This is a genomic window from Comamonas sp. A7-5, from assembly GCF_039581385.1.
Taxonomy (GTDB): domain Bacteria; phylum Pseudomonadota; class Gammaproteobacteria; order Burkholderiales; family Burkholderiaceae_C; genus Comamonas; species Comamonas thiooxydans.
The window spans coordinates 1-55,980 of sequence record NZ_JBCPWO010000005.1 but is presented as its reverse complement, the minus strand read 5'-3'; the positions used below and the strand labels follow the sequence as shown (position 1 = coordinate 55,980).

Below are 55,980 nucleotides of genomic sequence, written 5' to 3'. Positions count from 1 at the left end.
CATTGCGCACAAGCAGGAGCAGGCAGCCGGTATCTGCAGCCTGGAGTTGCGGGCTCTGGAAGGCAGCAGCCTGGCGCCGTTCAGTGCGGGTGCGCACATCGATGTGCACCTGCCCGGAGGGCTGGTGCGCCAGTACTCGCTGAGCAACGATCCCGCAGAGCCGGACCGCTATGTGATTGCCGTGCTGCGCGAGCCCGCTTCGCGCGGTGGCTCGGCGGCCGTGCACGAACAGCTGCAGGCCGGCCAGCAGATCACCATCAGCCTGCCGCGCAACCATTTCGAGCTGCATGCGCCGGCCCGCAAGCATTTGCTGCTGGCAGGCGGCATAGGCATCACGCCGATTCTGTCAATGGCGCGCAAGCTGGCGCGTGACGGCGCGGACTTTGCCTTGCACTACTGCGGCCGCTCGCGCGAGCGCATGGCGTTTGCCCAGACCATCGAGACTGCGCAATGGGCTGACAAGGCGCAGATCCATGTGGATGACGTGAATGGAAAGTCGTCGCTGGGTTTGAGCGAATTGCTACAGCAAAGAGAGCAGGGTCAGCATCTGTATGTGTGCGGACCCAAGGGCTTCATGGACGCCGTGCTCGATGCGGCGCGAGAGGCGGGCTGGCCTGCCGAGCAGCTGCACTACGAGTTCTTTGCCGCCGAAGTGGAACACCGCGTCGACGACGAGAGCTTCGAGGTGGAAGTCGCCAGCAGCGGGCAGGTAGTGCGCGTCACGCCGGCGCAGACCGTGGTGCAGGCGCTGGAGTCCATTGGCGTCTGCGTCCAGACCTCGTGCGAGCAGGGCGTCTGCGGTACTTGCCTGACACGCGTCATCTCGGGTCAGCCCGATCACCGCGATATGTATCTGACCGAAGACGAGCAGGCGGCCAACGACCAGTTCCTGCCTTGCTGCTCGCGTGCCAGGTCTGGCCGTCTGGTGCTGGATCTGTGAGAAGCGGATCGGGCAGGCTTTGACCATGCGCGGGCATGGCTGGCGCAGCCTGCTCAAAATAGGCGTTTTCCATGAAAGCGCCGCGTTCCCGCCATGAAGCCTGCCCTGCTAGTTCTGAATCTCCAGGTCCCCGCCCATCTGCAGCAGATGGAGCAGACCTTTGCCGACTTTGATGTGATCTATGCACCCGAGGCCGATCGGGCCGAGGTCGCAATCGCCGCCCACGGTGCTCGCGTGCAATGCGTGTGCACGATTGGCGCGACGGGCCTGTCGGCCGCGCAGATGCAGCGCATGCCCGGGCTTTCTCTGGTCTGCGCCATGGGCGCGGGTTACGAGAACATCGACGTGGCCCATGCCAAGGCGCACGGGATTGCCGTCGGCAACGGCGTGGGGACCAACGATGACTGCGTGGCCGACCACGCCATGGGTCTGCTGATCGCCGCGGTGCGCGGCATCGTCAAGCTGGACAAGGCCACGCGTGCCGGCATCTGGCGCTCGGCCCTGCCGCTGCCGGCCAATGTCTCGGGCAAGCGCCTGGGCATCGTGGGGCTGGGCCAGATCGGCGCCAAGATCGCCAGGCGCGCGGCCGCGTTCGATATGTCCGTTGGCTATCACAACCGCAAGCCCCGCGAGGGAGTCGAGCACCAGTACTTCGACGATCTGCTGGCGCTGGCTGCCTGGGCCGATGTGCTGCTGGTGGCCACGCCAGGTGGCGCGGGCACGCGCCATCTGATCAATGCCGAGGTGCTCGAGGCACTGGGCGAGAAAGGCGTGCTGGTGAATATCGCACGCGGCTCGGTGGTCGATACCCGAGCGCTGGCAGACGCCGTGCGTGAAGGTCGTCTGGCCGGTGCCGGGCTGGATGTCTACGAAAGCGAGCCGCTGCCGCCGCAGGAACTCATCGATCTGGACGCCGTGGTGCTGACGCCCCATGTGGGCGGCTGGTCGCCCGAGGCGGTGCAGAACTCGGTGGACCGCTTCATCGCCAATATGCGCTGCCATCTGGATGGCAAGCCCTTGGTCTCGCCAGTCTGATTTGCTATTGAATTGAAAGCTTCTTGCGCTTTCTGGATATCAATATCGAGCTTATTTAATGCTGAAATCTATCTGCAGATTGCGTGGGTTGCTAGTGATTTTGAGTAGATGAGGTCTTGCTGCTTGCCGTGCTTGTCTACCTTCTGGTACAAGCGCGGGCAAGAAGCAACGAGAGGGCATTCATGGATTTGAGCGCATTGCAGCAGCAACTGAAGGAGTTTGCCAGCGAGCGTCACTGGCAGGAGTTTCATACCCCGAAGAACCTGGCAATGGCGTTGATGGTCGAAAGCGCCGAATTGCTGGAGATCTTTCAGTGGATGACGCCGCAGCAGTCCCAAGGTGTCAAGGTCGATCCTGTGCAAAAAGCCAAGGCGGCCGATGAGATTGCAGATGTGTTGCTTTATTTGTTGCAGCTTGCGGATCAGCTTGGTATCGATATTCCTCAGGCCGTGGGTCAGAAGCTCCTCAAGAATGCGCAAAAGCATCCGGCGGCCTTATCGGTTCAGAATGCTGTGACACCTGTCCAAGAGGAGGCAATTGAGTTGCACGGCATGTCGGATGCCTGCGTTCATGCGAGTGAGGCGAACGCCGCAGCGACAAAAGCGGAAAGTGCCGATAGCGTGCACGTTTTGATCGATTGGGAAAACGTCCAGCCAGCCTGGAGTGAAGTGCAAGCCATGGTGCCCGACTGTACGCATGTCTGGCTTTTGCATGGCCCTCATCAAAAACAAATGGATGCAGGCTATCAAGCGCTGGGAGAGCGCTTTACCTCGGTGCCATCAGTACAGGCAGGTAAAAATTCACTGGACTTTCAGCTCTCGTTCTATTGTGGCTACTTGGCTTCCAAGAGGGGAAAGCGTCTGGTCGTTGTAGCCAACGATCTAGGCTATGAGCCAATGATTAAGCATGCCAAGCTACTGGGGTTTGATGCAATACGGCTTGGTGTGTCTATGGCTAAGGTTGCAGAGCCTGTTTCTGCGGCAAAAGCGTCTGGTGCGAGTGCGGGTGCAGTGCTAAAAACGGCAGAGGCCTCTCCTAGTTCCGAGCCCTTGCCGAAGAGGAGCACAGTCGCAGCAGTGTCTACAGCAGAGGCGGGCGTTGTGAGCAAGCCCATGGCCTCAACGGCACCCGTAAAAGCGACGGCAGTCAAACCCGCATCAGCCAAGGTCAAGTCTCAGAGCGCTGCCGTTCCTGCAGGATTGCTGAACCCATCGGCGGCACAGTATGCATCTCGGTTGCTCACCACTTGGCGTGAAAATCAAAATCGTCCAGCAAAGCCTGCGGCTCTACTCAACGCCATCAAGGCGATGACCCGTAGCGAAAATCTTGAGGCACCGATGGTGCAGAAGGTGTATACGCTGCTTCAGACTCGAGGTGATATCCGCTTGGATGAGTCTGGATCAAAGCTGTCCTACCGGCAGTAAGGCAGCATGTGCTGGCTTCTTGAATGATTAAGAGATGAAAAATCCCCGCACAGATCGCTCTGGCGGGGATTTTCATGAAGTGTGCAGATTATTTCTGGCTGGCTGCAATGGCCTTTTCGGCCTTGTCGACCAGCGGTGCGCCGATCTGGCTCTTCCACTTGTCGAACACGGGGCGGGTGGCCTTCACAAAGGCTTCGCGCTCGGCAGCGTTAGGCGTGGTCACGGTCACGCCCAGGCCGGCCAGGTCCTTGAGCAGGGGCTTGTCGGCTTCGACCAGGCCCTTGCGCGCGATGGCGATTTCTTCCTTGGCGGCATCCAGCGCGGCTTGCTTGACGATGGCCTGGTCAGCCGGTGTCCAGCTGTTCCAGATGTCCTTGTTCACCACAAAGATCAGCGGATCGTTCATGTAGCCCCACATGGTCAGATGCTTCTGGCCCACGGACTGCAGCTTGGCTGCCATGTACACGCCGATGGGGTTCTCCTGGCCGTCCACGGCGCCGCTGGCCATGGCGGGCTGGGCATCGGCCCAGCTCATCTGCGTGGGGTTGGCGCCCAGGGCCGTGAAGGTGTCCAGGAACAGGGGCGAGCCCACGACGCGGATCTTCATGCCCTTGAGGTCGGCAGGCGTCTTGATGGCGTGCTTGGAGTTGGAGATTTCGCGGTAGCCGTTCTCACCCCAGGCCAGAGGCACCACACCGCCTTTTTCCAGGGTCTTGAAGATTTCCTGGCCCACTTCGCCCTGGGTCACGGCATCCACGGCCTTGAAGTTGGGGAAGAGAAAGGGCATGGAGAACAGGTTCAGCGACTTGACCTGGGGCGACCAGTTGATGGTCGAGCCCACGGCCATGTCGATCACGCCCTGGCGCAGTGCGGAGAACTCGCGCGTCTGGTCGCCCTGCACCAGCGAGGTGCCGGGGTAGAGCTTGATGTTGATGCGGCCCTGGGTGCGTTCGCGCACCTTGTCGGCCCACAGCTCGCCACCCTTGCCCCAGGGGAAGGCCGTGCCCAGCACCAGAGACATGCGGTATTCGCTCTTGTACTTGGCCTGGGCCATGGCCATGGGCGATGCAAAAGCCAGTGCGGCGGCTGTCGCCACGGCGGATGCGAGGAAGGTACGAAGTTTCATTTGGTTTGTCTCCCTTTTAGAAACGAAAAAATGCTTTGCTTGTTAGATGCATTGCACATTGAATAAGCACGGCCCATCTCAGTAGACACCGCGCAAGGGCCGCCCCGCCGCGCTGGTGTCGTCCCCTCCCGAAGAGAGAGGGGATGCGGCAAAGCCGCTCAGGGGAGGCTAGTACCCCATCTTTGCGGGCAGCCACAGAGCGAGCTGCGGGAAGGCAATGACCAGAATCATCACGACGAACATGGACAGCAGCATCCAGCCTACCCAGCGCACGGTGGACTCCATGCGCACGCCCGCGATGCGGCAGCTGACCATCAGGTTCACGGCCAGTGGCGGCGTGAACTGGCCCAGTGCCACCTTGAGCGTGAGGATCACACCAAACCAGACGGGGTCCCACTGGTAGTGATTCATGATGGGCAGCAGCAGCGGCACAAAGATCAGGAAGATCGAGATGCCGTCCAGGAACATGCCTACGGTGATCAGCAGCAGGATCAGCAGACCCAGCACGCCGTATTCGCCGAGACCGGAGTTCACGATGGCATTGGCCACGGGATCGATCACGCCCAGGGTGGACAGCGAGAAGGCAAAAATGCCGGCCAGCGACACCACCAGCAGGATCACGGCCGACAGCTCGCCCGCTTCGCGCAGAATCGGGAACAGGTCGCGCACGCCGATGGTGCGGTGAATCACCATGCCCACGAACAGTCCGTAGAAGACGGCGACCACGGCGGCTTCGGTGGGGGTGAACCAGCCCATGCGCATGCCGCCCAGGATCAGCACCGGAGCGGCCAGACCCCAGGAGGCCTCGCGCAGGCTCTTCCAGAACGGCGGGCGGGGCATGGAGGCTTCGAGTGCACCCATCTTGTGCTTGCGCGACATCCACACGGCGGGAATGATGAGCGCGATCCCCGCCAGCACGCCGGGAATCATGCCGGCCGCGAACAGGGCCGGCACCGAAGCGCCTGGCACCAGCACCGAGTAGATGATGAAGGCCACCGAAGGCGGAATCAGGATGTCCGTCGCTGCGGCCGCTCCGACCACGCTGGCCGAGAAGCTCTTGGGATAGCCCGCGCGGCTCATGGCGGCAATCATCACGCCGCCCACGGCCGCCGCATTGGCCGGCCCGGAGCCGGAGATGCCGCCCAGGAACATGGCCACGGCAATCGCCACCAGCGGCAGCATGCCGGGGCCGCGGCCCACGATGGCCACGGCAAAGTTCACCAGCCGCAGGGCAACGCCCGAGCGATCGAAAATGGAGCCCACCAGCACGAACATGGGAATGGCCAGCAGCGGATATTTGCCCAGCCCGGCATAGAAATTCTGCGGCACGGCCAGCAGGCCGAACCACTGCGTATCGGCATTGGCCAGGGCAATTGCCGCCGCCCCGGCCAGACCGAGGGCGGCGCCTATGGGCACGCCGATGAACATCAGGCCCAGAAAGGCCACAAACAGCAAGGTAGCGATCATGCGATCTCCTTGCTGTGGTCTTTTTCCACGGGCTCGTCAGGGAAGGCGCCGGGCTTGCCCTGGCGAATGAAAAGACCGATGGCGCGCACGGTGATCAGTGCCGAGACCACGGGCAGCCAGATCGAATACCACCATTGGGGCAGGCCGATGCCGGGTGAGGTCTCCTCGAAACGGAAGTCGTCCCAGACCACGCGCACGCTGAGCACGGCAATGATGGCAAACAGCAATGCCACCATCAGAGAGCCGAACCGGGCCAGAGCCTTGCGGCGCTGGACGGAGCCGCTGTCCGAGAAAAACTCGATGCGGATATGCTGGTTGCGCGCCACGGCGGCAGAGCCTGCGACCAGGGCCAGCAAGATCATCAGAAAGACCGATATTTCCTCGGTCCAGGCGAAGGAGGAGTTGGTGAAGTAGCGCACCAGCACATTGGCAAACGTGATCAGGGCCAGAGCGGCCATGATGATCACGGTCAGCCAGTCTTCAATGCGCAGGGAACGAGGCTCGTCCGGGCGCGCGCCGGTATCGGCTGCGCCATCGGTCTCGGGAGGAGTGGAGGACATGAACGCGGAAAGTCAGAAAAACACACAGGAGTCAGGGCAGCTCGCCTGAATGGCGTGATCCGCGCGCACTCGATGAGAATGCCCTTATGTTCACGACTTACGCAAAACGGGTTCAGGCAAGACGATTGCCTCAGGAGGCAGGCCGTTGTTGCATTCTTGTTTGCGTAAGTCCTTATGTTGTTCCTTGACCTTCACGGCGTTGTGCGCCGGGATGGCTTGGAGCGAGTAGACACACCGGATAGATGTGAACAAATATTATCAAGGTATCTATGTCGCAGGGCTTACGTCCGGCGGCAGGCATTACCCTAGGGTCTGGCGACCAAGGCATGGCTCATCGTCGAGTCTGTGTTTTGTCCCGTTTACTAGCCAACAAGGATTACCTCCGTTGCACAGCTTTGGTGCAGGGCAGCGGATAATGAGAGTCTATGGAAACCAAATGGCTTGAAGATTTTGTCAGCCTTGCTGAAACCCGCAGTTTCAGCCGCTCGGCCCAGCTGCGCCACGTTACGCAGCCTGCGTTCTCGCGCCGCATCCAGGCGCTGGAGGCCTGGGCGGGCACGGATCTGGTCGACAGAAGCTCGTATCCGACGCGACTGACGCCAGCAGGCAAGACCATGTACGAGCAGGCGCTGGAGATACTGCAGTCCTTGCAGAGCACCCGAACCATGTTGCGTGCCCACGTCAGTGCGGGCAAGGGCATGGTGGGCTTTGCCGTGCCGCATACGCTGGCGTTCACGTTCTTCCCGAACTGGGTGTCGGCCGTGCATGAGAAGTTCGGCCCTTTCCGCAGCCGTCTGTTCGCCCTCAATGTGCACGATGCGGTGATGCGTCTCGTGGAAGGCGGCTGCGATCTGCTGATTGCCTACTACCACTCTTCCCAGCCTTTCCAGCTGGACCCATCGCGCTATGAAATGGTGAGCCTGGGGCATGAGGTGCTGGCTCCCTACTCCAAGCCCGACGAGAACGGCAACCCCATCTTTGCGCTGCCCGGCCGCCAGGGCCAGCCGCTGCCATACCTGGGCTATGCCGCCGGCGCCTACCTGGGCCGCGTGACGGAGCTGATCCTCAAGGAAGCGTCCGAGGCCGTGCACCTCGAGCGCGTCTATGAAACCGATATGGCCGAAGGCCTCAAGGCCATGGCACTGGAAGGTCATGGCGTGGCCTTTCTACCCTACAGCGCGGTACGCGGCGATCTGGAGTCCGGTCGACTGGTGCGTGCAGTGCCCGAAGGTGTGACCGGTTTTCAGATGGACATGGAAGTGCGGGCCTATCGGGAAAAACCCACGGGCGATGCCCCTCAGGGAGGAGCTGCCGCGCTCTGGAACTTCCTCAAGGAGCAGGGCGAGATTGCGGGTGGCGAGGTCAAGGCTGTGTAACCTGATCGAGTGTTGCTTTTCTTCCAAAAGGGCCAGTTGGCCCTTTTTTTGCTTGTGTGACCAGCTTGCCGTGATTTTAGGTGTTTTACTGGTGAAAACCCTAATGTTATGCATCGGGTTAATACTGAATATGCAAGTTGCGCATAAGGATTTTTGCCATCGGCATTGGCTTGTGAAATCACGAAAGCATTAGAGTTCGCAGCTTGCACAAAAAGAGGTGCTGCTTTGCAACACAAGATTGAGGCGGTAAGTAGGTGGTTGCCTTCCTGAATCACCTACGGGAAAAGTCTTAGAAATGATTGCATTTCAGCCATCTTCATGACTGCACAATGTGTGCAGTACATTTGTTAACGCAACCTGTCCACCCTCACAAAGGGCGATGCGTTAAGGAGTGGCAAGCGTTTTTGGTCCTTACCAATAGGAGATCCGTATGAAGAAGCATTTGTTGGCCATCGCCGTAACCGCACTGGCAACTGGCACCGTGTTTGCCCAGGCCAATGACACCTTGGCCAAGATCAAGTCCACCGGCAGCGTCACTCTGGGCGTGCGTGAATCGTCCGGCCTGGGCTATACGCTGGGCAATGGCAAATATGTAGGCTTCCATACCGAAATGGGTGAGCGCATTCTCAAGGACATCCAGAAGCAACTGGGCCTGACAGCGCTGGAAGTGAAGTACCAGCCCGTGACCTCGCAAAACCGTATTCCTCTGGTGCAGAACGGCACCGTGGACATCGAGTGCGGCTCCACCACCAACAACACGGCTCGTCAGAAGGATGCAGCCTTTGCCTTCACCACCTATGTGGAAGAAGTGCGCATTGCCACCCGTGCCAACTCCGGCATCACCGGCATCAAGGACCTGAACGGCAAGACCATCGTGACCACGACGGGTACGACTTCCGTGCAGACCCTGCGCAAGAACAAGCGCGCCGACGGCCTGACCTTCAAGGAAGTCATGGGCAAGGACCACGCCGACAGCTTCCTGATGCTGGAAACCGGCCGCGCCGATGCCTTCATCATGGACGGCTCCATCCTGGCTGCCAATATCTCCAAGTCCAAGGCTCCCAACGATTACAAGATCGTGGGTGAAGTGCTGTCGGTGGAACCCATCGCCTGCATGATGCGCAAGGACGATCCCGCCTTCAAGAAGGCTGTGGACGAATCCATCGTGCGTCAGATCAAGGATGGTTCTCTGACCAAGCTGTACGACAAGTGGTTCCTGCAGCCCATTCCTCCCAACAACGTGAAGGTGGGTCTGCCACTGTCGGCAGCGACCAAGGATGCGTGGGCTCACCCCAACGACAAGCCCATGGAAGCTTACGAAGTCAAGTAATCCCGCCTATAGGTGTACCGCCCCTTCTGCCAAGCGGTTAGAAGGGGCTTTTTTGTTGCGAGGGCCGGTGTGAGCGTTTGCCCTCATAAACCAAGAATGAAAGAGGTGCTCGTATGAGTTGGGATTGGCAGGTGTTCTGTCAGGACACCATTACCCAAGAGGTCGGGCAGAGTTGTTTTGGCAAGAACGGTGACATCACCTATCTGGATTGGATGATGTCGGCCTGGGGCTGGACCGTGTCGGTGGCATTGCTGTCGCTGGTCATCGCTCTGGTGCTGGGCGCAGTCATCGGTACCTTGCGTACCTTGCCCGATCGTCCGTGGATAGTGCGCCTGGGCAATGCCTGGGTGGAGCTGTTCCGCAATATTCCCTTGCTGGTCCAGGTGTTCATCTGGTACCACGTGGTTCCGGCTATCTTCCCCGCAATGAAGTCCCTGCCGGGCTTTGTGCTGGTGGTGTTTGCGATCGGTTTCTTCACCTCTGCCCGTATTGCCGAGCAGGTGCGCTCCGGTATTCAGGCTTTGCCGCGGGGCCAGCGCTACGCCGGCATGGCAGTAGGTTTCACAACCTTCCAGACCTACCGCTATGTGCTGCTGCCGATGGCGTTTCGCATCATCATTCCGCCGCTGACCAGCGAGGCCATGAACGTGTTCAAGAACTCGTCCGTGGCGTTTGCCGTGTCCGTGGCCGAGCTGACCATGTTCGCCATGCAGGCCCAGGAAGAGACGGCTCGTGGCGTCGAAATTTATATGGCTGTGACAGGTCTGTATGTGATTTCTGCCTTCATCATCAACCGCATCATGGCCTTCATCGAGAAGCGTTCTCGCGTGCCCGGTCTGATTGCAGCCAGCGGTGGAGGCCACTGATATGAATCTCAACCTCGACTGGTCGTTTTTCTCGTGGGACCTGTTCAGCAACTTTGTGCTGAAGGGGCTGTATTTCAGCGTGTCCTTGACCGTGATCGCCACGCTGGGCGGCATCTTCTTCGGCACCTTGCTGGCGCTGATGCGCCTGTCGGGCAAGAAGTGGCTGGACCTGCCTGCCACCATCTATGTCAACGGCATGCGCTCCATCCCGCTGGTGATGGTGATCCTGTGGTTCTTCCTGCTGATGCCCATGCTGATCGGCAAGCCCATCGGCGCGGAGACTTCGGCCATCATCACCTTTGTGGCATTCGAAGCAGCATATTTCTCTGAAATCATGCGCGCCGGCATCCAGTCCATTCCACGTGGACAGGTGTTTGCCGGTCAGGCGCTGGGCATGACCTATGGTCAGAACATGCGTCTGGTGGTGCTGCCTCAGGCCTTCCGCAACATGCTGCCCGTGCTGCTGACCCAGACCATCATCCTGTTTCAGGATACCTCGCTGGTCTATGCGATCGGTGCCTACGACATGCTCAAGGGCTTCGAAATCGCCGGCAAGAACTTCGGCCGACCCATCGAATCCTATCTGGCGGCTGCCGTGACCTATTTTGTGATCTGCTTTGCACTGTCTTGGTTCGTCAAGCGTCTGCACAAGAAGATCGCCATTATTCGATGAAACACCCCCTGAGTCGCTTCGCGCCCTCCCCCTCAAGGGGGACGACGGCCTCGGCTGCGGGACGGCCCTTGCTGGCTGTCCCAGGCCTGACCGAGCCCGCTGCAGGCGCTGCGATGGATCACTGACAAAAGTCGGAGTGAAAAATGATTGAACTCAAGAACGTTTCCAAGTGGTACGGCAGCTTTCAGGTGCTGTCCGATTGCTCCACCAATATCAACAAGGGCGAGGTGGTGGTGGTGTGCGGCCCTTCGGGCTCCGGCAAGTCCACGCTGATCAAGACCATCAATGCGCTGGAGCCTTTCCAGAAGGGCGAGATCTTTGTGGACGGCACGGCAGTGCACGATCCCAAGACCGATCTGCCCAAGCTGCGCAGCCGCGTGGGCATGGTGTTCCAGCACTTTGAGCTGTTCCCCCACCTGTCGGTGACGGAGAACCTGACCATCGCACAGATGAAGGTGCTGGGCCGCAGTGCTGCAGACGCCAAGACCCGTGGCCTCAAGATGCTGGACCGCGTGGGCCTGACCGCTCACAAGGACAAGTTTCCCGGCCAGCTCTCCGGCGGTCAGCAGCAGCGCGTGGCCATTGCGCGCGCTCTGTCGATGGATCCCATCGTCATGCTGTTCGACGAACCCACTTCGGCACTGGACCCCGAAATGGTCGGCGAAGTGCTGGACGTGATGATGGGCCTGGCTCATGAAGGCATGACCATGATGTGCGTGACCCACGAAATGGGATTTGCGCGCAAGGTGGCCAGCCGTGTGATCTTCATGGACGTGGGCGGCAAGATTCTGGAGGACTGCAGCAAGGAAGAGTTCTTCGGCCATCCCGAAAACCGCCAGCCGCGTACCAAGGAATTCCTCAACAAGATCCTGCAGCATTGATACCGCAGGCAAGCCGCAAAAAGGCGCTCGCAGGAGCGCCTTTTTTCATGGCGGCCGGGCCGGACTGCCGGTCAGCATTGCAGCACGCCGCGGGGGGCGCGCATCAGCGTGCTTTGACCAAACAGGCTTTGCACCAGGTCCACCACCAGCTCCGCCGTCTGGTTGCGCAGGTCCAGGGCCGGGTTGAGCTCCACAATGTCCAGCGAGGCAAGACGGCCGGAGTCGGCAATCATTTCCATGCACAGCTGGGCCTCGCGGTAGGTGGGGCCGCCGCGTACCGGTGTGCCGGTGCCGGGAGCAATGTCAGGATCGAGAAAGTCCACGTCAAAGCTCAGATGCAGGTGGATGTCCCTGTCGTTGCGTCCCAGCAGGCTGACCAGGGCGCGGCGCATCACTTCACGCATGCCCAGTTCGTCGATGGCCCGCATGTCGTAGACCTCCAGCCCCAGCTCTCGGATCATGTGCTTTTCGCTCTCGTCCACGCTGCGCAGGCCGATCTGGCAGAACGATGAGGCGGGCAGGGCGGGAGTCGTGCCGGACAGCGAGGCCAGTTCCGTCGGTCCCAGTCCGCAGAGGCTTGAAACCGGCATGCCGTGCAGATTGCCCGTGGGCGAACTTTCGGGGGTGTTGCAATCCGAGTGGGCATCCAGCCAGAGCACGCGCAGCTGCTTGCCCGTGGCGCGGCAATGGCGGGCCACGGCGCTGATGGAGCCTGTGGCCAGCGTATGGTCGCCACCCAGCAGTATGGGCAGCCGGTGTTGCTGCAGCACCTGCAGCACCGCGTCATGGGCGATCCGGTTCCAGCTCAGGCATTCGGCCAGATTGCGCAGACCCTGGGCATCGCGCGCGCCACGCGGGTTGGCGGGGCCGCTCAGATTGCCCAGATCGTTGACCTGCACCCCCAGCCGTTCCAGCGCAGGACCGAGCTGGGCCACACGCAGGGCATCGGGCCCCATGGCCGCGCCAAGGCGCGAGGCACCGATATCGGTGGGCAGACCGATCAGTGTGGACGATGTGTATGCCATGAGCCGCTCCGCTTCAGGCCGTCTTACGGGCCGCAAGATTGATGATCTGGGGACTGGCTGCCTGTCTCACCATGGCAAACAGATCCTTGGGGTCGGCGAGCTCCGGCACCAGCTCGATCTGTGACAGCAGGCCTGCGCCTTGCGCCAGGCTATGCATGGTGCGCAGCGCCGAGTAGTCCTCCAGCGCGAAGCCCACGGAGTCGAACAGGGTGATCTGGGCATCCGATGTCCGGCCCGGCGCCAGCTTCTGTAGCACGCGCCACAGCTCGGTCACGGCAAAGTCGGCGGGCATTTGCTGCAGCTCGCCCTCGATGCGCGTCTGAGGCTCGTACTCGACAAAGACCTGCGCACGCTGCAGGGCGCTGGCATCGAACTCTGTCTTGCCGGGGCAATCACCGCCCACGGCATTGATATGCATGCCGGGCTCCAGCAAATGCCCGGGGATGATGGTGGCGCGGGTCTTGTCGGCGGTGGCGGTGGTCACGATGTCCGTGTCGGCCACGGCGTCTCGCACGCTGGTGCAGACGATGGCCGTAGCGGAAAAATCGGGCAGGAACGGCTGCAGGTTGTGCAGCAGCTTTTGCGAGGCCGCAGGGTCGATGTCGAACAGGCGCAGCTCGCGCACGCCCAGCAACTCCATGAAGGCCAGAGCCTGGAATTCGCTTTGCGAGCCATTGCCGATCAGCGCCATGCTGCGGTTGCCGGCGCGCGCCAGATGGCGCGCAGCCATGGCGGATGTGGCGGCGGTGCGCAAGGCCGTGGTCAGCGTCAGCTCGCTGACAAAGCGCGGCATGCCGGTGGCGACATCGGCCAGCGCGCCGAAAGCCATCACGGTGGGAAGGCCCAGGCGTGGATTGTGCGGGTGGCCGTTGACGTATTTGAAGGCGTAGTCTCGCGCATCGGCCACCGGCATCAACTCGATCACGCCGCTGGCTGAATGGGCGGCTGTGCGCGCGCTTTTGTCGAAGTCCTGCCAGCGGCCGAAGTCGGCCTCCAGGGCTTGGCTGATCAGGCGCAGCACCTGGGTGATGCCGATGCGCGCGACCAGCCGGGCTGCGTCGCTGGCGCTGAGAAAGTCGGTCCGGAATGGTGTGCCGGCCAGAGCTTGAGGAACAGACATGAGACTTCCTCCTTGACCCCATTTTTGAGGATTTCAGCGCCAAATGCCAGAGGAAGGCCTGGGAAATACCCAAGAGCTGGACCCATGACCGCGCTGTGCGCAGGTCCAGGACAGGGCCCGCATGGGTTTGAGTGCGGGCCTGTCGCCAGCGAAGATGGGACAATGTCGGCCATGACTCAGACCATCACGATTACCCGCCCCGATGACTGGCACTTGCACGTGCGCGATGGCGATGCCATGCGCTGCGTGGTGCCGCACACTGCCCGCCAGATGGGCCGTGCCATCATCATGCCCAACCTCAAGCCTCCGGTCACCACGGCGGAGATGGCTGCGGACTACCGCGCCCGCATTCTGTCGGCCGTGCCTGCAGGCAGCCAGTTCCAGCCGCTGATGACGCTGTATCTGACGGACAACCTGGGCCCTCAGGAAATCGTGCGCGCCAAGGAGGCCGGCGTGGTGGCCTGCAAGCTTTATCCCGCAGGTGCCACGACCAACTCCGACCATGGCGTGACCGATCTGCGCAAGATCTACCCGACGCTGCAAGCCATGCAGCGCGAAGGCCTGGTGCTGCTGGTGCATGGTGAAGTCACCGATCAGAGCATCGACCTCTTCGACCGCGAAGCCGTGTTCATCGAGCAGCAGCTCAAGCCTCTGCGCAAGGATTTTCCCGAGCTCAAGATCGTCATGGAGCATGTGACGACCAAGGAAGCCGCCGAGTACGTGGCTGAGGCCGATGATTTCCTGGCTGCGACCATCACGCCCCAGCATCTGCTGTTCAACCGCAATGCCATCTTCCTGGGCGGCGTGCGCCCGCACTTCTATTGCCTGCCGGTCCTCAAGCGCGAAACCCATCGTCTAGCCCTGGTGCAGGCCGCCACCAGCGGCAGCAGCAAGTTCTTCCTGGGCACGGACAGCGCTCCCCATGCCGCGCACCTGAAGGAAGCCGCGACCGGCTGCGCCGGCTGCTACAGCGCCCACGCCGCCATCGAGATGTATGCCGAGGTGTTTGACGGCGTTGGCGCCCTGGACAAGCTTGAAGCCTTTGCCTCCTTCAACGGCGCCGATTTCTACGGCCTGCCCCGCAACACCGACACCATCACCCTGGTCAAGGAAAGCTGGACGCCGCCCGTGAGTTTTGAATACGGCGAAGGTGCGCAGCTCAAGCCTCTGCGCTTTGGCGAAGCATTGCCCTGGAAGATGCAGGATTAAAAACAGTAGCTGCAAGCGCCTGTGTTCACTTGAATTAAAGGTGTTTCCGGTCTGAAATCAAGAAAGGAGTTGCGCAAGCTGCTCCTTTTTTAATTTGGCTTTATACAAGGCCTCGGTTAGGCTTGGCCAAACAGCGCTCAGGAGATTGCATGCCCAACGATGTCCAGCCCAAGATTGCCTTGCTGATCGATGCGGACAACGCGCCCGCGGAGATGATTGACGAGATATTGACCGAGCTGTCCACCTTCGGCCTGATCAATATCCGCCGAGCCTATGGCAACTGGACCAAGGCCGGTCTGCATGGCTGGCAGAGCAAGCTGCTGGAGTACGCCGTTCGGCCCATGCAGCAGTTCGACTACTCCAAGGGCAAGAACGCGACCGACATGGCCATGACGGTGGATGCCATGGAGCTGCTCTATACCGAAAAGCCCGATGCCTTCGGCATCGTTTCCTCGGACGCCGACTTCACGCCGCTGGTCATGCATTTGCGCGCCAAGGGCGCTGCGGTCTATGGATTCGGTGCGGAGCAGACGCCCAGGGCTTTCGTCAACGCCTGCTCGCGCTTTCTGTATTTCGATGCGCTCAAGGAACTCGGCGACGGCATTGTCAGCCGCAGCGAACGCCGCGAGGCGCTGGAGGCCGATGCAGTTCCACGTGCAGTGCCTGCGGCAAGCCAGCCATCCGAGCAGACCCTCCCTGTCAGCAATGGCAAGGTGGCAGGTGGCACGGGCGCTGCGGCCCCGGCATGCACCACGTTGCGCGTGCCTTCGCACATGCTCAAGGAAGACAGGCAGCTCATTGCCATGCTGCGCGATGCCGTCAAGGCGACGCAGGACGAAGCCGGCTGGGCACGTGTGGCTGCGGTGGGCACGCATATCGGCAACAAGCTGTCGTTTGATGCGCGCAACTATGGCTATGCCTCGCTGACCAAGCTCATGGCCGCGACCCAGGTGTTCGAGTTGCGTGACGAGGGCACGGCCCGCGTGGCGGTGCGCGATCTGCGTGGGCATCAGGACGAGGTGCTGCCTTGATGCAGCCAGCCGCAATGCCGTCAGTGGATTGGGCCATTGACTGGCAGGCGCCCTGGCTGGCACCGCTGCAAGCGCTTGGACGTCAGGTTCATGACCGGGTGCTGGGCGGTGCCGGCGTGGCCCGGGCCTTGCAGGAGGTGGCTGCCGCCCAAGGACTGCTGCCGGGCTGGCAGTTCGTCGATCAGCTGCAGCTGCCTGCCGGCCAGGCCTATGAGGCATTCATCCACAGCCGGCGCAGCATTCCCACGCGCGACAATCTGCATGACTTCTTCAACGGCCTGATCTGGCTGCACTGGCCGTTGCTCAAGCAGCGGCTCAACGCGCTGCAGGCGGCCGAGATAGAGCGCCAGGGCGTGGGGGCGCAGCGCGGGCGCCTGCGCGATTCGATCACGGTGCTGGACGAGAACGGCGGCTTGCTGCTCGCGCCGCAGGCACTGTGCGATGCGCTGCGCGACAAGCGCTGGCAGGAGCTGTTTGTGGCCCGGCGTGTGCTGTGGGCGCAGGCGCGCTTTCTTCCCATAGGCCATGCCCTGCTGGAAAAGCTGGTTCAGCCGCGCAAGGCCATTACCGCGCATGTGATCTGCGTGCCGCTGGGGCAGGCTCCAGGGCTGGCATCGCTGGCCGAGGCCGATGGCTGGCTGGACCATCAGTTGCGGACCCAGTCTTGCAATCTGGCCGGCAAGCCCTATCTACCAATTCCCATATTGGGAATCCCGGACTGGTGCCTGCAAAACCAGAACTTTTCCTTCTATGATGACTCTCTAGTTTTCCGAGCCCCACGTACCGCACAAACAACACAACAACGGGTACTGCCAGAAACAGAACTGGCTTGATGCGCATTCGTCCTGCACAGGCGGTGCCTCAGGGGTTCTGGTCATTTTGTCCCCTGTGTGGAGTACACCCTCGATGAAACGTATTGCCTTATTTCTACTGACCAATATCGCCGTGGTGGCGGTATTGGGCATCGTCGCCAGCCTGCTGGGCGTCAACCGCTACCTCACTGCTAACGGCCTCAATCTGGGCGCCCTGCTGGGCTTTGCCTTCATCATGGGCTTTGGCGGCGCCATCATCTCGCTGCTGATCTCCAAGCCCATGGCCAAGTGGACATCGGGCGTGCAGGTCATCAACGAGCCGCGCAACGCCGACGAGGCCTGGATCGTCAACACCGTGCGCGGCTTTGCTGAAAAGGCTGGCATCGGCATGCCCGAGGTCGGCATCTATGAGGGCGAGCCCAACGCCTTTGCGACTGGCGCCTTCAAGAACTCGGCCCTGGTGGCCGTGTCCACAGGTCTGCTCGAAGGCATGACGCGTGAAGAGGTCGAGGCCGTGATCGGTCACGAAGTGGCCCACATCGCCAATGGCGACATGGTGACCATGACGCTGATCCAGGGCGTGATGAACACCTTTGTGGTCTTCCTCTCGCGCGTGATCGGCTATGCGGTCGACTCCTTCCTGCGCCGCAACGACGAGCAAAGCTCGGGCCCCGGCATCGGCTACATGATCACCACCGTGGTGCTGGATATCCTGCTGGGCTTTGTCGCCGCCATGATCGTGGCCTGGTTCTCGCGCCAGCGTGAGTTCCGTGCGGACGCGGGTGCTGCCCAGCTCATGGGTCGCAAGCAGCCCATGATGAATGCGCTGGCCCGTCTGGGCGGCATGCATCCGGGCGAGCTGCCCAAGAGCGTGGCGGCCATGGGCATTGCCGGTGGCATCGGCCAGCTGTTCTCTACCCACCCGCCCATCGAGCAGCGCATTGCTGCACTGCAGAACGCCCGCTAAGCGTACGCATGTGTAAACGGCAGTAGCCGGTCTTTACCGCTGCTTCACAAGCCCCTGTCAACAACCGGCAGGGGCTTTTGCGTTGTAGGAGCATATACATGTCCCCGGACTTTCAGGAGTTGCGATGTCCTTCATCTCTCAAACCATGACCCGCCGACTGCTGCCGGTCTTGCTGCTGGGCGGCTCCGCTGCCCTGCTTACGGGCTGCGTGGTGGCCCCGGCCTATCCGGCTTATGGAACCGAGGTGGTTGCGGGCGACGTCTATGCACCCATGGCCCCGCCTCCCCTGATCAACGAGGTGATCCCGGTGGCTCCCTCGCCGGCCTATGTCTGGATCGGCGGCTCCTGGGGCTGGGGCGGCGGACGCTATAACTGGCGTCCCGGTCGCTGGGCCATGCCGCCACGTCCCGGCTACGGCTGGCATGAAGGGGGCTGGAACCATGGTCCTGGCGGCTGGCATCACGGCGGCGGCCATTGGGGACCGCGCCGCTGAGGGCGTCCGCTAGGTGACAAGAGAAGGCATCCGCCCGCTAGGCGGGCCGTGCCGGCATCGCTAGAGTCGGATGCAGGAGGTTTGCCGTGAATCCTGCTCTTGTCACCCGCCGCGAAGGCGCTGTTCTCGTTCTTTCCAACAACAACCAGGCAGCGCGCAATGCGCTGTCTCCCGAGTATTACCACGCGGTCATGGAAGCGCTGCGTGCGGCCGGCACCGATGCCTCGGTGGCCGCCGTGATTCTGACGGGCGAGGGCGGTCATTTCTGCGCTGGCGGCGATCTGAACCAGCTGGCAAGGAGGCGCGAGATGCCGCTGGCCGAACGCCGCCTAAAGCTTGAGGATCTCAACCATCTGATTCGTGCCATACGCGACTGCCCCAAGCCTGTGATCGCAGCGGTGGAGGGCGCTGCCGCGGGTGCAGGCCTTTCTCTGGCCATGGCTTGCGACATGCTGGTGGCGGCAAGGTCGGCGGTTTTCTCGGTGGCCTATGTGAAGGTCGGCCTCACACCCGACGGTGGCGCGACTTCGTTTCTGGCCGAGTTCATGTCCCGTCAATTGCTGACCGAGCTCTGCCTGACGGGCGAGCGCATCAGCGGCGAGCGCATGCATGCGCATGGCTGCATCAACCGTTTGACGGAGCCGGGCCAGGCCCTGGCTCAAGCGCTGGAGCTGGCGCGGCAACTGGCCCAGGGGCCGGAAGTGGCGACCGCGCGTATCAAGGCACTGTGCCGGGTGGCACACCGCCACAGCCTGGAGCAGCAGCTGGCGCTGGAGGCCGACCATATGGTCGAGGCCCAGGGCAGCGAGGAGTCTCGCGAAGGCATTGCGGCCTTTCTGGAAAAGCGTGCGCCTGACTTTGCCAGGCTGCGCGGTGCCTGACAGGTCGTTCCCTGCGGCCTAGCGAACCGTGTAGTTGAGCTGGAACATCACGCCGGCATTGCCCAGCACATTGATCTGGGTGCCCCAGTTGCTGTTGAAGTCATAGCCCACGGCCGGAATGGCCGTGATGCCCCAGCCATGCCTGTTGTTGAACGGGATCTTCTTGTTGTACGGAAACTTGTAGCCGTGAATGATGCCGCCCGTGACCTTGAAGAAAAGGCCAGGCACGCTGTCAAAAGGCCTGAATCGCCAGCCGTAATAGGCGTACTGGCTGGGCTGGCCGAATGAGTTCCTGAAATAGGCAAATCCCGCGATATGGCGCTCGTCCAGCTCCTTCTCGGCCTGGATCAGCCAGACATAGGCGTGCTTTTGTTCGTCGGGCTCGAAATCGTTTTCCTTTTTGGCATCGGAGAAATGCCAGTCCAGGGGGGCGTAGCCGAGCATCCAGCCCGATAGCGCCGAGGGCCTGTCGGCGCTCTTGTCCGCCGCAGCAGCGGGATCACTGGTTTGTGCGCTGGCACTGACTGCCGCCAGCCAGCAGGCCAGTCCCAGGGACACGGAGGCAGGGGCAGGTCGCAGAGGTTTCATGGAGACGCTTGGCGTGCAATGAAGTCACCAGCGTAGCGATGCCAAACCTGGTGCATTGTCAGTCAGCGTCCAAAAACTTGTGAAGCCATGACGTCTGGTATGGAAGCGCCCATCAAAGGTGACCAGCGGCAGGGCTGGCATGCCTGGGAGTGGGTGCAGCGCGGCTGCCTGCCTCGTTTAGAGGGCGCCGCCCGAGCCGCGCGCGCCCGATGAGGGCACCTCGACGCCGAGAATCGCGGCTGCAACGGCCTCGCCGACCTTGATGCCGTCCACACCGGCCGACAGAATGCCGCCCGCATAACTGGCACCTTCGCCGGCCGGGTACAGGCCGCGCGTGTTGTCGCTCTGGAAGTCGGCGCCGCGACCGATCTTGACCGGGGACGAGGTGCGGGTTTCCACACCGGTCAGCACGGCATCCTTCATGTCGTAGCCGCGAATCTTTTTGCCAAAGGCGGGCAGGGCCTCGCGCATGGCTTCGATCGCATAGGCGGGCAGGGCCTGGTGCAGATCGCCGAGGCTGATGCCGGGCTTGTACGAGGGTTGCACCTCGCCAAATTCGGTGGAGGGCTTGCCAGTCACAAAGTCGCCCACGAGCTGGCCGGGCGCACTGTAGTTCTGGCCGCCGAGCACATAGGCTTGGGACTCCAGCTGGCGCTGCAGCACAATGCCGGAGAGCGGGTGATGCTCGCCTTTTTGCTGCTTTTCGACGCCAAAGGTCTTGCCGTCGAAGGCCCAGGCAAAGCTCTCGGCGTCTTGCGGGTAGTCTTCGGGGCTGATGGCGCAGACCATGCCGGCATTGGCATTGCGCTCGGCGCGCGAATACTGGCTCATGCCGTTGGTGACGACGCGCCCGGGTTCGCTGGTCGCTGCCACCACGGTGCCGCCCGGGCACATGCAAAAGCTATAGACGGCGCGGCCATTTTTGGCATGGTGCACCAGCTTGTAGTCGGCAGCGCCCAGCAGCGGGTGGCCGGCATCCTTGCCCCAGCGGGCGCGGTCGATCACGCTTTGCGGATGCTCGATGCGAAAGCCCACGGAGAAGGGCTTGGCCTCCATGGCCACACCGCGCTCGTAGAACATGGCAAAAGTGTCGCGCGAGCTGTGGCCCAGAGCCATCACGGCATGATGGGTGGGCAGCGCATAGCTTTGGCCCGTGGCCTGGTCGAGCACCTGCAGACCGACCAGCTGGCGCTGGCCGTCGACCTCTTCGATCTGTACATCGGTCACGCGCTGCTCGAAGCGGATTTCTCCGCCCAGGCGCACGATTTCCTCGCGAATGCCTTCGACCAGCTTGACCAGCTTGAAAGTTCCGATATGGGGGTGAGCCGCGTAGAGAATTTCGGGCGGCGCACCATAGGTCACGAACTCGGTCAGCACCTTGCGGCCCAGATGGCGCGGGTCCTTGATCTGGCTGTAGAGCTTGCCGTCGGAGAAGGTGCCGGCGCCGCCTTCGCCGTACTGCACATTGGACTCGGGCGTCAGCTCGCGCTTGCGCCACAGGCGCCAGGTGTCCTTGGTGCGCTCGCGCACGGTCTTGCCGCGCTCCAGCACGATGGGCTTGAAGCCCATCTGGGCCAGCACCAGCCCGGCAAACATGCCGCAGGGTCCAAAGCCCACGACCACGGGGCGCTCGTTCATATCCGCCGGGGCCTGGCCCACGGGTTTCCAGCTCATGTCGGGCGTGGGATTGACATGGGGATGGTCGGCAAACTGCGTCAGCAGCGCGGCCTCCTGGCTCTCATCGGCCAGAGTGATGTCGACGATGTAGACGGCCAGCAGCTCCGCCTTGCGCGCATCGAAGCTGCGCTTGTGCACATGCAGCTTTGCAATGGCGGCGGCCGTAATTCCCAGGCGCTCGGCCGCAAGCTGCGTGAGCTTGTCCGTGGGCTGGTATTCGGTGTGGTTCTCGGGGTGGTATTCAACCGCCGAGAGAGGGAGTTTGAGTTCTGCGATCCGGATCATGGCTTGTACCTATCAAGCAAGGGTCTGGATGGTACGGCAAAGACCTGATGACTGCGCGACAAGGCCATGGTGACCTCGGCTTTTGTTGTGCTTATTGCTTCTAGGAAGATAGCGGTTTGCGCTTGATACAGCTCATGCTCTCATCTCTTTGAACACGAAGTTGCTATGGAACAAGCGCAGTCAGCTATGCATTTGATAGTGATGTGCTGGTGGCCTTTTGTTATTTGTAGAGCAGTTGCGGCAGCCACAGACCGATCTGCGGCCAGATGTAGAGCAGCACGATGGCCAGGATTTGTATGCCCATGAAGGGCATCATGCCCACGAAGATCTGGTTGAGCGTCACCGAAGGCGGTGCCACTCCCTTGAGGTAGAAGGCAGACATGGCCACGGGCGGAGAGAGGAAGGCCGTCTGCAGATTCAGCGCCACCAGCAGGCCGAAGAACAGCGGGTCAACGCCAAAGTGGTTGAGCAGGGGGATGAAGATGGGCATGAAGATGACGACGATCTCCGTCCATTCCAGCGGCCAGCCCAGCAGAAAGATCACGACCTGAGAGAGGATCATGAACTCTATCTTGCTGAGGTTCATGGACAGTACCCAGCGCTCTATGAGCTCCTGCCCGCCCAGCAATGCAAAGGCGGCGGAGAAAATGGCCGAGCCCACAAACAGCCAGCAGACCATGGCCGAGGTTTTGGCAGTCAGGTACACGGACTCCTTGACGACATCGATACTCAGGCGCTTGTAGGCAGCGGCAAGCACAAAGCCGCCCAAGGCGCCCATGGCAGCCGCTTCGGTCGGCGTGGCCAGGCCAAAGACGATGGAGCCGAGTACGGTCAGGATCAGCACCACCAGCGGAAAGAACGAGCCCAGCAGCATCTTGAAGATTTCCAGCCGCGCAAAACTCAGAAACAGATAGAACAGTGCGGTGCAGGTCCCCAGCAGTGCAAAGCCAATCCACCACCAGGTGGGGGCTGGCTGGGTTTCAGCCTGGCTGGCAGCAGGCACGCCCGGTGCGTTGCTGCCTGTTTCAGGCTCTGCCGGCGCCGTTGCTGCCACTGTGCTGGAGGGTTCTGAGCCGGGCGGCTCCTGCAGCCCTCCTTCGGTGGGTGGTTCCTGCAAGCCACCTTCTATGGGCGGCTCGGCAAGGCCTGTGCCGGAGCTGGAGGAGCTGCCGCTTTCCATGCCTATGGGCTGGATCTCGAACTGTTCCTGCACCTTCGGCGTCGTCACTGCCTGCCAGCTGCTCGCAGCCAGCAGCAGGAACAGCATTCCGGGCAGAACCACCACGGCCAGCTGGCGCAGCAGGTAGCCCGTGGGAACCTGTGCATTGCGCTGGCCTTTGAGTGCGGCCAGCAGGCGCATGGGGGCGTATTGCTGAGCGGTGGCGGGCAGCTCGCGAGTCAGGGGCGGTAGAGCTACCTGGCGCTCGGCGGCTGACAGCGGTGGTGCCCAGGCCGGCTTGATCTTGGCCATGAGAACCACATAGCCCACGTACAGGCCGGCAAGCATCAGGCCAGGGAAGAAAGCGCCGGCATACAACTGGACGACGGAAACGCCTGCTGTCGCGCCATAGAGAATCAGCAGCACCGAAGGCGGTATCAAGATGCCCAGGCAGCCACCCGCCGTGATGGCCCCTGCCGCCATGGACGTGCTGTAGCCGGCACGCAGCATGGTTGGCAGTGCCAGCAGACCCATGAGCGTGACTACGGCGCCCACAATGCCGGTGGCGGTGGCAAATACGGTGCAGGTCACCAGCGTGGCCACAGCAAGCGAGCCCGGCACGCGGGCCATGGCCAGGTGCATGCTTTTGAACAGCTTTTCGATCAGGTTGGCGCGCTCGACCAGATAGCCCATGAAGACGAAAAGGGGGATGGCGATGAGCACGTCATTGGTCATGCTCTTGTAGGCTGACTGCACCATCAAATCCAGTGTGCGTGTGGTATCTCGCTCATAGGCCAGCCAGGTGAAGATCATGCCCATGCCCATCAGCGTGAAGGCAGTGGGAAAGCCCAGCATGATGGCGACCACCACCAGCGACAGCATCAGCAAGCCCAGATGGCCGTTGGTGATGTTTTCTACGCCCAGCAGCAGCACGATGGCCGAGAGCACGACCAGGGCCATGATGGAAAAGCCGAACCAGAGTTCCTTGCGCATCTTCATGCTTTGCCCTCCTGCACCATTTCCTTGAGCTTTTCCACATCCACTTCTTCCACGTCTGCGCCGCGACGGGGCCACTGGCCGTCGCGCAGGCACAGCATGCAGCGGGCGATTTCAGCAAGACCCTGAAGCAGCAGCACGCCACCAGCCAGCGGAATCATGAATTTGAATGGATACAGCGGCAACGGATGGGCAGAGAAGGTCTGCTCGCGAATGTCCAGCGATTCGTGGGCATAGGTCCAGCCGGCCCAGGTCAGCGCCAGTACGCCAGGCAGGAAGAACAGGATGTACAGGCACAGATCCACGGCAGCCTGCGCACGCGGGCTGAAGAAGCCGTAGAGCACATCGCCGCGCACATGGCCGTTCTTGGACAGGGTGTAGGCGCCGGCCAGCATGAACATGGTGCCGTAGAGCATGATCTGTGCATCCAGCACCCAGGCGTGAGGTTTGTTCAGTGCGTAGCGGGAGAACACCTCCCAGCTGATCAGCATTGTCAACAGCACCACGGCCCAGGCCGCCACCTTGCCGATAAAGGTCGAGAACGCATCGACAGCAAGCAGAATTTTTTGCATGGCAGTCTCCGCTGCATGATGCAGCGAGGTGCGAAGAGGATGGGATGCCCGCCTGCCGGGGCGGGGTTGCGGGAGGCAGACAGGCGCAGCCCCTTCTGGGCTGCGCTGTGTCGGCATCAACTGCGTTTTTGCGCGAAGTAGTGGTTCCAGGCCATCTTGAAGTCGAGGTCGGTATCGTTTTGCCAGCGCCCGCTGCGCTGGGCAAACGTGCGCATGGAGTCCATCACCCTCTTGAACATGGGGTTCTCGGCGGCCTTCTTGGATGTCACCTTGTCCCAGGCGGCCAGTTGGGCGCGCAGGATGGCGTCGGGTGTCTTGTAGAACTTCACGCCCTGCTTGGACTGCATCTCTGCATAGTCCTTGGCATAGCGGTCGGTGGCCTTCCAGCTCATGTCGGCGCTGGCGGCCTGGGTGGCGTACTCGATGATGGACTTGATCTCGGCCGGCAGGGCGTTGAACTTGGTCTTGTTGAACAGCACCTCAAACTGCTCGCTCGACTGGTGAAAGCTTTGCAGCATGCAGTTCTTGGTCACATCCGGAAAGCCCAGCACGCGGTCGCTGGATGCATTGTTGAACTCGGCGGCATCCAGCAGGCCGCGATCCAGGGCTGGAACGATCTCACCGGCAGGCAACGGGTTCACTGCCAGACCCATTTCCGTAAACACATCCACGGCAAGGCCGACGGTGCGGAATTTCAGTCCCTTCAGGTCCTCCACCTTGGCCACGGGTTTCTTGAACCAGCCCAGCGGCTGGGTCGGCATGGGGCCGTAGAGTTTGGAGACCACGTCCATTTTCAGGCCGCCGTAGATCTCGTCCAGCAACTCCTTGCCTCCGCCATAGTTGTGCCAGGCCAGCACCATATTGGCATCCATGCCAAAGGCCGGTCCGGACCCCCAAAGCGCTACGGCCTGGCTTTTGCCATACCAGTACGCAATCACGCCGTGTCCGCCATCCAGCGTGCCTTTGGATACGGCATCCAGCAACTGGAATGCTGGCACCACGGAGCCGGCAGGCAGCACCTCGATCTTGAGGCGGTTGCCAGTCATGTCGTTGACTTTCTTCGCGAAGTCCTGGGCAAACTCGTGAAAAATGTCCTTGGCCGGCCAGGTACTCTGAAAGCGCCAGGACGTGGTCTGGGCCGTGCTTATCATGGGCACGGACATGGCGGAAGCAGCCACCGCGGCACCTTTGAGTAGGTTGCGGCGGCCGGCTTTCTGGGTCTCCTGTGTCATCTACTTCATCTCCTCTGGGTGGTTATCCTGGCCTTCCGCCAGTGCATGCATCTTTGAAGCGAGTGACAGGCCGGCGCAGAGGGTTAACACCAGACTTGATGGGTGGATGGCGGCTTGAAGTCTTGATGTTTCTTTAGTGAAATCAATCTATTACGCCCGCAATTAAAGTGGTGTTTGCTATGGATTGGTGAGTGTTTGGCAGTGCTGGAGATCTGCCGGTTAAGGGTAATTTGGGGGGCGCTGCGTAGATGTATCGTTGCGGTAAAGCTCGCAAGGCAAGCGCCTGAATGACTTGCCGTGCACTAGCATGCAGCCAGTCTGACTTGACGCCAAAGCTCCATGCCTTATTCATCCTCCGACTCTTTCCTGCCGCTTACCCGCAGACATTGGCTGCAGCATTCCGGTGCTGTGCTGGGGGTGCTGCCCGTCATTCCCTTGCTCGGCTGCGCAGCTCCCGCTGCGGAGTCGGTGAGGAGCGTGGGGAAAGCGGCTGCTCCATGGCTCAGCGGTGGTACGGCGGCCATCACAGCCGCTGTGCGCGGCATCAACCCGTTTGCCAGTGCAGGGCTGGCGGGCAGTTGCCGCCTGACCTGCGAGGCCACCATCGGCCCCTGTCACACGCTGTCTCCCGAGCGCATGGATGTCAGCGATGGCTGGGATGGCCTGCCGCTGCATATGCAGATTCGCGTGGTCAACGAGCGCTGCGAGCCGGTGCCGGGCACGATTGTGGAGATCTGGCATACCAATCACACGGGCGGTTACTCGGGCCAGATTCACCGCATGTGCAACAACGATGCCGCCGATGTGAACAAGCAGTTCTTTCGCGGCTATCAGCGCACCGACGGCAATGGCGTGGCGCGCTTCGACAGCTGCTACCCCGGCTGGTATCGCGGCCGTGCCGTGCATGTGCACTTTCGCATTCTGCAAGGCAGCTACGACCCGGCGGACAGCGCTGCATCGTGGCTGACCAGCCAGCTGTTGTTCAGCGATGCGCTCAATAGCGAGATCTTTGCGCAGGCGCCGCTTTACAAGGACAAGGGCCAGCCCGATACCCGCCTGGATGTGGACAACGTGGTCGGGCAGGAGCCGGACAAGACGCCTTATGTCTTCGATGTGCAGAACCTGGGAGGGGTGATGCTGGCATCGAAGACCATGGTGGTGCGCAGCGACAGTGCCGACAAGCTCTGCCAGGTCAAGGGCTCCATGCCGCCAGGCGGCCCGGGTGGGCCAGGAGGTCCGGGGCGGCCCGGCGGCATGCGGCCGCCGCGCCCGGGCATGATGCCGTCACCTCCGCCTGGCACCTGAACCAGACTTCAGATCACCAGTCTGGAGTAGCCGATTCCGGCCGCTTTTTCCACGCGGATCTGCGCCGGAATACGCTCCTTGAGCGCTTCCACATGGCTGATGACGCCAATCATCTTGCCGCTGGCGTTGAGTGCATCGAGCGCGGCGAGGGCCATCTCCAGCGTATCGCCGTCCAGCGTGCCGAAGCCTTCGTCGAGGAATAGCGAGTCAATCGAGGTCTTGCTGCTGACCAGATCGGACAGTGCCAGTGCCAGTGCCAGGCTGACGAGAAAGGCCTCGCCGCCCGAGAGCGTGCGCGTGTCGCGCGCCACATCGCCCTGCCAGCCGTCCACGATGTCCAGCTCCAGCTCGCCCGTGGGCTTGCGCCGCAGCAGATAGCGACCGTGCAGGCGCTCCAGGTGCCGGTTGGCCAGATGCAGCAGATGGTCTAGCGTCAGCCCCTGTGCAAACTTGCGGAACTTGTCGCCCTTGGAGGAGCCTATCAGGCTGTCCAGGTGTTGCCAGAGATCGCTGTCCTGCTCCTGCTCGGCAATCCGGGCCAGCAAGGCTTGCTGGCCCGCGCGGCGGTCATCGTCATCTTTGAGGCGGGCGCGGTGGGCGCCCAGCTGCTCGGCCTGCTGGGCGCGTTCGGTCTCCAGCTGGGTAATCTGCTCGGTAATGGTTTCGGGTGCTTCATCGCTGAGCGCCTGTGTCTGCAGTGTGGTCAGGCGCCGGCTGGCGTCTGCCTGCAAGGCGGCTGCGCGTTGTGCCGCGCCCTGAAGCTGGTTGCTCAGTGCCTGCAGACCTTGCTGTTCGGCATCGGACAGCAGGGCTGCGGTGTACTGCGCTTCGTCGGAGAACGGGCTGGCCTGCAGCGCCTGCTGCCATTCGGTCTGGGCCTGCCGCGTCGATTGCTGCAGCTGCTCGAGCGTGGCTTGTGCCTGGCTTGCCTGACCTTGCAGCCTGGCCAGCTGCTGCGCAGTCTGCTCGAGCAGAACTCTGCAGTCTTGCAGCGTGGCGGCGGGTGGCGCTGTACAGGCGGTGGCGTCGGCGGGCAGATCGGGCAGGGCCTGGCTGCGTTGCAGCCAGTGCTCGGCATTCTCTGCGGCTTGCTCGACCTGGCGTTGCAGCAGGTCGATCTGCGGGGTCAGCTCTTGCATTGCCTGTTGCTGGCGCTGCCATTGCTGCCATTCCTGCTGACGCGCATCTAGCCAGTCTGCGGTGTCCGCGCTCTCGGGCAATGCGTAGCCTGCCGTCTGCAGGGCAAGCTGCAAGCGAGTTTGCAGGTCGCCGGCCTGCTGCATCAAGGCTTGCAGTGCCTGAGCGGTCTGCTCCTGCTGCGTCAGATTGTTCTGCAGAGCCTGCCGGGTGCTGGCCTGTGCATGCTCGATCTGCTGCTGGTGTTGCAGAGCCGCCTGGCAGGCGTCCTTGGACTGTTGCAGCTGGCGTTCGGCAGTTTCGGCATCGGCCAGGCTCTGTTGCAGCTGCGCAATCTGCTGCCCGGCTTCAGCGCAAGCGGTGCGCAGTGCTTCGGGCTGCTGCCATGCCGCCTCATCCAGCGGCACTGCGCTCTGTGCGCGCAAGTCAGCCCAGCGTGACAGCCATTTTTCAATCTGCTGGGCAATGGCCTGGTGCTGCTCCTGCTGCAGCTGCTGCTGACCCTGGGCAGTGGCCAGCGCGGTGTTCAGCTGTTCGCCCTGGCGCTGCAGCGACTCGAGTTCGCTCTGTGCCTGCTGCAGAGCAGCGGCTGTGGCTGATACATCCAGCGCCGCGTATTCGGTGATGGCTGGGTGATCCTGAGACCCGCACAGCGGGCAGGCATCTCCGGGCTGCAGCGCGGCGCGGTGCTCTTGCAGGCTTTGGATGAGGCGCTCCTGGTCAAGCAGGGCTTGCTTGTCGGCCGCCTTTTCCTTGAGTGCCTTGTACTGCGCACGCAAGTCATCGCGTTGCGCCAGCTGCTCCTGAATGCGGGAATCAACGGAGCTCAACGCCTGCGAATTGCGCTGCTGCTGCACGTCCAGGGGCTGGCGCAGTGCGGCATGTTCCTGCAACTGCTGCCAGTGATGCAGCTGGCGCTCTGCGTTTTGCCAGTGGCTGCGCAGCTGAGGCAGGCTGCCGTGCGTGGCCAACTGCTGCTGCAGGGCTTGCTCTGAGGCCTGCTGCTGTTGCAGCGTCTGGGAGACTTGCCGTGTCGACTGCGTGGATTGCTGCGTCTGTGCATCTGCTTGCTGCTGCAGTTGCCGGGCGAGCTTCTGCAACTGCGTCATCTGGCCTTCTGCCTGGACGGTTTGCCGTTGCAGTTGCTGGCCTTGCTGCAGCTGCTCGCGCCAGCCGCTGAGGTTTTCACCCAGCAGGGCGTGGCTGGCATGGGCTTGCTGCCATGCCGTCAAGTCGGCCTGCCGGGCCTGTGCAGACTGCAGCTGCAGCCTTGACTGCTGCAGCTGATCGCCAGCCAGTTGCCGGGCCTGTTGGTGTTGATGCCATTGCGCGCTTTGGGCTTGCAGCCGCAGGGTATGCAGTTGCTGCAATTGCGCGGCCTGTTCGCTTTGCTGGTCTTGTGCCAGCTGCCAGCGATGGTGCATGGGCTGGATTGCCTGCGCAGGTCCGTGGGCCTGCAGGCGCAGCAAATCGTGCGCGGCATCACTCAGCGCTTGCTGGGCGTTCGCTTGTGCATTGCGCGCCTGCTCCACCTCCTCCATGGCCTGCATGGTCTGTGCCTGCCAGCGTTGTACGGTTTGCAGCTGCTGGTGGCGTGCCTGCAGATCCGTCAAGCCGGTCTGTAGCAGTGCCGCCTGGGATTGCAGCTGCTCGCGTGTGCCGGCATCCAGCAGTTGCATGCCCTGTGCCTGAGCCTGTTGCTTTTCCAGGGCCTGGCGGGCGTCGCGCGCTCTTTCGAAAACGGACTGCGAGATGCGACCGTAGATATCGGTGCCGGTCAATTCTTCGAGCAGCTCGGCGCGCTCATTGGCCGTGGCCTGCAAGAAGGCGGCAAAGCCTCCCTGGGCCAGCAGCATGGACTTGGTAAAGCGCGCAAAGTCCAGTCCGGTGATTTCGGCGATGCGCCGGGTTTTGTCCTTGACGTGGGTGGTGAGTATGCTGCCGTCCGCCACCAGTGCCAGCTCCACCCTGGGAGCTTGCAGGGCGGCATCCGGCTTGCCGCGCGCGCGGCGCTGGCTCCAGAAGGCGCGGTAGGCCACGCCCTTGACTTCGAACTCCACCTCGGCTTCGCACTCGCCGGTGTGGCGCGTCATGATGTCGTTGCTGCCGCTGATGCTGTCGAGGCGCGGCGTCTGGTGATAGAGCGCAAGGCAGATGGCATCGAGCAGCGTGGACTTGCCAGCGCCCGTGGATCCGGTGATGGCAAACAGGCCGTTGTCGGCAAAGGGGGCCGCGGTGAAGTCGATGTTCCACTCGCCCTTGAGCGAGTTCAGATTCTTCAGCCGCAGTTTGAGAATTCTCATGCCGCAGCTCCTCGTTCATCGTCGAGAGCGTTCAGCACCTGCCGATAGCTCTCGGTCAGCGCGGACTGCATCCGGGGCTCCAGGCTCTCCTGGGCCAGTCGGCGCGCAAATACATCGAGCGGGGTGAGTTCATCCAGCGACTCGCGGGCCTCGCCGGACAGCTGTGCCGCAGCCTGGCTGCGCTGGCGCTTGATGCGCAGAATCTCCACGGGCAGCGACTCGGCCATGGCCTGCACGCGCGCCGTGAGGTCGGAGAGATAGTCGTCTTCCTGTACCGTCACCTCCAGCCAGACCGGTCGATCGGCTTGTGCCTGGGCCGAGGCAGATTTCAGCAAGGCAGGCATCTGCGCCAGACTGCCGGTGATGGAGGCCATGGGCTGGAACACCGGCACGGGCAGGGCGGTGACGGCCTGCAGCCCGCCGGCATTGAGATCCACCAGCAGTACCTGCTTGGTCTGCCTGGCTTCGTCAAAGCCCAGCGCGATGGGAGAGCCGCTGTAGCGAATGTGATCGAGCCCGCCGACGAGCTGCGGCTTGTGGATATGGCCAAGGGCGATATAGCAGGCTGGCGGGAAAGCATTGGTCGGAAAAGCCTCCAGTGCGCCTACATAGATTTCACGCACCGATTCATTGCTGCTGGCACCCACCGTGGTCAGATGGCCGGTGGCAATGATGGGCAGCAGTTCGCCCTGGCTGGCCTGTATCTCATTCTGCGTTTGAAGGGCTGCGGCATACACGCGCTGGTAGGTGGATGCAATCGCGACTTGCAGTGCCTGCTGCTTGTCCTGTGCGCTTTGTCCGGCCTGGCTTTGCTGCACATCACGCGGGCGGATGAAGGGCAGTGCGCAGACGATGCAGCCAGGCTCCCGCGCTGTGCAACGTCGCGGCAACGTGACGACATGCCGGGCCTCATCACCGGTCGAGCTGACCACCTGGGCGCCCAGGTAGGTCAGCAGTTCTCGGCTTTCATCGAGCACGCTGACCGAGTCATGATTGCCCGCCAGGATCAGCAAGGCCGTGCCTGCGTCGTGCAGGCGCACGATGAGCTGGTTGTACAGCTCGCGCGCATAGCTGGGCGGGGCTCCGGTGTCGAAGATGTCGCCGGCGATCAGCACGGCATCCACGGCATGGGCCTGCACCTGGGTGAGCAACCAGTCGATCAGGGCCTGATGCTCGGCCTGACGGCTGCGGCCCATAAAGTGCTGGCCCAGATGCCAGTCGGAGGTATGGAGAAGACGCATGCGGCGATGGTATGCCAGCCGGCCCCCGTCTTACTCGCTGTCCAGCCGTTCTTGCGATAGCTCCTGCTCGAACAAGGCATGGCCTTTGGCCCAGCCGCCACCCCAGATCAGGTCCATGGTCCCGGCCAGCGCCTCCAGGCGCGGTTCATCGAGGTCCGAGCGTGCATGCTCGGTCTGGAACAGGCGGTAGAGCGCGGCCTGGCTCATGCCTTCATCCCTGAGGGCATGAGCCAGTTTCTCCAACGCCGCCGCAGTCGGTGCCGGCTGGTCTGGCCGCAGAGCTGCCTGCAGGCGCCGGGCAGACATCATCTCAGCGCTTGCCAGCGCGCTTGGCCGTCCAGTAGCTGAATTCTTCCTTGCCGACCTCATAGTCCAGCTCCTGCAGCCTGGCCTGCAGGTTTTCCTGCACATCGGCCACGGCACGGTTGTAGATGCAGGGGCCTATTTCCGCGAGAAAGAAATTCAGCAGGGCACCGGATTGCATATTGCCTATGGGTTCGTCCATGTTTTCGCGGAAATAGCGTTCTATGGAGGCAATGGCCTGCTGCTGCGCGTGTTTGGGGAGTTCTATGCTCATTGATCAAGCTTTCTTGTAAATCTTCTTTCGCTTCAAGCGTCTGATTTCGCTTTAGCTGACTGGCTACCTTGTCTCGCAACTGGCGGTGTGTCAGTGGCAGTCCGCTTCATGGCTTCGGCCAAGCACGGAGCGTCATAGGGTGATTGCTGCACCACATGCACTTATTATGTGCATGTGCTCATGTTGATGCACGCAGGTGGCATGAATACGATGGTTTCTTCGTTATTCACAAGGAAAAGTCATGGCCCTCGCCATTCGAATCTACAGCTCAGGTGCGCCCGAAGTGATGCAGCTCGAAGAGCTGGATCTGCCGTCACCGGGGCCGGGCGAGGTTCTGCTCGAGCAGACCGCCATCGGTGTCAATCCTCTGGATGTCAATCAGCGCAAGGGCCTGGTGCCGATTGCATTGCCTTCGGGCCTGGGTCTGGAGGGCGCGGGAACAGTGGCCGCCGTGGGCTCGGGAGTGTCGGGCCTGAAGTCAGGGGACCGTGTTGGCTACGCAACCGGGCCGCTGGGCGCGTATGCCAGTGCGCGCTTGTTCCCCGCTGATCGTCTGATCCGGCTTCCGGACAGTCTCGCGGATGATGCCGCCGCGTCGGTCCTGTTCAAGGGCATCACGGCTCAGTACCTGCTCAAGACCACCGGCCAGGTGAGTCAAGACAGCCGAGTCCTGATTTATGGCGCTGCCGGTGCTCTCGGACAGCTGATGTGCGCGTGGGCCAAGCATCTGGGCGCCCAGGTTCTGGGCGTCGTCTCCAGGCCCGCCAGCGTGGAACGCGCCAAGGCGGCAGGCTGCGACCATGTGTTTGTCTTTGACGCGCAGTCACTGCCATCCCAGGTGATGCAGGTCACGCGGGGCCAAAAGGTGGACGTGGTCTACGACTCCATCGGAAAAGACACTTTCCTGGCTTCGCTGGACTGCCTGCGACCCAGAGGACTGATGGTGTCGTTTGGTGCCACATCGGGCCTGCCGCCTGCCATTGAGGTCGGCGTGCTCAATGCCAAGGGCTCGCTGTTTCTGACCCGTCCGTCTCTGGCCGCGCATACGGCAACGATAGAGGAGTATCAGAGCCGTGCGCAGGACGTGCTTGACGCCATCGCAGCCGGCATACTCACGCCTCGCATATGGAAAAGCTACGCGCTCAAGGACGCAGCCCTGGCGCATGCAGACCTGGAGCAAGGACGCTCGCAAGGCTCGATCATCCTCACCCCCTGAATTGCTACAGACACCATGGAGATATTCGACAGCCAGCACACGGATGAGCTCGCCACGCTGGTCGCACTGGCAGACCAGGGCTCGTTTGCCGCTGCGGGACGATTGCTGGCGCGTCACCCTTCGGTGCTCTCCAAGCGCATGCAGGCGCTCGAGCGAAGACTGGGCGTGCGTCTGGTGGAGCGCACCACGCGCCAGCTGCATTTCACCAGCGAGGGCTGGCGACTTGTCGAAAAGCTGCGCCAGGCTGCCCATCTGATTCGGGATGCAGAGCAGGAAGCGGCGCAGGGAGCGCAGGAAATACGGGGGCGCCTGCGCTTGTCCATGCCAGCGACGATGGGGCGGCGGTGGATCAGCCCCATGCTGGCGGATTTTTCCCTGGCCTACCCGGAGGTAGCGCTCGAAGTGGAGTACAGCGAGCGCATCGTGGACATTGTGGGAGAGCGTTTTGACGCCGCCATACGTATCGGCAATCTGGCGGACAGCCGGCTGGTTGCCACGCGGCTATGCGATCAGTATCGCCTTCTGTGTGCATCCTCCAGCTATCTTGAGCGCCATGAAGCGCCAGACAGGCCTGCGGATCTCGCTCATCACAACTGCCTGGGCTACACCGGCCTCCTGGATTTTCCGCAATGGCGACTGGTTCAGTCGGCAGGAAAGAGGGCTGCGAAGACCGCCGAATCGGTGCGCGTCAGCGGCTCCATTCTTAGCAACGACAACGAAGCCTTGCTTCATGCGGCAATCAAAGGGGTGGGCATCATTGCCGGCAGTGACTGGCACCTCATGCCCTCCATCCATGCTGGAGAGCTGGTCCGCATATTGCCGCAATGGACGTTGGGAGATACCGGGGGCATCTACCTGCTACGACCTTCGGGGCAGTACAACACGGGCGCCATGAAGGCGTTCAAGCAATGGGTGACGGAGGCTTTCGCGGCGGCTCCCTGGCGGCCCTCAGACCGCTGAGGCGCCCTGCCTGCCCTGCTGCTTCAGGGCGATGAGTACAGGTAGCTCAAGGCCTGGAACTCGGTTGCCGCGCGAGGATCAGGAGCCGCTCTTGCTTCCCAGCCAGGCAGCGCTATTGAGAAAAAAGCGTACCAGCTCGCTTTGACGGCGGGCGCCGGTCTTGGAGAAGATGGAGCGCAGGTGAGCTCTTGCGGTATTGAGGCGAATGCCCAGCTCTTTGGCTGCCTCCTCCAGCGTCAAGCCATGGGTCAGCTGTATCACCAGCGAGGTCTCTGCAGACGTGAGCTGAAACAGCTGCTGCGCCAGATGTGTGGATGGATCGGCCTTGCCATCGGTGTTGCGCATGAACACCGCGACGCAGGGACGGCTCTTGGCCTCTGCGTTGTCACCCGAGGAAATGCTCTGGACGACAAGCCCCCAATTGAGCTGACCCGAAGGACGGGCAATCGAGATGCCTTCGGTCATGACGGACGCGGATGCCAGGGAGGACAGCAAGGCATCCTTGACCAGTCGCTGGAGCTTTCGGTTGTCGCTTGCATATTCAGCCTCCAGCATGCCTCCGGAGATCCGGATGCCATCCTGAGCATCGAGAATGCCTTTGGCCGCAGGATTGCTTTCCAGCACTTGGCCATTCTGGTCCAGGATGACGACACCCACCATCAAGCGAGCCGTGACGGTGCTGTACAGCGACATGACCTGACGATCATGGTGCAGCGCCAGATGCATGTTCAGCGCACGGCGGATGTGCGGCATGATCATGCGGCCCAGATCCAGATCCCGCTGGCTGAAGGCCGGTTCCGACTCGGGGCGCGTGATCCGCAGGCCGTAGACACTGCCATCGGTAGTCACGATATCGGCAGCCATCACATGGAAAATATTGTGCACACGGCACCAGTCCTTGTAATAGACGCTGCTGCGCCATTCGCTTTCGGACATCAGGTCGGGAATGGTCTTGAATTGCTCCTTGGGCATGCCAAGGAAAGGACTGTGCTCGCTGTAGACGTCGTGCGTAAGCAAGCCTTCGAGCCCTCCGGATGCGGTGACCACCAAGCCGATATTGTCTCCCTCGGTCTGGCGGATGATCAGCACTGCAAAATTGCTGCGCATATGCGTGCGAATCACCTCCAGGCAGGGAACCCAGGCCTCCGGCAAAGAAGCCGCATCGTAGAGGTGGTTGATGAATTCGCTGAAGCGCTCCGCACTGATCAGCTCTGTTGTCTCTGGGTTCTGAATTCCGGATGTCGAGCCATCTTTGAGTGCAAAAGTCATTGAGGCTTGTGCGTAATCGATGGGTTTCAGTTTGCCGTAGGTGGGGCTCATTGCGTTGACCTCTTGCTGTCTTGCATTATCTGTGCCCCTGATCGGCCTGCTTCGTTCAATGCCGTCGCATGAACGACATAAAGCCGTCTGGCAGCTCTTGAACGGGTCGGTGTGTAGTACATGCTCCAGCAAGCTGAGCATCGAATGTGCGGTGAGCCAGTCCTGCAAACCGTTCAACGTGCCCCTTTGTGATGCGGTCCTTGGCGAAGAGGCTCACTCTCTTGCGAGCTGGAACTGAAACGTATTGACGCGTGTGGAATGGAAGCATGCAAAAGGGGAGCGATGCTCCCCTTTTGTGATCTCTGGCGCATGCATGCGATGAGCGGTGTGCGCCCGTGTGCCAAGCGCTACGGGCGATTGTGGCCTGGACTCACACCCAGACCGGCCTATTGCACCGCTTCGTCCTGGTCGGCCAGAAAGCCGCCGCTCTGGTGCGCCCAGAGCTTGGCGTAAATGCCGCCACGCTGCAGCAGTTGCTGGTGCGTGCCTTCCTCCACGATATGGCCTTCGTTCATCACGATCAGGCGATCCATGGCCGCGATGGTGGACAGACGGTGGGCAATGGCGATCACGGTCTTGCCGTCCATCAGCGAGTCCAGGCTTTCCTGGATGGCGGCTTCCACCTCGCTGTCCAGCGCGCTGGTGGCTTCGTCGAGCAGCAAAATGGGCGCGTCCTTGAGCATCACGCGTGCAATCGCCACGCGCTGGCGCTGGCCGCCCGAGAGCTTGACGCCGCGCTCGCCGACCTGGGCGTCGTAGCCGCTGCGGCCCTTGAGGTCGGTCAGCGTGGCGATGAAGTCCGACGCCTCTGCCTTGTCTGCCGCGGCGTGCATCTCGGCTTCGCTGGCGTCCGGGCGACCATAGAGGATGTTGTCGCGCATGGAGCGGTGTAGCAGCGAGGTGTCCTGCGTCACCATGCCGATGGCGCTGCGCAGGCTGTCCTGCGTCACGCTGCGGATGTCCTGGCCGTCGATGGTGATGCGCCCGCTTTGAGGCTCGTGAAAGCGCAGCAGCAGATTGACCAGCGTGGACTTGCCCGCGCCCGAGCGGCCGATCAGGCCGATGCGCTCGCCGGGGCGGATGTGCAGGTCCAGATGGTCCAGCACCTTTTTGCCGCCCGCCTTGTAGGCAAAGCTCACACCCTCAAAGGCAATCGCTCCTCGCGTGACCTGCAGCGGCTTGGCGTCGGGTGCATCGACGATGGTGCGCGGCTTGGTCAGCGTGGTGATGCCGTCCTGGATGGTGCCCACGTTCTCGAACAGGCCCGTCATCTGCCACATCACCCAGTGCGAGTAGCCCATCAGCCGCAGCGCCATGGCAATCACGGCCGCCACCACGCCGGCGGAGGCCTGACCCTGCGTCCATAGATACAGAGCCGTTCCGCCGCTGCCCAGCAGCAGCAGGGCAATCATCAGGTGGTTGGTGATCTCGAACAGGCTGACCAGACGCATCTGCGCATAGCCCGTGGCCTTGAAGGCCTCCATGGCATTGCGTGCGTATTCGGCTTCGCGGCGCGTGTGGGCAAACAGCTTGACGGTGGCGATATTGGTATAGGCATCGGTGACGCGGCCCGTCATCATGGAGCGCGCATCGGCCTGCTCCTTGCCGATCTGGCCCAGGCGCGGCACAAAGTAGAAGCAGGCGGCGGCATAGGCGACGAACCACAGCGCAAACGGAATCATGAGCCGCCACTCGAAGCTGGCGGCCAGGATCAGAATGCCGATCATGTAGACGCCCACGCCCACAAACACGTCCACCACCATGAACACCACTTCGCGCACCGACAGCGCGGTCTGCATGATCTTGGTGGTGATGCGGCCGGCAAACTCGTCCGCATAGAAGGACATGCTCTGGCCCAGCATCAGCTTGTGAAACACCCAGCGCAGCCGCATGGGGAAGTTGATGGCCAGCACCTGGTGCATGACGGTGGTGTGCAGGGCCAGCAGCGCCACGCTGCCCAGCAGGATGGCGGCGATGCCCAGCACCGTGGCTTGCTGTTCGGCCCAGAAGTTGGCGGACGAGACCGTCCTCAGCCAATCCACCACGCGGCCCATGATGGCGAACAGCACTGCTTCGTAGGCGGCCAGCAGGGCCGAGGTAAGGGTCATCAGGCCAATCCAGCCGCGCATGCCCTGGGTACAGGCCCAGACAAAGGCAAAGAATCCCTTGGGCGGAACCTTGGGCTCCTGGCCGGGATAGGGGGCTACCTGTTTTTCAAAAAATCGGAACAAGATGGAAATACTCCCGGTTCATGCTTGTGGCATATCTTGTCCCCATGGTAGGGGAGTGCCCTGGATTGGTGTCAAGCGTACGGGATGACCGCTTGTCCCATGGGCCATTGGCATGGGCCGATGACCGCGCGTCGAACTCGGGCTATGCGCAAGGTCCGCGACGGGCATGAAAAACGCCGCATCTTGTGCGGCGTGGCAGGAAAGCGCGCGGCGCGATCAGGCGTTGGGCAGGAAGCCTTCCACCGACAGGTAGCGCTCACCCGTGTCGTAGGCAAAGCCCAGCACTCTGGCACTGGGCGGCAGCTCGGGCAGCTTCTGGGCAATGGCGGCCAGCGTGGCACCCGAGGAGATGCCGACCAGCAGGCCTTCCTCGCGAGCGGCGCGGCGCGCGTATTCGCGTGCGGGCTCGGCCTCCACCTGAATCACGCCGTCGAGCAGGCTGACGTCCAGATTCTTGGGCACAAAGCCGGCGCCAATACCCTGGATCGGGTGGGGCGCGGGCTGACCGCCGGAGATCACGGGCGATGCGGCCGGCTCGACCGCATAGACCTTGAGGTTGGGAAACTTGGCCTTGAGCACCTTGGCCACGCCGGAGAGGTGACCGCCCGTGCCCACGCCGGTGATGAAGGCGTCGATGCCGTCGGGGAAGTCGCGCAGGATTTCCTGGGCCGTGGTGGTCTCATGCACGGCCACGTTGGCGGGGTTCTCGAACTGCTGGGGAATCCAGGCGCCGGGCGTCTGGGCGGCCAGTTCCTGGGCGCGGGCGATGGCGCCCTTCATGCCTTTTTCTTTGGGAGTCAGGTCAAAGGATGCGCCATAGGCCAGCATCAGGCGGCGACGCTCGATGCTCATGCTCTCGGGCATGACCAGGATCAGCTTGTAGCCCTTGACGGCTGCGACCAGGGCCAGGCCTACGCCGGTGTTGCCGCTGGTGGGCTCGATGATGACGCCGCCGGGCTTGAGCGCGCCGGATTTCTCGGCGTCTTCCACCATGGACAGCGCAATACGATCCTTGATGGAGCCGCCGGGGTTGCTGCGCTCGGACTTGATCCAGACGTTGGTATTGCTGCCGAACAGACGGTTGATGTGAATGACGGGCGTGTCGCCAATCGTTTGCAGAATGTTGTCAGCTCTCATCGGACCTCCGCGAATAAGGGGTGGTGGGACAGTGGATCGCAGCGCAGGCTGTTTGCGCAGACACAGAGCATTGTGCACGCAAGCGTTCTGCGAATGGGCTATATCGATATGACCCGAAAAGTGGGCAAGGCCGCGGGCGATGATTAACATCGGCCCATGAATCTACGGTTTCTGGAAACCTTTGTGCTGCTGGCCGAGCTGCGCAACTTCCGCATGACGGCCGAGCGGCTGTACACCACCCAGGCAGCGGTCTCCAGCCGCATCGCCACGCTGGAGCAGGAGTTCGGCGTGCGCCTGTTCGACCGCGGCGTGCGCGAGGTCACGCTCACGGCCGACGGCGCCAAGGCTCTGGTGCATGCCGAGCGCATGCTCCGGCTGATGCGCGAGATGCGCGAAGACATGCTGGACAAGCAGGCCTATGCGGGCGTGATCCGCATCGGCGCCATCGAATCCATCGTGCACAGCTGGTTCCCCGACTTTCTCGCGCTGCTGCAGCAGCGCTATCCGCGGCTGCAGGTGGAGATCGCCTGCGACACCACCATCCATATGTCGGAGCAACTGCTCAAGGGCCAGCTCGATGTCTCGCTGCAGGCCAAGCCCGTGTCCGGCGGTGCCATTGCCAATCTGTCGCTGGGCGAGTTCGCGATGGCCTGGGTGGGCAGCCCCAAGCTGGGCATAGGCGACGAGACCCTGAGCCTGGCCGAGCTGGCGGCTTTTCCCATCATGAGTTTTGCGCGCGGTTCCGAGCCGTATGCGGTGATCGAGCAGCTGTTCAGCGCCGAAGGCAACGCCTCGCCGCACATGAATTGCATTGCCTCGGTGGCGACCATGATCCGTGTGGTCTGCGACGGCCTGGGCGTGGCGGCCGTGCCGCCGGCCATCATCCAGCGCGAGCTGGCCGAGCAGCGCCTGCGCCTGCTGCGCGTGGATCGCGAGTTTCCCTCGCTGCCGCTGGTGGCCTGCTGGCGCAACGATCATCAGAACCCGCTGGCCGAAACCGTGGTGCGCGCCGCCGAAGAGGTGGCCACGGCCTTTGCGCTGAACCATGGCCAGGCCGTGGCGCGGCTGCCCGGCACCCGTCTGGCAGGGGACGCATAAAGCGCAGGAGCAGGCACCACCGGTGCGGGCGCCAATGCCTGCCGTGCATTGGGGCGTGCCTCAGTACTGAATAAAAAAGGAGCTGCTATCGACTGATACCTATCGATTTCAGAGTGTTTTCTATCTGAAATCGATAGCAGTCAAGCGCTAGAAGCTCCTGTTTTTTGCTCTGCAATCAGGCCTGGGCCAGCAAAGCCTCCACGGCCAGCGCCACCGACAGCAGGCGCTGGTCCTGACCGGCCGTGCCGGCCAGGCTCAGGCCCACGGGCGCTTCGCCCGCGCGGTGGCAGGGCAGGGACACCGCACAGCCGTCGAGGAAGTTGATCAGCGTGGGATTGCGCAGCATCAGCCCGTTGGCCGCGAAATAGGCTTCGTCGCTGGCCTCGAGCTCGGCAATCTTGGGCGCGATCACGGGCACCGTGGGCATGAGCATCAGGTCGTGATCGGCCATCTGCGCCTGGACCCGGGCAATCCACTGCTGGCGGAGCGCCAGCAGCTCGATGTAGTCGGCCGCGCTGATGTCCTTGCCGCGCAGAATGCGTGTGCCCACGCGCGGATCGTATTCGGCCAGACGGCCGGCGCCGTCGATATGGCTGCGGTGCCAGGCCCAGGCCTCGGCGGCGGTGAAGCCGCCCTTGGCATTGATCTGCGCAAGCTCGGCAAAGGGCGGCACCACGGCCTCGGTGATCTGCACGCCGGCCGCGTAAAGCTGCGACAGCGCACGCTGCCAGGCTGCGGCCACGGCGCTGTCCATGCCGTCCAGCACCACATTCGTGGGCGCCAGCAGGCGCAGGCCCTGCAGCGATGCCGCGCGCAGCTCGCCAGGCGACTGGCCCGACAGCACCGCGTCCAGCGCGGCGCAGCAGCGCACGCTGGGCGCCAGCGGTCCGATGGAGTCAAGGTTGGCTGACAGCGGCAGCACGCCCTGCATGGAAACGCGCCGCGCCGTGGGCTTGAAGCCGGTCAGGCCGCACAGCGCCGAGGGAATGCGCACCGAGCCGCCGGTGTCCGAGCCGATGGCGGCCAGTGCCATGCCGTCGGTCACCGAGATGGCCGCGCCCGAGGACGAGCCGCCGGGAATGCGGCCGCCGTCGATGTCACGCTGCCAGGGATTGCGCGGCGTGCCGTAGTGCGGATTCAGCCCCAGGCCCGAGTAGGCGAACTCGGTCATATTGGTCGTGCCCACGATGACCGCGCCCGCGCGGCGCAGGCGCTGCACGACTTCGGCCGTCTGCGTGGCGGGTGCGGCATCGGCCAGCAGCCTGGAGCCGCCCAGCGTGGGGTGACCCGCGATATCGAACAGATCCTTGACCGAGATGGGCAGGCCTTCGAGGGGCGAGCGTGCCAGGCCGGCCGCGCGCAGCACATCGCTGGCGCGGGCTTCGGCCAGGGCCTGCTCGGGCAGCAGGCGCGTGAAGACGCGCGGGCCTTCGCCTTGCGTGGCGCGCTCCAGTGCCTGCTCGGCCAGTTGCAAGGCGCTGGTCTGGCCTTGGGCCAGGCGCTCGGAGACCTGATCCAGGCGGGGAGAGACTGAAGTCATGGGTAGCTCCGTGTTCAGGCGACGATGTCCAGCAGTTCGCTGCGGTAGCGGTGGCGGATGCTGCGCTGGCTGCGCGGGTCGTACAGCTCCATGGCGAACTGCGTGGCAGGGCGTATGCCGCCGATGGCGGCCATGGTGCCGCAGGTCATGCCGCTGCCTTCGGGCAGCTGGCTCTGGCCGCCGGTGTAGCCTGCGATCAGGTCCTGGGGCGTGCGCAGGCTGGCCAGCGTGCCTTCCTGGTACAGCACTTCGCGGCCGTCCTCCACGATCCAGGAGCGCAGGATCAGCTCGTCCCAGTGGCCGGCCACATCGGCAAAGCGCCAGGCCTGGGTGGCCACGGGCTTGATGCAGGCCTGCTTGGAGAAGGCAACGCTATAGGCTTCGAGCTTGCGATCGGTGTGGTCCGAGGCCAGGCTCACGAACATCTCGCCGCCATGGCTGAAGACGAAGACCTCGGCCTCGCCCGAGGAGTCCGGGCCGAGTACCTGCAGCGTGCTGCTCTGGCTCAGCTGGTTGCTGGCGATGCGGTAGTACAGCGGAACGGCGCTGGGGCGCGGAATGCCGAGCGCGGCCAGCTCCTCGATGTGGTGCTCGATGGCCGCATGGTCGCGTCCGGCCCAGCCGGCGACGATCAGGGTGTCGAAGATGGGGGCCAGGGTCTGGCCTTCGGGGGTGGTGAATTGCAGTTGCATGGCGGAAAGCTCAAAAAGGGGAAGGCGGGGCCGTGGGCCCCGCATGGCGGCGCTGCGCAGGCAGCGTCAGGAGGTCACTGCTTCTTGACGAAGAGCACGACCAGGAAGGCGGCGAGGAACTCCAGCGCGGCCACGAAGTACAGCCCCGAGGACAGCGAGCCGGTGCTGGTCTTGAGCGCGCCGATCATGTAGGGCGCCACAAAGCCGGCCAGGTTGCCAACGGAGTTGATGAGGGCGATGCCGCCGGCGGCCGCCGTGCCGGCCAGAAAGGCCGAGGGAATGGACCAGAACACGGGGAAGGCGGCGAGGATGCCGACGGAAGCCAGCGTCAGCGCGCACAGGGCCAGCACGGCGTTGTGCAGGAACATGCCGGTCAGGATCAGGCCTGCTGCGGCGATCAAGGCGGCGATGGCGCTATGCATGCGGCGCTCGCCGGTCTTGTCCGAATGCATGCCGTTCCAGACCATGGCCAGCGTGCCGGCGAGAAAGGGAATGGCCGAGATCAGGCCGATCTGCAGATTGTTCTGGATGCCGATCTCCTTGATGATGGACGGCGACCAGAAGGCGATCGTGGCGTTGCCGCTGACGATGCAGAAGTACACGGCAGCGCACAGCCAGACGCGGTAGTTGCGGCAGGCGTCGGCGAAGGAATGCTGCTTGTGGCCCTGCTGGCTCTCCTGGGCGACGGCGGCGGTGACGGCGCGCTGCTCGGCGACGCTCAGCCACTTGGCGTTCTCGGGCTTCTCGGGCAGCCAGGCCAGCACGAAGAAGCCGGCGATCACCGAGGGAATGCCTTCAAGGATGAACAGCCATTGCCAGTTGGCCAGATGACCCACGCCCTGCATGCCGTTCATGATGGCACCCGCGATCGGGCCGCCCACGGCGCCGGCGATGGCGAACGAGGTCATGAACAAGCCGTTGATGCGCGCGCGGTGGCGGGCCGGGAACCAGTAGGTCAGATACAGCACCACGCCGGGGAAGAAGCCCGCCTCGACCACGCCCAGGATGAAGCGCAGCACATAGAACATGGTGGGCGTGGTCACATAGGCCATGGCCATGGAGGCAGCACCCCAGAGGATGGTGATGCGCGCCAGCGTCTTGCGTGCGCCGATCTTCTCCAGCAGCAGGTTGCTGGGCACTTCGAACAGGAAGTAGCCGATGAAGAAGATGCCGGCGCCCAGGCCGTAGACGGCCTCGCTGAACTGCAGGTCCTGCAGCATCTGCAGCTTGGCGAAGCCGACGTTGACGCGGTCTATCCAGGCCAGGACAAAGAGAAAGACCAGAAAGGGGATCAGGCGCCAGGTGATCTTGCGGTAGGTGGCGTCCATGTCGGGGTGCGCGTGCGCACCGGCATGGCCGGCAAGAGGGTGGGTGGCGGAAGCCGGGCTGCTCATGGGGAGTCTCCTGTATGCGAAAGTGCAGCGAGCACATGGGGCGCTTTTGCCGGCGCTCCTGTGTGTCTTGGAACATGGGGTGCGGCGCGGGCCGGTGTTCCTGTGGCGGCAGTATCGAAAGGCAGCGAGGGGCTGTCCAACAAGAAATTCTGAGCGGCCCTGAATGCAAATTCTTATGAGCAGAGATGGTGCGGGCTGTGCACCGGCATGAGGCAGGTGTGCATCGATAAAACGCGGGAAAACCCTAGGTGATGCACGCGGCCGATGGCAGCGCCGGGCAGGCCGATGGCCCGGGTCTGCAGGGCTTGTGCTTGATTCAGGTCAAGCCCAGGGGAGATGGTGTTTCCCCTTGGGCCTGCAATCGGGAACAATGGGGCAGAGTCTGTTTGAGGGAGGACTGCTCTTGCTCACGTTCAACACAATTCTGGTGCTGCTGGGGGTCTGTTGCGTAGGCCTGCTGGTCGGTTTTTCCTGGCGCGAGCAGCGCTGGGGCCCCTGGGTCATGCTGGTGTTCGTGGTCAGCCTGCTGTCGCTGATGAGCTACGCGATTCTCAATCTGCTGCTTTAGCACCGCAGGCCAGGGCAGGCCGTGCGCGCAGCGGGGCCTTCCACAGCTCGGCCAGCAGCAGACCGGCAAACGTCATGATGCCGCCCACGGCGTGGTAGGCCGCCAGAGGCTCGTTCAGGGCGAAAGCCGCGATCAGGGCGGTGAAGACCGGGATCAGATTGAAGAACATGCTCGATCGCCCGGGCCCCAGCGTCTGCACCGCCTTCATCCACAGCAGCGGCGCGGCGATGGACGCCATGATGCCGGCGTAGCCCACTAGCGGCAGGTTGCTGGCGTCAAGCCCGGTCTTGGGCGAGAAGAGATAGAGCGGGAACTGCACGACCACGGCAACCAGCACCTGCAGATACAGCAGTTGCACTGTGGCCAGGCGCGGCATGGGCCAGCGCTTGAGCAGGATGTTGTAGACCGCGTAGGCCAGCATGGCCAGGAACATCATGGCATCGCCCAGATTCAGTCCCTCGGACGCCAGATGGCTGAGCCGGCCCGATGAAACCACCAGCGCGACCCCCGCAATTGCCAGCAGCGAGCCCCAGATGCCGCCATGCGTGAGTGGCTGGCCCAGCATGAACACGGCCAGGGCCAGCACCAGCATGGGCGTGAGCGAGCCGATGATGCCCATATGCGTGGCCGTGGTGAAGTGGGCGGCGTAATAGGCCAGGCTTTGGTAGATGACCATGCCCAGCACGCCCAGCACGAAGATCCGTGGCAGCAGGGGCTTGATGTCGGCGCGCTGGCGCCAGATCGAGGGCAGGACGAAGGGCGTGAACAGCACGGCGGCCACCAGCCAGCGAAAGAACCCGATCTCTGCCGCGCTGATGCTGTCTGCGGCCAACTTGCTGACCACGGTGTTGACCGACCAGATCAGCACCGCGCCCAGTGGTAATAGGTATGCACCCATATGAAACTCCTTGAGGTGCTTATGATGCGCTTGACGTATTTGAAGCGCATTGCTGATTTCAGACATTTCATAACTCAAGCCGGACGAACCCATGCCTGCCTCAGCCCCGACTCCCGGCCCGGTCGCCAAGCGCCATGCCGTACAGATACTGGACACCGACAAAGTGCCTGGCAGCTATTACTTCCGTTATGACGAGTTCGGCGAACACAGCGAGGCTCCGCCGCACAGCCACCGCTGGGGGCATCTGAACTATGCGGCCCACGGCAGTCTGAGCATGGACGTGCCCACGGGTCATATCCTGTGCCCGCCGCAGCACGGGGTGTGGATTCCGCCGGGCGTGGTGCACAGCTGCTATCTGCAGCATGCGGTGCAGTACCGCTCCGTCTATCTGGCCCCTGATCTGTGTGCGGATCTGCCGCAGACGGCGGGCTGCATGCGCCTGGGGCCGATTGTCAAAGCCGTGCTGGCGGACTTCGGCGCCAGGGGCGTGCAGATCCCGGTGACTGACGCAGACCTGCGTCTGGCACGGGTGGTGCATGACCAGCTGCGAGCCACGCCGCTGGAGCTGAGCTTTCTGCCCGTGGCCCGGCATCCGGCGCTGGTGCAGGTGCTGGACGCCATGCAGTCGCGCCCCGACGACCACCGCAGCCTGGCCGAATGGGCCGAGACCGTGCACATGACGGAGCGCACACTGGCGCGCCACTGCCAGCGCGAGCTGGGCATGAGCCTGGGAGAGTGGCGTCAGCGCATGCGCTATCTGCAGGCCATCGATGCACTGGAGGCCGGCCACACCGTGCAGCAGATCGCCTACGACCTGGGTTACAGCACGCCCTCGGCCTTTATTGCCATGTTTCAGCGCGAGTCCGGCCTGCCGCCCGAGCAGTTCAGGCGCGAGTTCTGTGCAAGTTCTTTCTGAACGCGGGATAATGCGCGCCGTGAAGTGCGCCAGACCGCCGCTGGTACTAGCCGAAAGGCCAACGCTTGCGTTGGGTCGAAAGACCGTACTGGAGGAACGTCCGGACTGCATAGGGCGGCGTAGCAGCTAACAGCTGTCCACCGTGAGGTGAGGATCAGAGCAACAGAGACGAGTCTGGCAGGAGTGCCGCAAGGCAGACCAACCAGGGTGAAACGGGCAATCTCTACGCGCAGCAATACCAAGTAGGCACACGTTGACGGGGCCCCCGGAGTGTGCGGGTAGGTAGCACCGAGCCATCAGGCGACTGATGGCCAAGATTAATGGCGGTCACATGGCGGGCAACCGTTGTGCACAGAATCCGGCTTATCGGCGCACTTCACACTTTCTTTCTCGCTCGGGCAGCGCCCGGCGTCCCCCCGGCATTCACTCCACCATCAGCGCGAACAGCTGATGGCGATGGTGAATATCAAGCCGCGCAAACGCGCGGTTGCGATAGGTCTTCACGGTGGCTGCGCTCAGCCCGAGATCGGCCGCAATGCCGTCCTGGGTCATGCCGCGCAGCAGGCGCAGGCAGACCTCGAGTTCGCGTGCCGTCAGACCCGGTGCCAGCTCCCGCAGGCGAGCCGGCCACCTCTCATCGCCGCCAGCCATGTCCGCAGTCAGCGCCAGGTGCTTGTGCGTCAGAGCCATCAGGGCGCTGGACAGGTCCGCGAAGTCGCTCAGATGCCGGTCGGCAAAGGGTTTCTGGTGCGCATGGCGATAGAGGTTGACGGCAAACACCGAGCCATCTGCACCGGGCTCGGCAATCGAGATGCGCTCAGCCACGCCATGTGCGTCATACACGCACAGGCGATGCAAGGGCGTGACCTCGTTGGCCTGCACATGGACCAGATTGCGCGCGCCTGGCATGCGCATATGTCCGGGCCATTCCTGGCCCCAGCTTCTGTCCTCGTGCTGAGGTCCCGAGAGATAGGCGCTCCAGCACTGGCGCGTGGTGTCCAGGACGCCCTGGGAGGCCGAGAGAAACAGCCGCGGCCGGCAGCTGCCGATGCGATACACCGACAGCGAGGCCGTTGGCGCGATGGCGCTCAGCTGCTCCAGTGCGGCCTGGGCAAAACAGCTCTGTCCCAGATGCTCCACCAGACCGGCCAGCAAGGCGCTGGCCTGGGCCATACCGCCAGCCGGCATGGCGTCAGTCGTCGAAGGTAGCTTCCAGGTTCTCATCGGTGTGTCTTGGCGTGGGCTGTCATCTTCTTGGGGGACAGCGAATTCTTCAACAGTGCTTACGCTCATGTCCCTGTGCATAGACATCGCAAGGAGAGCAATGCTGTCGCCAAACCATGATTTCCAGATTGCCGCTCCAGGGCTGCGCCACTTTGCCGAATTTCGCGTGCAGGTGGGGCCGGCGCAGGAGGTGGGCGAAACGACACGCGGCTTGCGGCGCGTGATTCCCATCGTCGGCGGCCAGGTGCAGGCAGAGGACTGGTCGGCGCGTGTGCTGCCGGGCGGGGCCGACTTCCAGCTGCTGGTCAGCGAGGAAGTGGCCGAGCTGGACGCGCGCTATGTCATCGAAACCGACGGCGGCGACCTGATCTATGTGAGCAACCAGGCCTTGCGCACCGGGCCGGCCGAGCTGATGCAGCGCCTGCGCCGCGGCGAGACGGTCGATCCCTCGGCGATCTACTTTCGCTGTGCGCCCCGCTTTGAAACGGCCTCCAAGCGTTTTGCCTGGCTGGGGCAGCGCCTGTTCGTGGGCGCGGGAGCGCGCTTTCCGGAGCAGGTCGTCATGCGGTTTTTCGAAGTGCTGTGAAACAGCATCGCAACAAGGAGACAAAACATGAGAACAGTGCAAGCCCAGAACCTGCCCGGACCCGTTTCTGCACGGGCCTGGCGACGTCGGCTGATGGTCCTGGCGCTGCTGGCTGGCGGCGGCGCAGCCATAGGAGTCGCGCAGGCCCAGACGGCTTATCCGAGCAAGACGGTGCGCATGATTGTGGGCTTTGCGGCGGGCACGGGACCCGATGTAGTGGCACGGCTGCTGGCACAAAAGCTCTCTGAAGCCTGGGGTGGCGTGGGCGTGGTGGTGGACAACAAGCCCGGTGCCGCCGGCCTGATCGCAGCCAGCGAGGCGGCGCGTGCGCCGGCCGACGGCTACACCATCATGCTGGCCGAGACCGGACAGCTCAGCATCGCTCCCAATACCTATCAACGGCTTGCATACCAACCGCGCAAGGATTTCGCCCCCGTCAGCCAGGTGGTGAGTTCCGACTTCGTGCTGCTGGTCAATCCCGAAAAGGTCAAGGCGCGCAATGTCAGGGACTTCGTGGCCTGGACCCGGCAGCAAAACGGCCTGTTCATGGCCACTTTCGGAGCGGGAACGCCGGGGCATTTCGGGGCTTATATGTTTGGCGATGCCGTGCAGTCCAAACCCGAGGTGGTGCACTACAAGAGCACTTCGGATGCCTTGAGCGGCATTTTCAGCGGCGATGTGCAGGGGGTGTTCGCTTCCTCCGGCATGGCGATCCCGCAGGTGCGCGCCGGCAAGCTGGTGGCCCTGGGAAGCACGGGCAGCGCGCGTGTGGAGCAACTGCCCGAGTTGCCGACCATGAAGGAGCAGGGCTTTGGCAACCTGGAGTTCAGCTCCTGGTTCGGCATCGTGGCGCCAGCCAGGACACCTGCGGAAGTGGTGAGCAAGCTCAATGCCGATCTGCTCAAGGTCCTGCAATCGGGCGACGGCAAGGCGCGGCTACAGGAGGCCGGCTTCAGAGTCACGGGCACCAGCGCGCAGCAGTTTGCCGACATCATTGCTGCCGATACCGTCAAATGGGGCAAGGCGGTGGCAGCGACGGGTTTTAAGGCGGACTGAGCGGACCGGCGCGCGCCGCGGCCGAGTCCGGCTCGAGGCGCGCGAAGGTCGATCCGTTCAGAACCTTTCCCAGGGCATCAGATAGCGCCACTGGCCCTCGGGCACCTTGGCCAGCGAGACGCGGCCAAGGCGCAGCCGGCGCATGCTGACCACCGTCAGGCCGATGGCAGCGCACATCTTCTCGATCTCTTCGGGCGCAATGCCCTTGAGAGCAAAGCGCAGATGGTTTTCGCTCTGCCAGCTCACATGGCAGGGAGGCATGCGACGATGGCCGTTGCCGCCGGGAATGGGCAGACCTTCGTACAGAATTTCCAGGCCATCTTCAATGATCTGGCCCTCCACGCCGACGATGATTTCCTGTTCCAGCCACATGCCTTCCTCGGTCAGCTTGCGTGCCACGCGCTTGTCCTGGGTGTAGACGATGAGGCCGCTGGCAGGCAGGGGAATCGTCAGAAACGACTCCAGATTCCTGAAGTGATGATCCAGCACCAGCTGGGGCATGGGCGTATCCAGCTTGGCCTTGGTGTCTTCTCTCAGCAGCGAATGCGCGCTGCGCACGCGGCCATAGGCCGGGCCCTGGGTCATGCCCGCAGGCTTGTTCATCAGGATGGTGACGGGCGGAATGGCTTCAGGCTTGGCATCCTTGCGCAGGATCACTACCTGGTCGGGGCGCACGCGGGTTTCGGGCACTTGCACCACTTTGCCGTCCACCTGGACATTGCCCGCGACGATATGGAGCTCGGCTTCGCGGCGCGAGCATTGTTCTTGCTCCGCCACGCGTTTGGCCAGGCGGATGCTTTCTTGTTCAGGCAGGGATTCAGACATGGCGAGAGCTTAATGCTCCGGCCATGTCCTAGTTGTCCACAGGTCTAGCGCGGCAGTCGCTGGGCGCTATCTGCCAAGGCAGAGCTTTTGAATGCGCTCCACATGCGCCAGCAGCGATTGCTGGGCCACGGGCCACAGGGCTTGAGGTGTGTCGGCGTAGGCAATCGCCACCCAGTCCTGAATGCTGCCGTCGGGCTTGGTGCGCATGGCCTGATGTACCTTGGCCTCGCGTGCCAGGCGGTGGGCCTTGAGGCGGGTGATCTGATGTCGCGCAAAGCCCAGCACATAGCCATGGGCGGGCAGGATGTAGCGAATGTCGTGCTCCAGGCACATGGAGTGGAGCCTGTCCAGCGAATCGAGGTAATCGATCATATTGCCGTCCGGCGGGCTGATGACGGTGGTGCTGCCATTGAGGATGTGATCGCCACTGAATAGCAGCGCGTCCTCCTCCAGCAGAAAGCACAGGTGGTTGGCCGCGTGGCCGGGCGTGAAGATGGCTTGCAGCGTATGCGTGATCTCGCCTTCTGCCCCTTGTCCGGTAAGCGTGATGCGCTCTCCGTCCCGTAGCGTCACCTCGGGTCTGAAGCGACTGTTGGCGCGCGCTGTGGGTGCCGACGGCAGGCCCATGATGGGAGGCCTGGCATGGCCGGAGAGCAGGACCATGGCCTGCAGCGGCGCGGCGCCCGGCGAGTGATCGGGGTGGGAATGGGTGCAGACGATGTAGCGGATATCGCCGCCGGCGGCATCGTGCAGGCGCTGCAGATGTGCGGCATCGTCCGGGCCGGGGTCGATGGCGATATAGCCGCTATGCACATCGCCGACCAGATAGCTGTTGGTGCCGGGGCCGGTCATCATGCCGGAGTTGGGGGCCGTCAAACGCAGCAGGTTCTTGCGCAGCGGCACGGCTTTTTCAGGCTGCCAGTCCAGATGGTGAATGCCGTGGCCGTCGGGCAGCACCATTTCCAGTTCGCCATAGGCCATATCGGTTTCGGTATGACGTGTGTCTTTGCCTTTCAGGTGGCCGCCACGGGGGCAGGCCTGCCACAGCGGCTTCTCGCTTAGCAGGGCATTGATCACGGCCTGGGTATCGGGTTGGTGAGCGATGCGCTGCAATGTACGCTGGGTGGGAAAGAGGATGAACAGCTTTTTCTCTTCAAAGCGCGCAATCGCATCCTGCGGAGAAATCCAGGTGGGCTCGAACTGCTCGGTTTCGTCGGCCACCGCCGTTTGACCCTCGGGCATGCGGGCCACAAAGAACGGCACGTTAAAGCGCTTGGGCAGGTCCAGTGGTGCGGTCCAGTGGGCCAGATACCAGAGCTGGTCCACGGCCAGCGTCCAGCCGCGCGCGCGGCATTGCTCATACAGCGATGCCTTGCGGTCCAGTTGCTGAACCTGGGCCGGTGGAACGGGTTGGCCGGCCTGGTCATAGGCCAGCAGGATGCCCAGTTCCTCAAAAGTCTCGCGAATGCCTGCCAGAGCCTGAGTAATGCGTTCATCTCCCGCCTCGGCGATCATGCTGGGGCGCACGCGCGCCAGCGCATGACTGGCTGGGGCTGCATCTTCATCTTCCTGGCCGCCACCGGGGAAAACATAGGCATTGGCAAAGATGCCTTGATCGGCACGCCTTGTCATCAGCACTTCAAAACCATTGCCGTCGGCGCAGTCGCGCAGCAACAAAAGCGTGGAAGCATCGCGCGCGGGAACTGGTGCGCGCTGGGGCTGAAGCAACTGGCTGGGGCGGGACTGGCTGGGTGATGTCATGAGGTCACATTATGCGAAGTCGCCGCGTTCGTGAATGTCACACCTGGACTAGTTGTGCACTCCTGCTGCGCGAATCGGGGAAAGCACTGAGAGCAAACGGCCGAGGACGTCTTGCATTTAGTTATTTGAAATAACAATAATGATGCAAAAGGAATGGTTATGACTCATAAAGAAATTGCAGTTGAGTTCCGTGGCGAAGCCGAACAGGTTGCCGTCATTCGCCTGATGCGTGCCGCCAAGCGCAACGCCTTGTCCGATGGGCTGGTGCTGGGTCTGCGCGATGTGTTCATGAATCTGCCCGCCAGCGTGCGCGCTGCAGTGGTGGATGGCGATGGACCGCATTTCTGCGCCGGCCTGGATCTGAGCGAGCTCAGCGAACGCGATGCGGCCCAGGGCGTTCTGCACTCACGCATGTGGCATGAGGCGCTGCGCCAGGTGCAGTTCGGCGCGGTGCCCGTTGTCGCCGCCCTGCATGGTGCCGTGGTGGGGGGCGGCCTGGAGCTGGCCAGCGCCTGCCATATCCGTGTGGCCGACAGCAGTACCTTCTATGCCTTGCCCGAAGGTTCGCGCGGCATTTTCGTCGGCGGTGGCGGCTCGGTGCGCATCCCGCGCCTGATCGGAGCCGCACGCATGGCCGACATGATGTTCACGGGCCGTGTGTACAAGGCCGAAGAGGGTGAGCGCATTGGTCTGTCGCAATATCTGGTGCCCGAAGGACATGCATTGGACAAGGCCGTGGAGCTGGCGCTGCGCATTGCCGAAAACGCCCCCATGACCAATTACGCCCTGATGCACGCGTTGCCCAGGATTGCCGATCAGCCCGCCGATCAGGGGCTGATGACAGAAGCTCTGATGGCTGCCGTGGCGCAGAGTGCGCCAGAAGCCAAGTTCCGTTTGCAGGAGTTTCTGTCCGGGCGGGCCGCCAAGGTCAGCAAGGACTGAAAGCACTCTCAAGAAACAACGCTGTGGAGACAAAGACAATGCAGGAGACAAACACAGCCATGCAGGCCCTCGGCCAGGTGGTAGAGGGGGGTAGGCCTCGCTACCGTGAGCTGGAGTTCGGCGTGCGCAGCATCCAGGTCAGGGAGGCAGGCGACGGCACTTTCTACGTGCGCTCCGACCGGGAGCTGGCAGAGCACGCAGCACGCATGACTGACAGGCTGCTGCACTGGGCGCAGACCACGCCGCAGCAGACCTTCATTGCCCAGCGGCAACGACTGGCCGACGGCAGCACCGGTGATTGGCAACGCATCGACTATGCCCAGACGCTGGCAGCGGCGCGCAGCATTGCGCAGTCCTTGCTGGACAGAAAGCTTTCGGCAGAGCGTCCCGTCATCATCCTCAGCGAGAACGATCTCGACCATGCCATGCTGGCCATGGGTTGCCTGTATGCAGGCGTGCCCTATTGCTCGGTTTCCACGGCCTATTCACTGGTCAGCACCGATTACGCCAAGCTGCGCCATGTGGTCGATACGCTCACGCCAGGCCTGATCTTTGCTGCCGATGCGGCGCGTTATGACAAGGCGGTACGCGCCGTGCTGCCCGAGGGCTGTGAGGTGGTTTACCGCAAGCCGGCCGTCGATGCCCGGACCTGTACCTTGTTTGCCGACCTGCTGGCAACCGAGCCTACAGCTGCGGTGGATGCCGCCATGCAGGCCACCGGGCCCGACACCATCACCAAGTTCCTGTTCACCTCGGGATCGACCAAGCTGCCCAAGGCCGTGATCAACACCCACGGAATGTGGTGTGCCAACCAGCAGCAGATTGCCCAGACCATGCCCGATATGGTCAAAGGCCCGCCCGTGCTGGTGGACTGGCTGCCCTGGAATCACACTTTCGGAGGCAACAAGAACATCGGCCTCGCGCTCTATCACGGCGGCACTGTCTATATCGACGAGGGCAAGCCTACGGCGGCGGGCATTGCCGAGACGCTGCGCAATCTGCGCGAGATCTCTCCTACCGTTTACTTCAACGTACCCACGGGCTTCGAATACATCGCCCGTGCCATGGAGAGCGATGCGCAGTTGCGCAGCAGCCTGCTCAAGCGCGTCAAGATGTTCTTCTACGCCGGAGCCTCTCTGGCGCAGCCCGTTTGGGATAGCCTGCACCGCACGCAGGAGGCCGAGTGCGGCGAGCGCATCGTGATGGGCACGGGCCTGGGCATGACCGAGTCCTCGCCTTCGGCCCTGTTCATCAACCGTCCCGATGTGCGCTCGGGAGACCTGGGCGTGCCCGTGCCGGGTCTGGAGCTCAAGCTGGCGCCTGTGGATGGCAAGCTGGAGGTGCGCTACCGCGGACCGAACGTCACGCCCGGCTACTGGCGCGCACCCGAAGCCACGGCAGAGGCGTTTGACGAGGACGGATTTTTCCGCTCCGGAGACGCCGTGCAGTGGCGCGACCCGCAGGATCGCAACCAGGGTCTGCGCTTTGACGGCCGCATTGCCGAAGACTTCAAGCTGGCCACGGGCACATTCGTCAACGTGGGGCCGCTGCGGGCCAGGATCATCCATGCCGGCGCGCCCTATATCCAGGATGTGGTGCTGACCGGCCTGGATCGCAAGGAGGTCGGCGCCATCATTTTCGGGACCCCGGCCTGTGCGGCCTTAAGCGGCCTGGACGCGGGGGCGACGCTGGAGCAGATCATGCACAGCCAACCCGTGCAGCAGCATCTGCAGACGGTTCTGAACCAGCTGGCGCAGACGGCCACCGGCAGTGCCACTCGCATTGCGCGGGCAGTGGCGGCGATCAGGGCGCCCTCGCTGGACCTGGGCGAAGTCACGGACAAGGGCTCCATCAACCAGCGTGCCGTGCTCCAGCATCGCGCCGATGTGGTGGCAGGCCTCTATGACGAAACGCTGGCCCTGATCCTGAAGCCCAATCTCTGAGCCAGAACAGGCTTGAGCCCAATGACAGAAAGCGCAAGCAGCTTTTAAAAGGATAGTGATATGCAAGTTCAGGATCAGATTGCCATCGTCACCGGCGGTGCCTCGGGCCTAGGCGAAGCCACGGCGCGTGCGCTGGCTGCCGCAGGCGCCAGGGTTGCTGTGCTGGATCGTCAGCTCGACAAGGCCAAGGTGGTGGCTGCCGAGATCGGCGGACTGGCGCTGGAGAGCGACATCTGCGATGCGGCCAGCGTCACGGCCGCGCTGGATGCCGTTCGCGAGCAATGGGGCGGCGATGCGCGCATTCTCATGAATGTGGCCGGCATCGGCACGGCCAAGCGCGTGATCGGCCGCGATGGCGAACCCGCACCGCTGGAAGACTTTGAGCGAGTGATTCGCGTCAACCTTGTCGGCAGCTACAACATGACGCGGCTGTTTGCCGCACGCTGCGCCAAGCTGGCGGCGCTGGAGGATGGCGCGCGCGGCGTGATTCTTTACACCGCCTCGGTGGCAGCCTTCGATGGCCAGGTGGGACAGCAGGCTTACAGCGCATCCAAGGGCGGCCTGGTCGGCATGACGCTGCCCATGGCGCGTGATCTGGCCCAGCACGGCATTCGTGTCTGCACCGTGGCGCCAGGCTTGTTCGCCACACCGTTGATGAAGGAATTGCCCGAGCCCGTGCAGCAGTCGCTGGCGGCATCCATTCCCTTTCCTTCGCGCCTGGGCAAGCCTTCGGAGTTTGCCGATCTGGCCGTGCATATCGTGCACAACGATCATCTCAATGGCGAGGTGATTCGTCTGGATGGTGCGCTGCGCATGGCTCCTCGGTAAGTGTTACCCCCTGAGGCACTTTGCGCCTTCCCCCAAGGGGGACGACACCATCGCTGCGGGGCTGCCCTTGCTCGATGTCTCTGGCTTGGAGAGTGCCAGAGCCAGCTCAGTGCCAAAGATTGAGACGTGTATTGATTCCACAGGACCGAAGAGTCCGTATTTCAAGCAGGAGACAAGTCATGCAAGGTCGTCGCAATTTCGTCAAAGGCCTGGGCGCTGGTGCCGCGCTGGCCGCATTCGGCGGCATCGCCAGCCGCAGCGCCTATGCCCAGGGCGGTGGCCCGCTGGAGCAGGTGCGCATTCTTTATGGCTTTCCCGCAGGCAGTGCCGGTGACTCGGTGGCCCGCCGCGTGGCCGAAAAAATGGGCGGCACCAGCTACTCCAAGAACATGGGCGTGGTGGAAAACAAGCCCGGTGCCGGCGGCCGCATCGCACTGGAGAATCTGCGTAACTCCGTAGGGGATGGCTCGGTGATTGCACTGTCCCAGGTCTCGGCCTTCTCCATCTACCCGCACATCTACAGCAAGCTGAGCTATCAGGCCAAGGATTTCGAGCCG

50 protein-coding genes and 1 other RNA gene (1 of these 51 only partly in view) are annotated in these 55,980 nt (G+C 62.8%); 27 read left to right on the top strand and 24 right to left on the bottom strand.

Translation table 11 applies throughout. From position 1 onward, the window contains the following. From AAIL67_RS10570 to AAIL67_RS10560, 3 genes are all read left to right on the top strand, one after another. Window positions 1–940: the 3' portion of a PDR/VanB family oxidoreductase gene (locus AAIL67_RS10570; protein ID WP_063663822.1), read on the top strand. It extends 29 nt beyond the left edge of the window; 940 of the gene's 969 nt are visible here — the last part of the coding sequence; the start codon falls outside the window, past its left edge; it ends in the stop codon at window positions 938–940. A 93-nt stretch (window positions 941–1,033) separates the two neighbouring features. After that, window positions 1,034–1,975, top strand: coding sequence for a 2-hydroxyacid dehydrogenase (locus AAIL67_RS10565; RefSeq protein WP_343483974.1), 942 nt, complete (start codon window positions 1,034–1,036; stop codon window positions 1,973–1,975). Window positions 1,976–2,157: 182 nt separating this feature from the next. Beyond that, on the top strand, window positions 2,158–3,399 hold the full coding sequence (locus AAIL67_RS10560) for a PIN domain-containing protein (RefSeq protein ID WP_082877372.1): 1,242 nt from the start codon (window positions 2,158–2,160) through the stop codon (window positions 3,397–3,399). Between the two features lie 88 nt (window positions 3,400–3,487). Here the strand turns inward: AAIL67_RS10560 and AAIL67_RS10555 are convergent, their stop codons facing one another. The 3 genes from AAIL67_RS10555 to AAIL67_RS10545 form a co-directional block, all read right to left on the bottom strand. Beyond that, the gene (locus AAIL67_RS10555) at window positions 3,488–4,525 is read right to left on the bottom strand and encodes a DctP family TRAP transporter solute-binding subunit (RefSeq protein WP_063663828.1); all 1,038 of its coding nucleotides are present in this window, start codon (window positions 4,523–4,525) and stop codon (window positions 3,488–3,490) included. 168 nt (window positions 4,526–4,693) lie between these two features. Beyond that, window positions 4,694–5,992: a TRAP transporter large permease gene (locus AAIL67_RS10550; RefSeq protein WP_043008640.1), complete on the bottom strand. Its 1,299-nt coding sequence runs from the start codon at window positions 5,990–5,992 to the stop codon at window positions 4,694–4,696. Then, entirely contained in the window at window positions 5,989–6,552 is a 564-nt protein-coding gene (locus AAIL67_RS10545; RefSeq protein ID WP_343483973.1) for a TRAP transporter small permease, read from the bottom strand. The genes AAIL67_RS10550 and AAIL67_RS10545 overlap by 4 nt, the downstream gene beginning before the upstream one ends. Before the next feature lie 425 nt (window positions 6,553–6,977). On the opposite strand from AAIL67_RS10545, the gene AAIL67_RS10540 reads away from it, so the two are divergent. The 5 genes from AAIL67_RS10540 (at window position 6,978) to AAIL67_RS10520 (ending at window position 11,678) form a co-directional block, all read left to right on the top strand. Continuing rightward, window positions 6,978–7,928, top strand: coding sequence for a LysR substrate-binding domain-containing protein (locus AAIL67_RS10540; RefSeq protein ID WP_063663832.1), 951 nt, complete (start codon window positions 6,978–6,980; stop codon window positions 7,926–7,928). A gap of 430 nt (window positions 7,929–8,358) precedes the next feature. Then, the gene (locus AAIL67_RS10535; RefSeq protein ID WP_003051113.1) at window positions 8,359–9,258 is read left to right on the top strand and encodes a transporter substrate-binding domain-containing protein; all 900 of its coding nucleotides are present in this window, start codon (window positions 8,359–8,361) and stop codon (window positions 9,256–9,258) included. Between the two features lie 113 nt (window positions 9,259–9,371). Next, entirely contained in the window at window positions 9,372–10,124 is a 753-nt protein-coding gene (locus tag AAIL67_RS10530; RefSeq protein ID WP_003068095.1) for an amino acid ABC transporter permease, read from the top strand. 1 nt (window position 10,125) lies between these two features. Further along, window positions 10,126–10,797 (top strand): amino acid ABC transporter permease, encoded by a 672-nt coding sequence (locus AAIL67_RS10525; RefSeq protein ID WP_003068096.1) that lies wholly within the window; start codon window positions 10,126–10,128, stop codon window positions 10,795–10,797. A 143-nt stretch (window positions 10,798–10,940) separates the two neighbouring features. Further along, window positions 10,941–11,678, top strand: coding sequence for an amino acid ABC transporter ATP-binding protein (locus AAIL67_RS10520; RefSeq protein WP_034354453.1), 738 nt, complete (start codon window positions 10,941–10,943; stop codon window positions 11,676–11,678). Between the two features lie 71 nt (window positions 11,679–11,749). On the opposite strand, the gene rocF is transcribed toward AAIL67_RS10520, so the two are convergent. Next, complete coding sequence (rocF, locus tag AAIL67_RS10515; protein WP_034354450.1) at window positions 11,750–12,703, bottom strand: arginase; 954 nt, start codon at window positions 12,701–12,703, stop codon at window positions 11,750–11,752. A 13-nt stretch (window positions 12,704–12,716) separates the two neighbouring features. Continuing rightward, window positions 12,717–13,823: an ornithine cyclodeaminase gene (locus AAIL67_RS10510; RefSeq protein ID WP_224648953.1), complete on the bottom strand. Its 1,107-nt coding sequence runs from the start codon at window positions 13,821–13,823 to the stop codon at window positions 12,717–12,719. Window positions 13,824–13,985: 162 nt separating this feature from the next. Between AAIL67_RS10510 and pyrC the strand changes: the two genes are divergently transcribed. The 6 genes from pyrC to AAIL67_RS10480 all read left to right on the top strand — a co-directional run bounded on the left by pyrC (window position 13,986) and on the right by AAIL67_RS10480 (window position 19,216). Further along, the gene (pyrC, locus tag AAIL67_RS10505; RefSeq protein ID WP_063663836.1) at window positions 13,986–15,032 is read left to right on the top strand and encodes a dihydroorotase; all 1,047 of its coding nucleotides are present in this window, start codon (window positions 13,986–13,988) and stop codon (window positions 15,030–15,032) included. Between the two features lie 149 nt (window positions 15,033–15,181). Beyond that, window positions 15,182–16,063, top strand: coding sequence for an NYN domain-containing protein (locus AAIL67_RS10500; RefSeq protein ID WP_224648952.1), 882 nt, complete (start codon window positions 15,182–15,184; stop codon window positions 16,061–16,063). A gap of 14 nt (window positions 16,064–16,077) precedes the next feature. Further along, window positions 16,078–16,896, top strand: a complete 819-nt coding sequence (locus AAIL67_RS10495; protein WP_224648951.1) for a DUF3025 domain-containing protein — start codon at window positions 16,078–16,080, stop codon at window positions 16,894–16,896. A 73-nt stretch (window positions 16,897–16,969) separates the two neighbouring features. Beyond that, entirely contained in the window at window positions 16,970–17,842 is an 873-nt protein-coding gene (htpX, locus tag AAIL67_RS10490) for a protease HtpX (RefSeq protein ID WP_003068113.1), read from the top strand. 124 nt (window positions 17,843–17,966) lie between these two features. Continuing rightward, the gene (locus AAIL67_RS10485) at window positions 17,967–18,335 is read left to right on the top strand and encodes a YXWGXW repeat-containing protein (RefSeq protein ID WP_003068115.1); all 369 of its coding nucleotides are present in this window, start codon (window positions 17,967–17,969) and stop codon (window positions 18,333–18,335) included. Window positions 18,336–18,421: 86 nt separating this feature from the next. Beyond that, window positions 18,422–19,216, top strand: a complete 795-nt coding sequence (locus AAIL67_RS10480) for an enoyl-CoA hydratase (protein ID WP_063663838.1) — start codon at window positions 18,422–18,424, stop codon at window positions 19,214–19,216. Window positions 19,217–19,234: 18 nt separating this feature from the next. On the opposite strand, the gene AAIL67_RS10475 is transcribed toward AAIL67_RS10480, so the two are convergent. The 5 genes from AAIL67_RS10475 to AAIL67_RS10455 form a co-directional block, all read right to left on the bottom strand. After that, the gene (locus AAIL67_RS10475) at window positions 19,235–19,804 is read right to left on the bottom strand and encodes a hypothetical protein (RefSeq protein WP_063663840.1); all 570 of its coding nucleotides are present in this window, start codon (window positions 19,802–19,804) and stop codon (window positions 19,235–19,237) included. Between the two features lie 177 nt (window positions 19,805–19,981). After that, window positions 19,982–21,766, bottom strand: coding sequence for an FAD-dependent protein (locus tag AAIL67_RS10470; RefSeq protein WP_224648949.1), 1,785 nt, complete (start codon window positions 21,764–21,766; stop codon window positions 19,982–19,984). A 220-nt stretch (window positions 21,767–21,986) separates the two neighbouring features. Next, window positions 21,987–23,924: a TRAP transporter large permease subunit gene (locus AAIL67_RS10465; protein WP_343483966.1), complete on the bottom strand. Its 1,938-nt coding sequence runs from the start codon at window positions 23,922–23,924 to the stop codon at window positions 21,987–21,989. Beyond that, a complete protein-coding gene (locus AAIL67_RS10460) occupies window positions 23,921–24,493 on the bottom strand; it encodes a TRAP transporter small permease subunit (protein ID WP_003068125.1) in 573 nt (190 codons plus the stop codon). The genes AAIL67_RS10465 and AAIL67_RS10460 overlap by 4 nt, the downstream gene beginning before the upstream one ends. Before the next feature lie 116 nt (window positions 24,494–24,609). Further along, window positions 24,610–25,725, bottom strand: coding sequence for a TRAP transporter substrate-binding protein (locus AAIL67_RS10455; protein WP_034354417.1), 1,116 nt, complete (start codon window positions 25,723–25,725; stop codon window positions 24,610–24,612). A 339-nt stretch (window positions 25,726–26,064) separates the two neighbouring features. Here AAIL67_RS10455 and AAIL67_RS10450 point away from each other — a divergent pair, with 339 nt between their 5' ends. After that, window positions 26,065–27,030, top strand: a complete 966-nt coding sequence (locus AAIL67_RS10450; RefSeq protein ID WP_343483963.1) for an intradiol ring-cleavage dioxygenase — start codon at window positions 26,065–26,067, stop codon at window positions 27,028–27,030. Window positions 27,031–27,038: 8 nt separating this feature from the next. Here the strand turns inward: AAIL67_RS10450 and AAIL67_RS10445 are convergent, their stop codons facing one another. From AAIL67_RS10445 to AAIL67_RS10430, 4 genes are read right to left on the bottom strand one after another with little or no spacing between them, the layout of a single operon-like run. Then, window positions 27,039–30,470, bottom strand: coding sequence for an AAA family ATPase (locus AAIL67_RS10445; RefSeq protein WP_343483962.1), 3,432 nt, complete (start codon window positions 30,468–30,470; stop codon window positions 27,039–27,041). Beyond that, entirely contained in the window at window positions 30,467–31,711 is a 1,245-nt protein-coding gene (sbcD, locus tag AAIL67_RS10440; RefSeq protein ID WP_343483961.1) for an exonuclease subunit SbcD, read from the bottom strand. Before sbcD ends, AAIL67_RS10445 begins: the two co-directional genes overlap by 4 nt. A gap of 30 nt (window positions 31,712–31,741) precedes the next feature. After that, window positions 31,742–32,020 (bottom strand): hypothetical protein, encoded by a 279-nt coding sequence (locus AAIL67_RS10435; RefSeq protein ID WP_034391019.1) that lies wholly within the window; start codon window positions 32,018–32,020, stop codon window positions 31,742–31,744. A gap of 1 nt (window position 32,021) precedes the next feature. Further along, window positions 32,022–32,288 carry a DUF2164 domain-containing protein gene (locus tag AAIL67_RS10430; protein ID WP_063663854.1) on the bottom strand — a complete coding sequence of 89 codons (267 nt, stop codon included), beginning with the start codon at window positions 32,286–32,288 and terminating at the stop codon, window positions 32,022–32,024. 241 nt (window positions 32,289–32,529) lie between these two features. On the opposite strand from AAIL67_RS10430, the gene AAIL67_RS10425 reads away from it, so the two are divergent. Further along, entirely contained in the window at window positions 32,530–33,504 is a 975-nt protein-coding gene (locus tag AAIL67_RS10425) for a quinone oxidoreductase (RefSeq protein WP_343483959.1), read from the top strand. A 15-nt stretch (window positions 33,505–33,519) separates the two neighbouring features. After that, window positions 33,520–34,464, top strand: coding sequence for a LysR family transcriptional regulator (locus AAIL67_RS10420; RefSeq protein WP_034377134.1), 945 nt, complete (start codon window positions 33,520–33,522; stop codon window positions 34,462–34,464). A gap of 78 nt (window positions 34,465–34,542) precedes the next feature. On the opposite strand, the gene AAIL67_RS10415 is transcribed toward AAIL67_RS10420, so the two are convergent. The 3 genes from AAIL67_RS10415 to cysK all read right to left on the bottom strand — a co-directional run bounded on the left by AAIL67_RS10415 (window position 34,543) and on the right by cysK (window position 39,152). After that, on the bottom strand, window positions 34,543–35,784 hold the full coding sequence (locus tag AAIL67_RS10415) for a helix-turn-helix transcriptional regulator (protein ID WP_063663857.1): 1,242 nt from the start codon (window positions 35,782–35,784) through the stop codon (window positions 34,543–34,545). Between the two features lie 386 nt (window positions 35,785–36,170). Next, entirely contained in the window at window positions 36,171–38,015 is a 1,845-nt protein-coding gene (locus AAIL67_RS10410) for an ABC transporter ATP-binding protein (protein ID WP_343483957.1), read from the bottom strand. Window positions 38,016–38,231: 216 nt separating this feature from the next. Further along, the gene (cysK, locus tag AAIL67_RS10405) at window positions 38,232–39,152 is read right to left on the bottom strand and encodes a cysteine synthase A (RefSeq protein ID WP_343483956.1); all 921 of its coding nucleotides are present in this window, start codon (window positions 39,150–39,152) and stop codon (window positions 38,232–38,234) included. A gap of 156 nt (window positions 39,153–39,308) precedes the next feature. Here cysK and AAIL67_RS10400 point away from each other — a divergent pair, with 156 nt between their 5' ends. Next, window positions 39,309–40,250: a LysR family transcriptional regulator gene (locus AAIL67_RS10400; RefSeq protein WP_063663860.1), complete on the top strand. Its 942-nt coding sequence runs from the start codon at window positions 39,309–39,311 to the stop codon at window positions 40,248–40,250. 175 nt (window positions 40,251–40,425) lie between these two features. Here AAIL67_RS10400 and AAIL67_RS10395 read toward each other — a convergent pair whose 3' ends face one another. The 3 genes from AAIL67_RS10395 to AAIL67_RS10385 form a co-directional block, all read right to left on the bottom strand. Continuing rightward, window positions 40,426–41,790, bottom strand: coding sequence for an amidase (locus AAIL67_RS10395; protein WP_343483955.1), 1,365 nt, complete (start codon window positions 41,788–41,790; stop codon window positions 40,426–40,428). Between the two features lie 14 nt (window positions 41,791–41,804). Continuing rightward, the gene (locus AAIL67_RS10390) at window positions 41,805–42,482 is read right to left on the bottom strand and encodes a DUF2848 domain-containing protein (protein WP_343483954.1); all 678 of its coding nucleotides are present in this window, start codon (window positions 42,480–42,482) and stop codon (window positions 41,805–41,807) included. Between the two features lie 74 nt (window positions 42,483–42,556). Beyond that, on the bottom strand, window positions 42,557–43,876 hold the full coding sequence (locus tag AAIL67_RS10385) for an MFS transporter (protein ID WP_343483952.1): 1,320 nt from the start codon (window positions 43,874–43,876) through the stop codon (window positions 42,557–42,559). A 403-nt stretch (window positions 43,877–44,279) separates the two neighbouring features. Between AAIL67_RS10385 and AAIL67_RS10380 the strand changes: the two genes are divergently transcribed. After that, a complete protein-coding gene (locus AAIL67_RS10380; RefSeq protein ID WP_223305621.1) occupies window positions 44,280–44,444 on the top strand; it encodes a hypothetical protein in 165 nt (54 codons plus the stop codon). Here the strand turns inward: AAIL67_RS10380 and AAIL67_RS10375 are convergent. Next, window positions 44,428–45,342: a DMT family transporter gene (locus tag AAIL67_RS10375; RefSeq protein ID WP_343483950.1), complete on the bottom strand. Its 915-nt coding sequence runs from the start codon at window positions 45,340–45,342 to the stop codon at window positions 44,428–44,430. The genes AAIL67_RS10380 and AAIL67_RS10375 overlap by 17 nt on opposite strands. 91 nt (window positions 45,343–45,433) lie before the next feature. Between AAIL67_RS10375 and AAIL67_RS10370 the strand changes: the two genes are divergently transcribed. Further along, window positions 45,434–46,258: a helix-turn-helix transcriptional regulator gene (locus AAIL67_RS10370; RefSeq protein WP_224648928.1), complete on the top strand. Its 825-nt coding sequence runs from the start codon at window positions 45,434–45,436 to the stop codon at window positions 46,256–46,258. 21 nt (window positions 46,259–46,279) lie between these two features. Further along, window positions 46,280–46,640, top strand: an RNA gene (gene rnpB / locus AAIL67_RS10365) — RNase P RNA component class A. A gap of 41 nt (window positions 46,641–46,681) precedes the next feature. Here the strand turns inward: rnpB and AAIL67_RS10360 are convergent. After that, window positions 46,682–47,446, bottom strand: a complete 765-nt coding sequence (locus tag AAIL67_RS10360; RefSeq protein WP_343484133.1) for a LuxR C-terminal-related transcriptional regulator — start codon at window positions 47,444–47,446, stop codon at window positions 46,682–46,684. A gap of 136 nt (window positions 47,447–47,582) precedes the next feature. Here AAIL67_RS10360 and AAIL67_RS10355 point away from each other — a divergent pair, with 136 nt between their 5' ends. Both AAIL67_RS10355 and AAIL67_RS10350 read left to right on the top strand, forming a co-directional pair. Beyond that, entirely contained in the window at window positions 47,583–48,068 is a 486-nt protein-coding gene (locus AAIL67_RS10355; protein ID WP_034377123.1) for a DUF3237 domain-containing protein, read from the top strand. Window positions 48,069–48,161: 93 nt separating this feature from the next. Continuing rightward, window positions 48,162–49,124, top strand: a complete 963-nt coding sequence (locus AAIL67_RS10350; RefSeq protein WP_052052777.1) for a tripartite tricarboxylate transporter substrate binding protein — start codon at window positions 48,162–48,164, stop codon at window positions 49,122–49,124. Between the two features lie 57 nt (window positions 49,125–49,181). Here the strand turns inward: AAIL67_RS10350 and AAIL67_RS10345 are convergent, their stop codons facing one another. Both AAIL67_RS10345 and AAIL67_RS10340 read right to left on the bottom strand, forming a co-directional pair. Continuing rightward, window positions 49,182–49,949: an RNA pseudouridine synthase gene (locus tag AAIL67_RS10345; RefSeq protein ID WP_063663866.1), complete on the bottom strand. Its 768-nt coding sequence runs from the start codon at window positions 49,947–49,949 to the stop codon at window positions 49,182–49,184. Window positions 49,950–50,015: 66 nt separating this feature from the next. Then, window positions 50,016–51,710: an MBL fold metallo-hydrolase gene (locus tag AAIL67_RS10340; RefSeq protein ID WP_253232581.1), complete on the bottom strand. Its 1,695-nt coding sequence runs from the start codon at window positions 51,708–51,710 to the stop codon at window positions 50,016–50,018. A gap of 159 nt (window positions 51,711–51,869) precedes the next feature. Here AAIL67_RS10340 and AAIL67_RS10335 point away from each other — a divergent pair, with 159 nt between their 5' ends. The 4 genes from AAIL67_RS10335 to AAIL67_RS10320 all read left to right on the top strand — a co-directional run. Continuing rightward, window positions 51,870–52,652 carry a crotonase/enoyl-CoA hydratase family protein gene (locus AAIL67_RS10335; RefSeq protein ID WP_003069038.1) on the top strand — a complete coding sequence of 261 codons (783 nt, stop codon included), beginning with the start codon at window positions 51,870–51,872 and terminating at the stop codon, window positions 52,650–52,652. A gap of 38 nt (window positions 52,653–52,690) precedes the next feature. After that, the gene (locus AAIL67_RS10330; RefSeq protein ID WP_343483947.1) at window positions 52,691–54,595 is read left to right on the top strand and encodes a feruloyl-CoA synthase; all 1,905 of its coding nucleotides are present in this window, start codon (window positions 52,691–52,693) and stop codon (window positions 54,593–54,595) included. Window positions 54,596–54,655: 60 nt separating this feature from the next. After that, entirely contained in the window at window positions 54,656–55,423 is a 768-nt protein-coding gene (locus tag AAIL67_RS10325; protein WP_034377115.1) for an SDR family NAD(P)-dependent oxidoreductase, read from the top strand. Between the two features lie 179 nt (window positions 55,424–55,602). After that, window positions 55,603–55,980: tripartite tricarboxylate transporter substrate-binding protein (locus AAIL67_RS10320; protein ID WP_343483945.1), on the top strand; the 378-nt coding region annotated here is incomplete at its 3' end.

Bases quoted from the DNA above. Each gene is read 5' to 3' on its own strand.
- AAIL67_RS10565 (WP_343483974.1), top strand. From the start codon at position 1,034: ATGAAGCCTGCCCTGCTAGTTCTGAATCTCCAGGTCCCCGCCCATCTG.
- AAIL67_RS10560 (WP_082877372.1), top strand. From the start codon at position 2,158: ATGGATTTGAGCGCATTGCAGCAGCAACTGAAGGAGTTTGCCAGCGAG.
- AAIL67_RS10555 (WP_063663828.1), bottom strand. From the start codon at position 4,525: ATGAAACTTCGTACCTTCCTCGCATCCGCCGTGGCGACAGCCGCCGCA.
- AAIL67_RS10550 (WP_043008640.1), bottom strand. From the start codon at position 5,992: ATGATCGCTACCTTGCTGTTTGTGGCCTTTCTGGGCCTGATGTTCATC.
- AAIL67_RS10545 (WP_343483973.1), bottom strand. From the start codon at position 6,552: ATGTCCTCCACTCCTCCCGAGACCGATGGCGCAGCCGATACCGGCGCG.
- AAIL67_RS10540 (WP_063663832.1), top strand. From the start codon at position 6,978: ATGGAAACCAAATGGCTTGAAGATTTTGTCAGCCTTGCTGAAACCCGC.
- AAIL67_RS10535 (WP_003051113.1), top strand. From the start codon at position 8,359: ATGAAGAAGCATTTGTTGGCCATCGCCGTAACCGCACTGGCAACTGGC.
- AAIL67_RS10530 (WP_003068095.1), top strand. From the start codon at position 9,372: ATGAGTTGGGATTGGCAGGTGTTCTGTCAGGACACCATTACCCAAGAG.
- AAIL67_RS10525 (WP_003068096.1), top strand. From the start codon at position 10,126: ATGAATCTCAACCTCGACTGGTCGTTTTTCTCGTGGGACCTGTTCAGC.
- AAIL67_RS10520 (WP_034354453.1), top strand. From the start codon at position 10,941: ATGATTGAACTCAAGAACGTTTCCAAGTGGTACGGCAGCTTTCAGGTG.
- rocF (WP_034354450.1), bottom strand. From the start codon at position 12,703: ATGGCATACACATCGTCCACACTGATCGGTCTGCCCACCGATATCGGT.
- AAIL67_RS10510 (WP_224648953.1), bottom strand. From the start codon at position 13,823: ATGTCTGTTCCTCAAGCTCTGGCCGGCACACCATTCCGGACCGACTTT.
- pyrC (WP_063663836.1), top strand. From the start codon at position 13,986: ATGTCGGCCATGACTCAGACCATCACGATTACCCGCCCCGATGACTGG.
- AAIL67_RS10500 (WP_224648952.1), top strand. From the start codon at position 15,182: ATGCCCAACGATGTCCAGCCCAAGATTGCCTTGCTGATCGATGCGGAC.
- AAIL67_RS10495 (WP_224648951.1), top strand. From the start codon at position 16,078: ATGCCGTCAGTGGATTGGGCCATTGACTGGCAGGCGCCCTGGCTGGCA.
- htpX (WP_003068113.1), top strand. From the start codon at position 16,970: ATGAAACGTATTGCCTTATTTCTACTGACCAATATCGCCGTGGTGGCG.
- AAIL67_RS10485 (WP_003068115.1), top strand. From the start codon at position 17,967: ATGTCCTTCATCTCTCAAACCATGACCCGCCGACTGCTGCCGGTCTTG.
- AAIL67_RS10475 (WP_063663840.1), bottom strand. From the start codon at position 19,804: ATGAAACCTCTGCGACCTGCCCCTGCCTCCGTGTCCCTGGGACTGGCC.
- AAIL67_RS10470 (WP_224648949.1), bottom strand. From the start codon at position 21,766: ATGATCCGGATCGCAGAACTCAAACTCCCTCTCTCGGCGGTTGAATAC.
- AAIL67_RS10465 (WP_343483966.1), bottom strand. From the start codon at position 23,924: ATGAAGATGCGCAAGGAACTCTGGTTCGGCTTTTCCATCATGGCCCTG.
- AAIL67_RS10460 (WP_003068125.1), bottom strand. From the start codon at position 24,493: ATGCAAAAAATTCTGCTTGCTGTCGATGCGTTCTCGACCTTTATCGGC.
- AAIL67_RS10455 (WP_034354417.1), bottom strand. From the start codon at position 25,725: ATGACACAGGAGACCCAGAAAGCCGGCCGCCGCAACCTACTCAAAGGT.
- AAIL67_RS10450 (WP_343483963.1), top strand. From the start codon at position 26,065: ATGCCTTATTCATCCTCCGACTCTTTCCTGCCGCTTACCCGCAGACAT.
- AAIL67_RS10445 (WP_343483962.1), bottom strand. From the start codon at position 30,470: ATGAGAATTCTCAAACTGCGGCTGAAGAATCTGAACTCGCTCAAGGGC.
- sbcD (WP_343483961.1), bottom strand. From the start codon at position 31,711: ATGCGTCTTCTCCATACCTCCGACTGGCATCTGGGCCAGCACTTTATG.
- AAIL67_RS10435 (WP_034391019.1), bottom strand. From the start codon at position 32,020: ATGATGTCTGCCCGGCGCCTGCAGGCAGCTCTGCGGCCAGACCAGCCG.
- AAIL67_RS10430 (WP_063663854.1), bottom strand. From the start codon at position 32,288: ATGAGCATAGAACTCCCCAAACACGCGCAGCAGCAGGCCATTGCCTCC.
- AAIL67_RS10425 (WP_343483959.1), top strand. From the start codon at position 32,530: ATGGCCCTCGCCATTCGAATCTACAGCTCAGGTGCGCCCGAAGTGATG.
- AAIL67_RS10420 (WP_034377134.1), top strand. From the start codon at position 33,520: ATGGAGATATTCGACAGCCAGCACACGGATGAGCTCGCCACGCTGGTC.
- AAIL67_RS10415 (WP_063663857.1), bottom strand. From the start codon at position 35,784: ATGAGCCCCACCTACGGCAAACTGAAACCCATCGATTACGCACAAGCC.
- cysK (WP_343483956.1), bottom strand. From the start codon at position 39,152: ATGAGAGCTGACAACATTCTGCAAACGATTGGCGACACGCCCGTCATT.
- AAIL67_RS10400 (WP_063663860.1), top strand. From the start codon at position 39,309: ATGAATCTACGGTTTCTGGAAACCTTTGTGCTGCTGGCCGAGCTGCGC.
- AAIL67_RS10395 (WP_343483955.1), bottom strand. From the start codon at position 41,790: ATGACTTCAGTCTCTCCCCGCCTGGATCAGGTCTCCGAGCGCCTGGCC.
- AAIL67_RS10390 (WP_343483954.1), bottom strand. From the start codon at position 42,482: ATGCAACTGCAATTCACCACCCCCGAAGGCCAGACCCTGGCCCCCATC.
- AAIL67_RS10385 (WP_343483952.1), bottom strand. From the start codon at position 43,876: ATGAGCAGCCCGGCTTCCGCCACCCACCCTCTTGCCGGCCATGCCGGT.
- AAIL67_RS10375 (WP_343483950.1), bottom strand. From the start codon at position 45,342: ATGGGTGCATACCTATTACCACTGGGCGCGGTGCTGATCTGGTCGGTC.
- AAIL67_RS10370 (WP_224648928.1), top strand. From the start codon at position 45,434: ATGCCTGCCTCAGCCCCGACTCCCGGCCCGGTCGCCAAGCGCCATGCC.
- AAIL67_RS10360 (WP_343484133.1), bottom strand. From the start codon at position 47,446: ATGCCGGCTGGCGGTATGGCCCAGGCCAGCGCCTTGCTGGCCGGTCTG.
- AAIL67_RS10355 (WP_034377123.1), top strand. From the start codon at position 47,583: ATGCTGTCGCCAAACCATGATTTCCAGATTGCCGCTCCAGGGCTGCGC.
- AAIL67_RS10350 (WP_052052777.1), top strand. From the start codon at position 48,162: ATGGTCCTGGCGCTGCTGGCTGGCGGCGGCGCAGCCATAGGAGTCGCG.
- AAIL67_RS10345 (WP_063663866.1), bottom strand. From the start codon at position 49,949: ATGTCTGAATCCCTGCCTGAACAAGAAAGCATCCGCCTGGCCAAACGC.
- AAIL67_RS10340 (WP_253232581.1), bottom strand. From the start codon at position 51,710: ATGACATCACCCAGCCAGTCCCGCCCCAGCCAGTTGCTTCAGCCCCAG.
- AAIL67_RS10335 (WP_003069038.1), top strand. From the start codon at position 51,870: ATGACTCATAAAGAAATTGCAGTTGAGTTCCGTGGCGAAGCCGAACAG.
- AAIL67_RS10330 (WP_343483947.1), top strand. From the start codon at position 52,691: ATGCAGGAGACAAACACAGCCATGCAGGCCCTCGGCCAGGTGGTAGAG.
- AAIL67_RS10325 (WP_034377115.1), top strand. From the start codon at position 54,656: ATGCAAGTTCAGGATCAGATTGCCATCGTCACCGGCGGTGCCTCGGGC.